At 64.0% G+C, this 57,154-nt stretch carries 48 protein-coding genes (1 of these 48 cut by a window edge); 27 read left to right on the top strand and 21 right to left on the bottom strand.

Going from position 1 to position 57,154, the window contains the following annotated elements:
• Nucleotides 1-146 precede the first annotated feature (146 nt).
• The 5 genes from LB525_RS09275 to LB525_RS09295 all read right to left on the bottom strand — a co-directional run bounded on the left by LB525_RS09275 (nucleotide 147) and on the right by LB525_RS09295 (nucleotide 5,326).
• Entirely contained in the window at nucleotides 147-518 is a 372-nt protein-coding gene (locus LB525_RS09275) for a VOC family protein (protein WP_224544577.1), read from the bottom strand.
• A 22-nt stretch (nucleotides 519-540) separates the two neighbouring features.
• Entirely contained in the window at nucleotides 541-1,020 is a 480-nt protein-coding gene (locus tag LB525_RS28690; protein WP_224544406.1) for a DUF4145 domain-containing protein, read from the bottom strand.
• A 109-nt stretch (nucleotides 1,021-1,129) separates the two neighbouring features.
• Nucleotides 1,130-1,336: a type II toxin-antitoxin system HicB family antitoxin gene (locus LB525_RS09285; RefSeq protein WP_013532022.1), complete on the bottom strand. Its 207-nt coding sequence runs from the start codon at nucleotides 1,334-1,336 to the stop codon at nucleotides 1,130-1,132.
• A gap of 4 nt (nucleotides 1,337-1,340) precedes the next feature.
• Complete coding sequence (locus LB525_RS09290; protein WP_127863793.1) at nucleotides 1,341-1,541, bottom strand: type II toxin-antitoxin system HicA family toxin; 201 nt, start codon at nucleotides 1,539-1,541, stop codon at nucleotides 1,341-1,343.
• Nucleotides 1,542-1,549: 8 nt separating this feature from the next.
• On the bottom strand, nucleotides 1,550-5,326 hold the full coding sequence (locus LB525_RS09295; protein ID WP_224544407.1) for a vitamin B12-dependent ribonucleotide reductase: 3,777 nt from the start codon (nucleotides 5,324-5,326) through the stop codon (nucleotides 1,550-1,552).
• A 711-nt stretch (nucleotides 5,327-6,037) separates the two neighbouring features.
• Between LB525_RS09295 and gltX the strand changes: the two genes are divergently transcribed.
• On the top strand, nucleotides 6,038-7,411 hold the full coding sequence (gene gltX, locus LB525_RS09300; protein ID WP_140841098.1) for a glutamate--tRNA ligase: 1,374 nt from the start codon (nucleotides 6,038-6,040) through the stop codon (nucleotides 7,409-7,411).
• Here gltX and LB525_RS09305 read toward each other — a convergent pair.
• The 3 genes from LB525_RS09305 to LB525_RS09315 form a co-directional block, all read right to left on the bottom strand.
• Nucleotides 7,329-8,552, bottom strand: coding sequence for a DUF2865 domain-containing protein (locus LB525_RS09305; RefSeq protein WP_411971013.1), 1,224 nt, complete (start codon nucleotides 8,550-8,552; stop codon nucleotides 7,329-7,331). The genes gltX and LB525_RS09305 overlap by 83 nt on opposite strands.
• Nucleotides 8,553-8,753: 201 nt before the next feature.
• A complete protein-coding gene (locus LB525_RS09310; RefSeq protein ID WP_095765240.1) occupies nucleotides 8,754-11,078 on the bottom strand; it encodes an NADP-dependent malic enzyme in 2,325 nt (774 codons plus the stop codon).
• A gap of 161 nt (nucleotides 11,079-11,239) precedes the next feature.
• Nucleotides 11,240-12,019 (bottom strand): SDR family oxidoreductase, encoded by a 780-nt coding sequence (locus tag LB525_RS09315; protein WP_224544408.1) that lies wholly within the window; start codon nucleotides 12,017-12,019, stop codon nucleotides 11,240-11,242.
• Between the two features lie 121 nt (nucleotides 12,020-12,140).
• On the opposite strand from LB525_RS09315, the gene LB525_RS09320 reads away from it, so the two are divergent.
• Both LB525_RS09320 and LB525_RS09325 read left to right on the top strand, forming a co-directional pair.
• A complete protein-coding gene (locus LB525_RS09320) occupies nucleotides 12,141-12,971 on the top strand; it encodes a UDP-2,3-diacylglucosamine diphosphatase (protein WP_224544409.1) in 831 nt (276 codons plus the stop codon).
• Between the two features lie 195 nt (nucleotides 12,972-13,166).
• The gene (locus LB525_RS09325; RefSeq protein WP_224544410.1) at nucleotides 13,167-14,381 is read left to right on the top strand and encodes an MFS transporter; all 1,215 of its coding nucleotides are present in this window, start codon (nucleotides 13,167-13,169) and stop codon (nucleotides 14,379-14,381) included.
• On the opposite strand, the gene dgcA is transcribed toward LB525_RS09325, so the two are convergent.
• On the bottom strand, nucleotides 14,352-15,335 hold the full coding sequence (gene dgcA / locus LB525_RS09330) for an N-acetyl-D-Glu racemase DgcA (RefSeq protein ID WP_224544411.1): 984 nt from the start codon (nucleotides 15,333-15,335) through the stop codon (nucleotides 14,352-14,354). The genes LB525_RS09325 and dgcA overlap by 30 nt on opposite strands.
• Nucleotides 15,336-15,412: 77 nt before the next feature.
• Between dgcA and LB525_RS09335 the strand changes: the two genes are divergently transcribed.
• From LB525_RS09335 to LB525_RS09350, 4 genes are read left to right on the top strand one after another with little or no spacing between them, the layout of a single operon-like run.
• A complete protein-coding gene (locus LB525_RS09335) occupies nucleotides 15,413-16,597 on the top strand; it encodes an ABC transporter permease (RefSeq protein WP_224532047.1) in 1,185 nt (394 codons plus the stop codon).
• Nucleotide 16,598: 1 nt separating this feature from the next.
• Entirely contained in the window at nucleotides 16,599-17,411 is an 813-nt protein-coding gene (locus LB525_RS09340; RefSeq protein WP_224544412.1) for an ABC transporter ATP-binding protein, read from the top strand.
• Nucleotides 17,412-17,425: 14 nt separating this feature from the next.
• Entirely contained in the window at nucleotides 17,426-18,799 is a 1,374-nt protein-coding gene (locus LB525_RS09345) for an MCE family protein (RefSeq protein WP_224532045.1), read from the top strand.
• A 36-nt stretch (nucleotides 18,800-18,835) separates the two neighbouring features.
• The gene (locus LB525_RS09350; protein ID WP_224532044.1) at nucleotides 18,836-19,489 is read left to right on the top strand and encodes an ABC-type transport auxiliary lipoprotein family protein; all 654 of its coding nucleotides are present in this window, start codon (nucleotides 18,836-18,838) and stop codon (nucleotides 19,487-19,489) included.
• 201 nt (nucleotides 19,490-19,690) lie between these two features.
• Here the strand turns inward: LB525_RS09350 and LB525_RS09355 are convergent, their stop codons facing one another.
• Nucleotides 19,691-25,804 (bottom strand): kinesin, encoded by a 6,114-nt coding sequence (locus tag LB525_RS09355; RefSeq protein WP_224544413.1) that lies wholly within the window; start codon nucleotides 25,802-25,804, stop codon nucleotides 19,691-19,693.
• A 301-nt stretch (nucleotides 25,805-26,105) separates the two neighbouring features.
• On the opposite strand from LB525_RS09355, the gene LB525_RS09360 reads away from it, so the two are divergent.
• The 3 genes from LB525_RS09360 to LB525_RS09370 all read left to right on the top strand — a co-directional run bounded on the left by LB525_RS09360 (nucleotide 26,106) and on the right by LB525_RS09370 (nucleotide 28,318).
• Nucleotides 26,106-26,474 carry an Hpt domain-containing protein gene (locus LB525_RS09360; protein WP_140542794.1) on the top strand — a complete coding sequence of 123 codons (369 nt, stop codon included), beginning with the start codon at nucleotides 26,106-26,108 and terminating at the stop codon, nucleotides 26,472-26,474.
• A gap of 101 nt (nucleotides 26,475-26,575) precedes the next feature.
• Complete coding sequence (locus LB525_RS09365; protein ID WP_095765250.1) at nucleotides 26,576-26,896, top strand: 2Fe-2S iron-sulfur cluster-binding protein; 321 nt, start codon at nucleotides 26,576-26,578, stop codon at nucleotides 26,894-26,896.
• 390 nt (nucleotides 26,897-27,286) lie between these two features.
• Nucleotides 27,287-28,318 (top strand): NAD(P)/FAD-dependent oxidoreductase, encoded by a 1,032-nt coding sequence (locus LB525_RS09370; RefSeq protein ID WP_224544414.1) that lies wholly within the window; start codon nucleotides 27,287-27,289, stop codon nucleotides 28,316-28,318.
• A gap of 138 nt (nucleotides 28,319-28,456) precedes the next feature.
• On the opposite strand, the gene LB525_RS09375 is transcribed toward LB525_RS09370, so the two are convergent.
• Together LB525_RS09375 and LB525_RS09380 are read right to left on the bottom strand one after the other, a co-directional pair.
• A complete protein-coding gene (locus LB525_RS09375; protein WP_224544415.1) occupies nucleotides 28,457-29,941 on the bottom strand; it encodes an MDR family MFS transporter in 1,485 nt (494 codons plus the stop codon).
• A 210-nt stretch (nucleotides 29,942-30,151) separates the two neighbouring features.
• A complete protein-coding gene (locus tag LB525_RS09380; RefSeq protein WP_095765253.1) occupies nucleotides 30,152-30,772 on the bottom strand; it encodes a DUF922 domain-containing Zn-dependent protease in 621 nt (206 codons plus the stop codon).
• 84 nt (nucleotides 30,773-30,856) lie between these two features.
• On the opposite strand from LB525_RS09380, the gene folP reads away from it, so the two are divergent.
• Genes folP through folK form a run of 3 tightly spaced genes read left to right on the top strand, consistent with a single transcriptional unit; the run spans nucleotide 30,857 to nucleotide 32,569 of the window.
• Nucleotides 30,857-31,711: a dihydropteroate synthase gene (folP, locus tag LB525_RS09385; RefSeq protein WP_224532040.1), complete on the top strand. Its 855-nt coding sequence runs from the start codon at nucleotides 30,857-30,859 to the stop codon at nucleotides 31,709-31,711.
• A 2-nt stretch (nucleotides 31,712-31,713) separates the two neighbouring features.
• A complete protein-coding gene (gene folB, locus LB525_RS09390) occupies nucleotides 31,714-32,073 on the top strand; it encodes a dihydroneopterin aldolase (protein ID WP_095765255.1) in 360 nt (119 codons plus the stop codon).
• Nucleotides 32,057-32,569 carry a 2-amino-4-hydroxy-6-hydroxymethyldihydropteridine diphosphokinase gene (gene folK / locus LB525_RS09395; RefSeq protein ID WP_224544416.1) on the top strand — a complete coding sequence of 171 codons (513 nt, stop codon included), beginning with the start codon at nucleotides 32,057-32,059 and terminating at the stop codon, nucleotides 32,567-32,569. The genes folB and folK overlap by 17 nt, the downstream gene beginning before the upstream one ends.
• Before the next feature lie 70 nt (nucleotides 32,570-32,639).
• Here the strand turns inward: folK and LB525_RS09400 are convergent, their stop codons facing one another.
• Nucleotides 32,640-33,188 (bottom strand): DUF924 family protein, encoded by a 549-nt coding sequence (locus tag LB525_RS09400; protein ID WP_224544417.1) that lies wholly within the window; start codon nucleotides 33,186-33,188, stop codon nucleotides 32,640-32,642.
• Nucleotides 33,189-33,197: 9 nt separating this feature from the next.
• On the bottom strand, nucleotides 33,198-35,033 hold the full coding sequence (locus LB525_RS09405; protein WP_224544418.1) for a monovalent cation:proton antiporter-2 (CPA2) family protein: 1,836 nt from the start codon (nucleotides 35,031-35,033) through the stop codon (nucleotides 33,198-33,200).
• A gap of 140 nt (nucleotides 35,034-35,173) precedes the next feature.
• On the opposite strand from LB525_RS09405, the gene LB525_RS09410 reads away from it, so the two are divergent.
• The 3 genes from LB525_RS09410 to LB525_RS09420 all read left to right on the top strand — a co-directional run bounded on the left by LB525_RS09410 (nucleotide 35,174) and on the right by LB525_RS09420 (nucleotide 38,067).
• Complete coding sequence (locus LB525_RS09410; protein ID WP_224544419.1) at nucleotides 35,174-36,157, top strand: AraC family transcriptional regulator; 984 nt, start codon at nucleotides 35,174-35,176, stop codon at nucleotides 36,155-36,157.
• Between the two features lie 60 nt (nucleotides 36,158-36,217).
• Nucleotides 36,218-37,426, top strand: coding sequence for an MFS transporter (locus LB525_RS09415; protein WP_224544420.1), 1,209 nt, complete (start codon nucleotides 36,218-36,220; stop codon nucleotides 37,424-37,426).
• 374 nt (nucleotides 37,427-37,800) lie between these two features.
• Nucleotides 37,801-38,067 (top strand): hypothetical protein, encoded by a 267-nt coding sequence (locus LB525_RS09420; protein ID WP_224544421.1) that lies wholly within the window; start codon nucleotides 37,801-37,803, stop codon nucleotides 38,065-38,067.
• 78 nt (nucleotides 38,068-38,145) lie between these two features.
• Here the strand turns inward: LB525_RS09420 and LB525_RS09425 are convergent, their stop codons facing one another.
• Nucleotides 38,146-39,042, bottom strand: a complete 897-nt coding sequence (locus LB525_RS09425; RefSeq protein ID WP_224532034.1) for a LysR substrate-binding domain-containing protein — start codon at nucleotides 39,040-39,042, stop codon at nucleotides 38,146-38,148.
• 260 nt (nucleotides 39,043-39,302) lie between these two features.
• Here LB525_RS09425 and LB525_RS09430 point away from each other — a divergent pair, with 260 nt between their 5' ends.
• The 7 genes from LB525_RS09430 to LB525_RS09460 are packed head-to-tail and all read left to right on the top strand — an operon-like array spanning nucleotide 39,303 to nucleotide 47,419.
• The gene (locus LB525_RS09430) at nucleotides 39,303-40,817 is read left to right on the top strand and encodes a leucyl aminopeptidase (RefSeq protein WP_224544422.1); all 1,515 of its coding nucleotides are present in this window, start codon (nucleotides 39,303-39,305) and stop codon (nucleotides 40,815-40,817) included.
• 38 nt (nucleotides 40,818-40,855) lie between these two features.
• Nucleotides 40,856-41,773 carry a proline iminopeptidase-family hydrolase gene (locus tag LB525_RS09435; RefSeq protein WP_224544423.1) on the top strand — a complete coding sequence of 306 codons (918 nt, stop codon included), beginning with the start codon at nucleotides 40,856-40,858 and terminating at the stop codon, nucleotides 41,771-41,773.
• 4 nt (nucleotides 41,774-41,777) lie between these two features.
• Nucleotides 41,778-43,439, top strand: a complete 1,662-nt coding sequence (locus tag LB525_RS09440) for an ABC transporter substrate-binding protein (RefSeq protein WP_224544424.1) — start codon at nucleotides 41,778-41,780, stop codon at nucleotides 43,437-43,439.
• 59 nt (nucleotides 43,440-43,498) lie between these two features.
• Nucleotides 43,499-44,494, top strand: coding sequence for an ABC transporter permease (locus LB525_RS09445; RefSeq protein WP_224544579.1), 996 nt, complete (start codon nucleotides 43,499-43,501; stop codon nucleotides 44,492-44,494).
• Complete coding sequence (locus LB525_RS09450; protein WP_095765266.1) at nucleotides 44,494-45,465, top strand: ABC transporter permease; 972 nt, start codon at nucleotides 44,494-44,496, stop codon at nucleotides 45,463-45,465. The genes LB525_RS09445 and LB525_RS09450 overlap by 1 nt, the downstream gene beginning before the upstream one ends.
• Nucleotides 45,462-46,421, top strand: coding sequence for an ABC transporter ATP-binding protein (locus LB525_RS09455; RefSeq protein WP_263492742.1), 960 nt, complete (start codon nucleotides 45,462-45,464; stop codon nucleotides 46,419-46,421). Before LB525_RS09450 ends, LB525_RS09455 begins: the two co-directional genes overlap by 4 nt.
• Before the next feature lie 8 nt (nucleotides 46,422-46,429).
• A complete protein-coding gene (locus LB525_RS09460) occupies nucleotides 46,430-47,419 on the top strand; it encodes an ABC transporter ATP-binding protein (protein WP_224544426.1) in 990 nt (329 codons plus the stop codon).
• A gap of 47 nt (nucleotides 47,420-47,466) precedes the next feature.
• Here the strand turns inward: LB525_RS09460 and LB525_RS09465 are convergent, their stop codons facing one another.
• The 4 genes from LB525_RS09465 to LB525_RS09480 all read right to left on the bottom strand — a co-directional run bounded on the left by LB525_RS09465 (nucleotide 47,467) and on the right by LB525_RS09480 (nucleotide 51,239).
• Nucleotides 47,467-48,021, bottom strand: a complete 555-nt coding sequence (locus LB525_RS09465; RefSeq protein ID WP_224544427.1) for a hypothetical protein — start codon at nucleotides 48,019-48,021, stop codon at nucleotides 47,467-47,469.
• A 99-nt stretch (nucleotides 48,022-48,120) separates the two neighbouring features.
• A complete protein-coding gene (locus tag LB525_RS09470) occupies nucleotides 48,121-49,203 on the bottom strand; it encodes a YcjF family protein (RefSeq protein ID WP_224544428.1) in 1,083 nt (360 codons plus the stop codon).
• Nucleotides 49,200-50,672 carry a YcjX family protein gene (locus LB525_RS09475; protein ID WP_224544429.1) on the bottom strand — a complete coding sequence of 491 codons (1,473 nt, stop codon included), beginning with the start codon at nucleotides 50,670-50,672 and terminating at the stop codon, nucleotides 49,200-49,202. Before LB525_RS09475 ends, LB525_RS09470 begins: the two co-directional genes overlap by 4 nt.
• 63 nt (nucleotides 50,673-50,735) lie before the next feature.
• A complete protein-coding gene (locus LB525_RS09480) occupies nucleotides 50,736-51,239 on the bottom strand; it encodes a SixA phosphatase family protein (protein ID WP_095765607.1) in 504 nt (167 codons plus the stop codon).
• 246 nt (nucleotides 51,240-51,485) lie between these two features.
• On the opposite strand from LB525_RS09480, the gene dksA reads away from it, so the two are divergent.
• A complete protein-coding gene (dksA, locus tag LB525_RS09485; RefSeq protein WP_095765270.1) occupies nucleotides 51,486-51,902 on the top strand; it encodes an RNA polymerase-binding protein DksA in 417 nt (138 codons plus the stop codon).
• A 115-nt stretch (nucleotides 51,903-52,017) separates the two neighbouring features.
• Here dksA and LB525_RS09490 read toward each other — a convergent pair whose 3' ends face one another.
• Nucleotides 52,018-52,731: a flagellar biosynthetic protein FliO gene (locus tag LB525_RS09490; RefSeq protein WP_224544430.1), complete on the bottom strand. Its 714-nt coding sequence runs from the start codon at nucleotides 52,729-52,731 to the stop codon at nucleotides 52,018-52,020.
• A 211-nt stretch (nucleotides 52,732-52,942) separates the two neighbouring features.
• Between LB525_RS09490 and cckA the strand changes: the two genes are divergently transcribed.
• Both cckA and LB525_RS09500 read left to right on the top strand, forming a co-directional pair.
• Nucleotides 52,943-55,528, top strand: coding sequence for a cell cycle histidine kinase CckA (gene cckA, locus LB525_RS09495; RefSeq protein ID WP_224544431.1), 2,586 nt, complete (start codon nucleotides 52,943-52,945; stop codon nucleotides 55,526-55,528).
• Between the two features lie 104 nt (nucleotides 55,529-55,632).
• Nucleotides 55,633-56,343 (top strand): DeoD-type purine-nucleoside phosphorylase, encoded by a 711-nt coding sequence (locus LB525_RS09500; RefSeq protein ID WP_224544432.1) that lies wholly within the window; start codon nucleotides 55,633-55,635, stop codon nucleotides 56,341-56,343.
• On the opposite strand, the gene LB525_RS09505 is transcribed toward LB525_RS09500, so the two are convergent.
• Complete coding sequence (locus tag LB525_RS09505; RefSeq protein WP_095765274.1) at nucleotides 56,340-56,645, bottom strand: ribbon-helix-helix domain-containing protein; 306 nt, start codon at nucleotides 56,643-56,645, stop codon at nucleotides 56,340-56,342. The two genes, LB525_RS09500 and LB525_RS09505, sit on opposite strands and share 4 nt — an antisense overlap.
• A 239-nt stretch (nucleotides 56,646-56,884) precedes the next feature.
• Between LB525_RS09505 and LB525_RS09510 the strand changes: the two genes are divergently transcribed.
• A protein-coding gene (locus LB525_RS09510) for a VOC family protein (protein ID WP_224544433.1) crosses the window boundary here: on the top strand, nucleotides 56,885-57,154 show its 5' portion. The gene runs 126 nt beyond the window's last position; 270 of the gene's 396 nt are visible here — the first part of the coding sequence; it begins with the start codon at nucleotides 56,885-56,887; its stop codon lies off the right edge, out of view.

A 57,154-nucleotide genomic window follows, 5' to 3' on the forward strand; every position in this document is an offset into this window, starting at 1 on the left:
CTGTCCGAAAGGACGACCAGGATTCATTCGGTCTCCTTCCCACTTCAACCATACACCAGAACCAACACACAGGATTCCAGGGTCTGCGCGCGTCGCTTCGCTCCTTGCTCCGCCCTGGAATGACGAAGTGGAGGGTTTGCCGCCACCTACCCCTCATTGATCATCGCTTCGATGTTATAGCCGTCGGGATCGAGCACGAAACAGGCGTAGTAGTGCTCAGCATAATCCGGACGCGGCCCGGGCGCGCCGTTGTCCGCCGCGCCAGCATCGAGCGCCGCGCGATGGAACGCATCGACCTCGGCCTTGCTCTTTGCCCGGAAGGCGACATGCAGATGGGTGAGCGGCGGCGTTTCGCCCGTGCTCTGGATCTCGAACAGGCTGCCATTGCCGACATCAAAGGCCCAGAACACGCCGTTTTTGCCGAAGGAGAGGCTGTAGCCCAACGGCGCAAAAGCCTTTTCGTAGAAGAGCTTGCTCTTGTCGAGGTCGCTCACTTCGATGGTGATGTGGTCGATCACGGTATGGCGGAACACTCGGCGGTCATGGTGGCGGTCGGCCTGCGCCGCGGTTCGTCAGGGACGGTGCAGTCTCACAATCTGCCTTGTAGCTCCATTGTGCGCGTCTCAAAGGCCACAGGTTTTTCATAAAAAAGTCGAATAATTCCCCGATCATTTCTAGACACCAATGAGCGTCTTCATATTCGACTTCGAAGGACCGAAGTCCGTTGCTCGTCATGAAAGGGTGTGCTGCAAGATTGCCAATGCACCTGATCATATCGGCATAGGCTGTATAAGTTCCCGCCATTCCCCCTGGGCGATCGGTTTTGGTAGCTGACCTAATCTGTTTGGCTAGACTTCTTTGGGTGTGACTAAGCGACAGCAATAGGTCTTCAAGGCAGCGTCTTGAAATGACAGCCGAGCCAGCTGGGCTGACAGGAAGAATCTTGCATGCGTCCTCATATGTGCGCCAAACGTCATGGGGGACACAGAAAAAATCTCTTGGGGTATATGAGTAATCCAAACTAAGATTGACCTTAAGGGTAAGCGAGCAAGGCCCCGATTTCCGAAAAGCTAATCTTGCCTGGCCTGTGGCATGTTATGCCTCTACCCTAATGCCGTGGCGCCAGACGCTACGCCTCTACATACTCCGCCAGGCTGACGCCTTTCGGCACATCCAGCCCGTCAGCACGCAAACCTTCGATGTGGAAGCGGATCGCATCACGGATTTCGGTTTCCACCTCAGCTACCGTCGCTCCGGTAGCGATGCAGCCTGGCAGGTCGGGCACATATGCAGAAAAGTTATTTCCGGCTTTTTCGATCACCACGGCGTAGCGCATACCATCACTCCTTCAGGCCGGACTGCTTGAGGATGCTGTTCAACGTTCCTGGTGCAACCTCTTCAGACGGCTTGCCGGCCACGGTGACGCGGCCGGCTTTGGTCTTATGTTTATATTGGCGATGGCTGCCTTTGGTTGCAACCAAATACCAGCCGTCGGCCTCCAGCATGCGAATAACTTCGCGGACTGTAAGCCGAGGCGGCATCTAAGCTCTCAGCTGCACCCGCTCGTGCTTCCACACGTGTCGCACTTCTCGCAGGTGCCGTTCCGCACCATGGTGAAGTTGTGGCACTCGGAGCATTCGTTGCCGGTGTAGCCCTGGAGAAGCGATTGCTGGCGCCTTGTCGCGGCGAGCTTTTTCGCTTCGGCCGCCTCGTTGGCGGCGGCGTCGGTGAATAAAGCCTCGGCGCCGCCGGCGGCTTCGGCTTCTTCTTCCACCATATCCTCGGCCAGTTCCCTGGCGCGCTCCTCATAGTCGCGCTTGTAGGCGATAGCCTCGTCGCTTGCCGGCTTCAGCGCCAGCACGTTGGAGCCTGAGAAGGCCGTGGGCGCGGCGCGGGCAGGGGCGGTCGACGGCCCAGAGCCGCCGAAACCCTTCGGGTCAGAACCCGCAGCCGACACCAGCTTCACCGGCGAGGCGCCGCGATAGAGGCCCTTGGAGAAGGGCGTCGCCTTGCCTTCGGTGATGCCGCGGCCGAGCGCGGTCTTGTCGAAGTCCGACTGGTCGACATGGGCGAGGTCGTGGCGGCCGAGATAGGAGACCGCGAGCTCACGGAACACATAGTCGAGGATCGACGTCGCGTTCTTGATCGCATCGTTGCCCTGCACCATGCCGGCCGGCTCGAACTTGGTGAAGGTGAAGGCCTCGACATATTCATCGAGCGGCACGCCGTACTGCAGGCCGAGCGAGATCGCGATGGCGAAGTTGTTCATCATCGCGCGGAAGGCGGCGCCCTCCTTATGCATGTCGATGAAGATCTCGCCCAGGCGGCCGTCGTCGAACTCGCCGGTGCGGAGATACACCTTGTGGCCGCCGACGACTGCCTTCTGGGTGTAGCCCTTGCGGCGGTTCGGCAGTTTCTCGCGGTCGCGGTAAAGCCGCTCGATAACGCGCTCGACGATCTTTTCCGTCACCTGCACGGCACGCTGCGCGGCGGGTGCCGCGATCAGCTGTTCGACCGCCTCGTCCTCGTCCTCGTCGTCATCGACGAGCAGCGAGGCGTTGAGCGGCTGCGACAGTTTCGAGCCGTCGCGATAAAGCGCGTTGGCCTTCAGCGCCAGCTTCCACGACAGCATATAGGCGTTCTTGGCGTCCTCGACCGTCGCCTCGTTCGGCATGTTGATGGTCTTGGAGATGGCGCCCGAGATGAAGGGCTGCGCTGCCGCCATCATCAGGATGTGGCTGTTGATCGAGAGCGAGCGCTTGCCGATCTTGCCGCAGGGGCTGGCGCAATCGAACACGGGCAGATGCTCGGCCTTGAGGAAGGGCGCGCCTTCCAAGGTCATCGCACCGCAGACATGGATGTTGGCGGCGTCGATGTCCTTCTTCGAGAAGCCGAGAGCCGGCAGCATCTCGAAGGAGATGTCGCCGAGCTGCTCGTCGGTGAAGCCGAGCGTCTCCTTCACCCAGTCGGCGCCGAGCGTCCACTGGTTGAATACGAACTTGATGTCGAAGGCCGACTTCAGCGCTGCATTCAGCGCCGCGATCTTCTCATCGCTAAAACCCTTGGCCTTCAGCGAGGAGGGGTTGATGCCGGGCGCCTGGTTGAGGTTGCCGTGGCCGACCGCATAGGCCTCGATCTCGGCGATCTGGCTCTCGGAATAGCCCAGCGTGCGCAGCGCTTCCGGAACGGCGCGGTTGATGATCTTGAAATAGCCGCCGCCGGCGAGCTTCTTGAACTTCACCAGCGCGAAGTCGGGCTCGATGCCGGTTGTGTCGCAATCCATGACGAGGCCGATCGTGCCGGTCGGCGCGATGACGGTTGCCTGCGCATTGCGGTAGCCATGCTCCTCGCCGAGCTCGATGGCGCGGTCCCATGCGGCGCGGGCATGCTCGGCCAGCGCCTGCTGCTTCAGGTCGGAGGCGACCAGCGGCACCGGGTTGACGGCGAGCTTCTCATAGCCGTCCTTGTCGCCGTAAGCGGCGCGGCGGTGATTGCGCATGACGCGCAGCATGTTCTGGGCGTTGCGGTCATAGTCCGGGAAAGCGCCGAGCTCGGCGGCCATTTCGGCCGAGGTCGAGTAGGCGACGCCGGTCATGATGGCAGTGAGCGCGGCGCAGATGGCGCGGCCCTCGTCGGAATCGTAGGGGATGCCTGAGGTCATCAGCAGGCCGCCGATATTGGCGTAGCCGAGGCCGAGCGTGCGGTATTCGTAAGAGAGCTTGGCGATCTCCTTGGACGGGAACTGCGCCATCATCACCGAGATTTCGAGCACGATGGTCCACAGCCGAACGGTATGCTCGTAAGCGGCGATGTCGATCGTGCCGTCTTCGCGGCGGTAGGGCAAAAGGTTGATCGAGGCGAGATTGCAGGCCGTGTCGTCGAGGAACATGTATTCCGAGCACGGGTTGGAAGCCCGGATCGCACCGGCGGAGGCGCAGGTGTGCCAGTCGTTCATCGTCGTGTTGAAGTGCAGGCCCGGATCGGCGGAAGCCCAGGCGGCGTAGCCGATCTTTTCCCACAGGTCGCGCGCCTTCAGCGTCTTCAGCACCTTGCCGTCCTTGCGGGCGGTGAGCTGCCAGTCGCCATCGGTCTCGACGGCGCGCAGGAAATTGTCCTTCAGCGACACCGAATTGTTGGAGTTCTGGCCGGAGACGGTGAGATAGGCGTCCGAATCCCAGTCGGTGTCGTAGGTCTTGAACGACATCGAGGTGTAGCCCTGGCGGGCGAACTGGATGACGCGGTAGATATAGTTCTCCGGCACGGCGTCCTTCTTGGCCGCCTTGATCTCGCGCTTCAGCGCGGTGTTCAGCGCCGGGTCGAAGCAGTCGTCGCCATGGCCTTCGCAATTGACGCAGGCCTTCATGATGGCTTCGAGATGCTTCTTGACGATCTTGGAACCGGTCACCAGCGAGGCGACCTTCTGCTCCTCATTGACCTTCCAGTCGATGAAGTCCTCGATATCCGGGTGGTCGGCGTCGACGATGACCATTTTCGCCGCGCGGCGCGTCGTGCCGCCCGACTTGATGGCGCCCGCCGCGCGGTCGCCGATCTTGAGGAAGCTCATCAGGCCGGACGAGCGGCCGCCGCCGGAAAGCTTTTCGCCCTCACCGCGCAGCATCGAGAAGTTCGAGCCGGTGCCGGAGCCGTATTTGAACAGGCGCGCCTCGCGCACCCATAGGTCCATGATGCCGCCCTCGTTGACGAGGTCGTCCTGCACGCCCTGGATGAAGCAGGCATGCGGCTGCGGGTGCTCGTAGGAGGACTTCGACTTGGTCAGCTTGCCGGTGAAGGGATCGACATAGAAGTGGCCCTGGCTCGGGCCGTCAATGCCATAGGCCCAGTGCAGGCCGGTGTTGAACCATTGCGGCGAGTTCGGCGCGACGCGCTGGGTGGCGAGCATATAGGCGAGCTCGTCGCGGAAGGCGCGCGCATCATCCTCGGATTTGAAGTAGCCGCCCTTGTATCCCCAGTAGGTCCATGTGCCGGCGAGGCGATCGAAGACCTGGCGGGCGTCGGTTTCCGAACCATAGCGCTCGGCCTCGGGCAGCTTGGCGAGTTCGGCCTCGTCGGCAACCGAACGCCACAGAAAGGAGGGAACGTCGTTCTCCTCAACCTTCTTCAGGCGCGCCGGCACGCCGGCCTTGCGGAAATACTTTTGGGCCAGGATGTCGGCCGCGACCTGGCTGAACTGCGCCGGCACATCGATATTGTCCAGGCGGAACACCACCGAGCCGTCGGGATTCTTGATCTCCGACAAAGCCTTGCGAAATTCGATCTCCGCATAGGCGGACTGATCTGGCTTGGTGAAGCGACGCTCGATGCGCATTGGTCCCGTTCCTTTGTGTCTATATATAGCGCCTTTCCCAAGGGATTGCTGCCCCACATGGCGAAAAGCGCAGTCCGCCGTTTGCCGGCATCGCGGGCGACGCCGACACTCTCCTCGTCGCGGGCGCTGCCATGCAGACAAGCAAACGCTTTTCCAGGCGCTTACCCAGGTTGCCGGCCGACCCGCGGGTCCCTCGAACTGAAACTTTTGTCGATTCCCTCCGTGGAGGGAGGTTCACACTATCTAGCGTCGAGCCTGCCTGCAAACACTAAATATAGTGTTAACAGATCATTTTTTCCAGGCCGACAATTCTCCCTTTCGCCCACCCAAGCCCTAACGATCCCAACGCTTCCGCCGGCCTCGTGAACAGGCGGAAATCCGGGCAAAACGCACAAAATCCGGGAAAAAAGACCGGCCTCAGAACTCTCCGGTCGCGCCCGCTACAGGAGCGCATGGCCTATAAAAAGCGACTCGTTCCGACCCGTCAAGGATTCGTTTGCGTAGCTTTTATGACCCCAACATCTTGTGTGTCACATATGTGGATAACGGGGACATAAGAAGCCCGGCTTTGCAGGCTCTTGACGCGGTGATCGGCCAGGCGGAAAGCCGTGTCGGACCGATGGCTTTTCATTTTAGCTGGCTTGCACTATCTGTTGCGTTCGCCCGGGGGCGCGCCTTGTCAACACCAAAAGCATCCGCTACGCCCCGCTCATGACAGTTACCGTACGTTTTGCCCCATCGCCGACCGGCCGCATCCATATCGGCAATGCGCGCACCGCGCTGTTCAACTGGCTTTTCGCCATGAACAACAAGGGCCGTTTCATCCAGCGCTTCGACGACACCGACATTGCCCGCTCGACGCAGGAATATGCCGATTCCATTCTTTACGACCTGCATTGGCTGGGCATCTTCCCGGATGTCACCGAATACCAGTCGCGCCGCTTCGAGATCTATGACGCGGCAGTCGAGCGGCTGAAGGCGGCGCGGGTGCTTTATGCCTGCTACGAGACGCCGGAAGAGCTCGACCTGCGCCGCAAAGTGCGCCGCACGCGCGGCCTGCCGCCGGTTTATGGCCGCGAGGCGCTGACGCTGACGCCGGAGCAGGTGGCCGAGTACCAGTCGGATGGCCGCCGGCCGCATTGGCGCTTCCTGCTGCCCAACTACACCAACGACCCGCTGCAGCCGGAGCGCACCGAGGTGCGCTGGAACGACCTGGTGCGCGGCGAGGAGACGGTCGACCTCGCCTCGCTGTCGGATCCTGTCCTGGTGCGCGAGGACGGCACCTATCTCTACACGCTGCCCTCGGTGGTCGACGACATCGAGATGGGTGTCAGCCATGTCATTCGCGGCGACGACCATGTCACCAACACCGGCGTGCAGATCGCCATCTTCAAGGCGCTGGGCGCCGAGCCGCCGGTCTTCGGCCACCACAATTTGCTCACCACAGTGTCGGGCGAGGGGTTGTCGAAGCGCACCGGCGCGCTGTCGATCGAAAGCCTGCGCGAGGACGGCATCGAGCCGATGGCCGTCGCTTCGCTGGCTGTGCTTGTCGGCACGTCGGAAAATGTCACCGCCGCGCATGATCTCAACGAGCTCGCCGGCCATTTTGACCCGGCGGCGACGTCCAAGTCCGCCTCCAAATTCGACCCGGACGAGCTCTTCGTGCTCAACCGCACGCTGATGCATCGCATGTCGTTCGAGGAAGCGCGCGACCGGCTGATGGTGCTGGGCATTTCCGGCGACAAGGCCGAGCCGTTCTGGATGGCGGTGCGCGGCAATCTCGACCGCCTGTCGGACGCGGTCGCTTGGTGGCGTATCCTGAGCGAGGGTCCGCAGGAACCGGCGGAATTTTCCGGCGAGGACCGCGATTTCCTCAATCAGGCGTTCGACGTTCTCCCCGAGGAGCCGTGGAACGGCACGGTGTGGAAGGACTGGACCGGCAAGATCAAGGAAGCCACCGGGCGCAAGGGCAAGCCGTTGTTCATGCCGCTGAGGCTGGCCCTTACCGGGCGGACTTCGGGGCCGGAGCTTTCAGATCTATTGCCGCTGATGGGTCGGGAAGGAACGCTGGCCCGACGACCCTGACCTTGCGCTGATCGGGCGGCAGCGCCGAGACCGGCGACACCGGCACTTTGGTGGTCAGCCGCCTGATCGCATCAAGGTCGAGCCCGCCTTCGGCATTGGCGAGCGTTTCCGGATCGGCGCCCGGATCGGGCTTGGACGCCGGCATCGGTATGAAGCGCGCTGCCTCGCCGTTCGGCTGCGATTGTTCAGGATCAGGCGGGTTGCCGCCGATGATCGTGAAATTGCCGGCCTGCGCATTGCAGCCGCAGGTGGGCGGGCGCGAGTAATTGGCCTGTTTGTAGAGATAGGCGGTCGGCAGCTCGCTGTAGGGTTGACCTGTCGCCGACGAGGTCATCGAGCCAGAATCGTCGTCCATTCCGCGCGAATAGAAGACCTGCATCTCGGTACCTGGGCAGCTCGATTCGCAATTCTTCTGGTCGCGCTCGAAGTCACCGATGGAAGCGGCATTCGACATCGGGAAGAAATAGCCGTCGCAGGTGCGCACGCACATCGTATGGAACTCGCCGCCCAGCCGGGGCAGATCCATGCCGTCCGGCTGGTTGATGACGCGGCGAATGTTGCGCACGCTCGCATCATCGGACGGCACGTCCGCCGAGTCCGGGATATCGGGGGCATCGGGCGTTTCGACCTGCTGGTCCTGGCGGCCGAAAAGCTGCTCGAACAGATTGCCGCCGCCATTGTCGCGGGCCGCCTCCCGAAGCGGCGCGCGGCGCGGCGCGATCTCGTCGTCGCGGCAGCCATTGGCATCGAGCGCCGCCAGGATGCGGCTGCGGTCGCGCCGCGTGCCGCCGGCGGCCAGCCGCTCGCGCTTGGCCTGCAATGTGTCGAGATTGGCATTCATCCGCTCTATCGAGGCGTTGATCGCGGCGCATTGGCTGACATTGCGCGAAAACAGCGTGAAGCCGCAACCGGCGTCGCTTGCCCGGCCGCGGGCCTTGGCAAGCTGCTCGCCCTGGCGCTGGATGGCATCGTCATATTTGCGCACGATGCCGGGGCCTCCGCCACCGCCGCGCGTCGCGGCGAGTACGGCTTCGAGTTGCCTGCATATGCGAGAGGCGGCCTGGGCTTCAGCGCCGGCGACAGCTGAACCTGCAAGCGCTGCAAGCAGCGTCGCAAGATGCATCAGCTTCAGCCCCTTCATTCGCCTGGAATCCCGATTGCCCGTGGCCGGAAGACTATCGCGTTCGTGGTTAACTGTTCGCTATGCGTTTCACCGTTTCACGGAAACGGCGAAACGCCCTATTTCTTTGTTTTTACGCAATTCCAGACGGAAAACCGCTCACACTTTTCCTGGAATTGCTCTTGTCTGCAACCCGGCACAATTGCGCTTTGTCGCGTCACCTCAGTTCAAGTCGACGAGCGCCTGCGCCTTATGCGCCGCCTCGACCACCGCAAGCGCGGTCATGTTGACGACGCCGCGCGAGGTTACGGACGGCGTCAATATGTGCGCGGGCTTGTCGGTGCCGAGCAGAATCGGTCCGACATGCAGCGCGTCCATCATGGCGCGCAGCGCCGTCAGCGTGATGTTGGCCGAATCGAGGTTCGGGAAGACCAGCAGATTGGCTTCGCCTTTCAGCCGCGAATGCGGGTAGACGCGCTGGCGCAGATGTTCTGAAAGAGCGGAGTCGGCATGCATCTCGCCATCGCACTGGAGTTCCGGGGCGATGCGAGCCAGGATCGCCGCGGCCTGGCGCATCTTCAGCGCGCCGGGTGAATCGCGTGAGCCGAAATCCGAATGCGACAGAAGCGCTGCTTTCGGCTCGATGCCGAAGCGCTGGATTTCCTCGGCCGCGAGCACAGTCATTTCGGCGATTTCTTCCGCTGTGGGATCGACCGAGACATGCGTGTCGGTGAGGAAGATGATGCCGCGCTGCGAGATCAGCATCGACAATGTCGACAGGTCGCGGTCCTTGATGCCGGCGCGAGGCCCGATGATCAGCGTGACGTTGCGCAGATGCCGCTCGAAGCGGCCTTCGAGCCCGCAAATCATGGCATCCGCGTCGCCGCGCTTCAGCGCAAGAGCGGCGATCACCGTATTGTTGGTACGCACCATGGTGCGGGCGGCTTCCGTCGTGATACCGCGGCGGCCGGCAAGCTCGATCAGGAGGTCGACATAGTGCCGGTAACGCGGATCGTCTTCCGGGTTTATCAGGCCGAAATCGACGCCCGGACGGATGCGCAGGCCGTAACGCTTCAGCCGGACCTCCACGACATGCGGACGGCCGATCAGGATCGGCTCGGCAATGCCTTCCTCCAGCACCACCTGCGCGGCACGCAGCACGCGCTCGTCCTCGCCGTCGGCATAGATGACGCGCTTGGCGCTCGAGGTTTTGGCGGAGGAGAACACCGGCTTCATCACCAGGCCGGAGCGGAAGACGAAGCGGTTGAGCTTGTCGATATAGGCGGTGAAGTCGGCGATCGGCCGCGTCGCGACGCCGGTGTCGCAGGCAGCTTTCGCCACCGCCGGCGCGATGCGCAGGATAAGGCGCGGATCGAAGGGCGAGGGGATCAGGAAATCGGGGCCGAAAATCGGCGTCTCGCTGGAATAGGCGCGCGCCGCGACATCCGAAGGCTCCTCGCGGGCAAGGGCGGCGATCGCCCGCACCGCCGCCATCTTCATCTCCTCGTTGATGGCGCTGGCGCCGCAATCTAGCGCGCCGCGGAAGATGTAAGGAAAGCACAGCACGTTGTTGACTTGATTGGGAAAATCCGAGCGCCCGGTGCAGATCATGGCGTCTGGCCGCGCGGCGCGTGCCACTTCCGGCATGATCTCGGGATTGGGGTTGGCCAAGGCCAGGATCAGCGGTTTCGGCGCCATGTGCTGCAAAAGCTCCGGCTTCAGCACGCCGGCGGCGGAAAGGCCGAGAAAGACGTCGGCGCCGGAGATGACGTCGGCCAGCGTGCGCGCCTCGGTGTCCTTCACATAGGGATCTTTCCAGCGATCCATCTCTTCGACGCGACCCTTATGGGCGACGCCGAACCGGTCGGTGACCCAGATGTTTTCCACTTTGGCGCCGAGCGAGACCAAAAGGTTGAGGCAGGCAAGTGCTGCCGCACCCGCGCCGGACGTGACGATCTTGATGTCGGAAATCGCCTTGCCGGCCAATTCGAGCCCGTTGAGCACCGCGGCTGCGACGATGATCGCGGTGCCGTGCTGGTCGTCGTGGAAGACCGGGATGCCCATGCGGGCCTTCAGCCGCTCTTCGACCTCGAAACATTCAGGCGCCTTGATGTCCTCGAGGTTGATGCCGCCGAAGGTCGGCTCGAGCGCCGCCACCGTCTCGACCATCCGCTCGATCTCCGGCGCGTCGATCTCGATATCGAAGACATCGATGCCGGCGAATTTCTTGAACAGCACCGCCTTGCCTTCCATGACCGGCTTGGAGGCGAGCGGACCGATATTGCCCAGCCCAAGCACGGCGGAGCCGTTGGAGACGACGCCGACGAGATTGGCGCGGGCGGTGTAGTCGGCCGCGGTGGCCGGATCGTCACGGATCTCGAGGCAGGGCGCGGCCACGCCCGGCGAATAGGCAAGCGCCAGGTCGCGCTGGTTGCCGAGCGGCTTCGTCGCCTGGATCTCCAGCTTTCCCGGCGTCGGGTGCTTGTGGAAGAAGAGGGCGGCCTCGTCGAGATCCGACCGGGCCGTTTTCTTGTTCTCGCCGTCCATTGCGGCCCCTCCCTGCGATACTGGTTTGGAGCCTTTTAGCATGCGTCGACCATTTCGCGACGCCAAAATCTCGGACTCCGGCCTTCACAATGCCGGAGCGGAAATAATCAAACGATTCCAGCCTGTTGGCATGAAAGTTTCGGGCGGATGAGTAGCGGCGGTCAGAACGCGCTGACGTAGAGGCCGCCGTCGACCGGGATGTTCTGGCCGGTGAGGTAGCCGGCATGGACCGAGCACAGGAAGGCGCAGATCTGGCCGAATTCCTCCGGCGTGCCGAGACGTTTTGCCGGCACGTCGGCGCTGATGCGGGCCTTGCGCGCGGCCGCCGCGGCCGGGTCTTCCGGAGTGCCGGCCTCGTGCGGGCCGCGCAGCCGGTCGGTGTCAAGCTTGCCGGGCAGCAGGCTGTTGATGGTGACGTTGCGGTCGATGACCGTGCGCGCCACGCCGGCGAGGAACGAGGTCAGGCCGGCGCGAGCGCCGGACGACAGGTCGAGACCGGGGATCGGAACATAGACCGACAGCGAGGTGATGTTGACGATGCGGCCGAAGCCGCGCTTGGCCATGCCGTCGATCACCGCCTGGATGAGCTCGATCGGCGTGACCATGTTCTGCGTCACACCCTCGAGGATCTTGGTGCGGTCGAGCTCGCGAAAATCGCGCAGCGGCGGGCCGCCATTGTTGTTGATCAGAATGTCGGGATCGGGGCAGGCGGCGAGCATCGCTTTCTGCACCTCGGGCTTCGACACGTCGCCGGCAACTTCGATGACATCGACGCCGAACCGGTCGCGGATCTCCTTGGCGGTCTTGGCCACGAGTTCGGCGTTGCGGCCGTTGACGACCAGATCGACGCCGGCTTCGGCAAGCGCCATGGCGCAGCCGCGACCCAGTCCCTTGCTCGAGGCGCAGACGATGGCCTTCTTGCCGCGAATGCCGAGATCCATGACGGTTTTCTCCTGATTGTGTCGCGCGCAAGCTAGCGCCTGGGCTGGACCAACCGCAACCGTCATACGGTTGTTGCATGAATCGGGGCATAGGCACGCGAAAGCAAAGGGTAAAATCGTGATGTCAGACCCAGAGCCCCGCACTTTCCGCGCCCTGTTCATTTCCGACGTGCATCTCGGCTCGAAAGCGGCCAAGGCCGATTTCCTGATCGACTTCCTGCGTCATCACGACGCCGAGATCATCTATCTGGTCGGCGATATCGTCGACGGCTGGCGGCTGCGGCGCAACTGGCATTGGCCTCAGAGCCACAATGACGTGGTGCAGAAGCTGCTGCGCAAGGCGCGCAAGGGCGCCTCGATCACCTATATCGCCGGCAATCACGACGAATTCGCCCGCCAGTTCCAGGGCGTGCATTTCGGCGGCATTGTCGTCGCCGACCGCGCCATTCACGAGACCGCCGACGGCCGGCGCCTGCTGGTCATCCATGGCGACCAGTTCGACACGGTGGTGCACAACCAGCGCTGGCTGGCCTATCTCGGCGACTATGCCTATGACGCGGCAATGCTGGTCAACCGTGTCGTGACCAAGCTGCGCCACCTGCTCGGCCTGCCTTACTGGTCGTTCTCGTCATGGGCCAAGGTCAAGGTGAAGAAGGCGGTGAACTTCATCGGCTCGTTCCAGACCGTGCTTTCGGAGGAGGCGCGGCGCTCGCATGTCGACGGCGTGATCTGCGGCCACATCCATCACGCCGCAATCGAGAGCTACGGCGACGTGCAGTACATCAACACCGGCGACTGGGTGGAAAGCTGCACGGCGGTGGTCGAGCATTTCGACGGCCGCATGGAAATCCTGACTTGGGCGCATGTGCTCCCTGAGGCGTCGGCCGGCAATGAAGCGCTGGTGCCGGTCGATATCATCGACCTCAAGGGCAGGGCGGCTCAGGCGGCTTGAGCGCAGCTGCCTTTCCGGGTTCAGCCTGCTGCCTTCGCGCTCACGCTGGCCGCGCGCCGCGCTCGTTCACAGGTACCGTCCGTCAACAGCTTTGCCCTCGATCGATTGGTCCAGCTGGTTCCGTCGCGCTTTGCCGCATGTTAGGGATCGAGACACGTTGCATGGGAGTCGAATGCAGCGAAATTGGATCGATTCATGTCGCTGCCGCCGCTATCGCCCGAACAGCTTGTCAAGCCGAGCCATTTCGAACTGCGCATGAGCCTGATCTTCGCGACCTTGTTCGTCTCGCAAGGCACGCATCTGCCTTACTTTCCGCTCTGGCTGCAGGCGAAAGGTTTTCATGCCGAGCAGATTGCGGTCATCCTGGCCGCGCCGATGTTCCTGCGCGTGTTCACGACGCCGATGCTGACCGCGCTTGCCGACCGGGCCCGGGATCGCGCCGATGTCTATATCGCGGTGGTTGCGGCCTCCATGGTCATCTCTGCCGGCTATTTCCTGACGGCCACCTATGCCGTCGTGCTCGCCGTGTCGCTGCTTTTGACGATCGTCTGGACGCCGCATTCGCCGATGGCCGATTCGCTGGCGCTTTCGGGCGTGCGCCGTTTCGGTTCGAACTACACGGCGATGCGCAAATGGGGCTCGATCTCGTATCTGTGCGCCAATGTCGTGGGCGGGTTCATCCTTGCGGCCACGGGTCCACAGGCGGTCCCGCTCATCATTTTCATTGCGCTCGGCGCGGCCCTGGTCGCGGCGCTGCTGTCGCCGCGCATGGGGCGGCCGCGCAAGGCCTCGCCGCTGTCGGCGACCGAGATCCAGCATAAGGCGCCGAGCCTGTTCAATGCCTATTTCCTGTATTTCACGCTTGGCGTCGGCATCATCACCGCCAGCCATGCCTTCCTCTACGGCTTCGTCTCGATCTACTGGAAATCGATCGGAATCGGCGATTCCGTCGTTGGCCTGCTATGGGCCTGGGGCGTGGTGTCGGAAGTCTGCATGTTTCTGTTTTTCAATCGTATTTTTGCTTCCATCTCGGTCGCCAGGGTGATGGTGATCGCCGGTATCGGTTCGATCGTGCGCTGGATCGCCTTTCCGCTGGTCTGGCCGCTCGGTCTGGGCGTCGCCGGCTTCTTCGGCGTCCAGACGCTGCATTCGGTATCTGTGGCGATGGTGTTGATCGGCCTGCAGAAGATGATCGGCGAAACGGTTTCCGAGGAGCGCACGGGCGCCGCGCAAGGCATCGCCTATTTCTTCAACGGCTTCTTCATGGCGGCGGTGACGCTTGCTTCAGGCCCGCTCTATGACCGTTTAGGCGTCGACGGTTTCTGGGCGATGATCCCGATCGCGGTCGTCGGCATGGTGCTGATAGGCCTAGCTTCCCGTTCAGCCCCAAAGCACCCTGTCGGGGGGTGAAACCAGCGATCCCCGGTAGACGAGACCGGGCTCGCGATCCCGCGCAAGCAGCAGCGGACCGTCGAGGTCGACGAAGTCGGCGTCCTGCGCGAGCAGCACCGCCGGGGCCATGGCGAGCGAGGTGCCGACCATGCAGCCCACCATGATGCCGAAGCCGAGTTCGCGCGCGCGGTCGCGCAACTTCAACGCCTCGGTCAGGCCGCCGGATTTGTCGAGCTTGATGTTGACGGCGTCATAGAGCCCGGCCAGCGCATCGAGGTCCTTTGCCGCATGCACGCTTTCGTCGGCGCAGATCGGCACCGGATGCGCGATCCGGCGCAGGATGTCGTCTTTGCCCGCCGGCAGCGGCTGTTCGACAAGCGCGACGCCGTGCTGCGCGGCGAAGCTGAGGTTCGCCTCGACATTGTCGTTGGTCCAGCCCTCGTTGGCATCCAGGATGATGCGGCTTTCGGGAGCGGCTTCCGTCACCCCGCGGATCCTTGCCATGTCGCCGTCGCCGCCGATCTTCACCTTGAGTAAAGGCCGCGCGGCATTGGCGCGCGCTTGCGCCGCCATGGCGTCCGGTTCGGCGAGCGACAGCGTGTAGGCGGTTTCCAGTGACCTCGTCGGAAGGGCCCCGATGGCCGCCGCCACCGGCGTTCCGGTCAGCTTGGCTTCCAGGTCCCAAAGGGCGCAGTCGATGGCGTTTCGTGCGGCGCCCGCGGGCATGGCTGAGAGCAAGGCGGTCCGGTCGATGCCGGAGACGACCGGATCGCGCATGGCCTCGATGGCCGCGCGCACCCCCTCCATGGTCTCGCCGTAGCGCCTGTACGGCACGCACTCGCCGCGCCCGGAACGTCCCCCGTCAGCGATCGTTACGGTGATGACTTCGGCCTCGGTTTTGGATCCGCGTGAGATGGTGAAGGTGCCGGCGATCGGGAATCGCTCCATTTCGACCGAAATGACACGCGCCATAATTTTCTTCTCCGGCTGTGCGACACCGGTCTGCCGGCAAATCGACACGCCAGTCCGGTCACGCTAAACAGGACGCCATGTTGACCATCCGCAAACGCGACGCAAGCGGCGAGGCCAAGGACGCCGAGCACCGGCCTCGCATTGCCGTGGGCGAGGAAGGGGGCGTGCTGGGCTGCGCCTTTTCCGGCGTGTGGACGACGCGCACCGTGGCGCTGGTCGATGCCGACATGCGCAAGATCGAGCAGAGAAGCGGCGCAAAACAGCTGATGCTCGACCTTTCCCACATCGAAAAGATGGACACCGCCGGCGCATGGCTTATCGACCGGTTGGCCAGCGCCTTCGAGAAGAAAGGCGTCGAGGTCCATTTGCAGGGGCAGAGCGAGATCGCTTCGATCCTGCTCGGCGCGGTCGGCGATGCGGTTCGCCGGGAGCCCGAATCGGGTCCGTCCGGGCCGCCCAACATCATCCTGCGCGCGCTGGAGCTGGTTGGCCGGCGTGTCTATGAGATGCGCGACGATTTCTTCGCCTCCATGAACATTCTCGGCGCCACGATCCGCGGCGCACAGATGAAGCTCGGCCGCGGCCACGCGGTCAACCCGGCCGCGATCTTCAACCAGATCGATCGCATGGGCGTCGGCGCGATACCGGTGGTGGTGCTGATGTCGGCCATTGTCGGCGCCATTGTCGCCCAGCAGGGCGCCTACCAGCTCAGCTATTTCGGCGCCAACATCTTCGTCGTGGACCTCGTCGGCGTGCTGATCCTGCGCGAGCTCGGCGTGCTGATGACGGCGATCATGCTCGCCGGCCGTTCGGGCAGCGCCATCACCGCCGAGATCGGCTCGATGAAAATGCGCGAGGAGGTCGACGCGCTGAAGGTGATCGGCCTCAATCCGATCGGCGTGCTGGTCTTTCCGCGGCTCGTCGCGCTGGTGATCGGGCTGCCGTGCCTCACGATCATCGCCAATTTTGCCGCGCTTGGCGGCGGCATCGTTGCCGCCTGGCTCTATTCCGATATCCCGCCGGCCGCGTTCATCGACAGGCTGCGCGTCGCCATTGACCTCAGCACCATCTTTGCCGGCCTGATCAAGGCGCCGTTCATGGCCCTCATCATCGGCATCATCGCGTCGGTCGAGGGCATGAAGGTCGGCGGCAGCGCCGAATCGCTCGGCCTGCACGTGACCGCGTCGGTGGTGAAGTCGATCTTCGTCGTCATCATCCTCGACGGGCTTTTCGCCATGTTCTACGCAGCGATCGGGTTCTGAGATGGCGAACGGCAACGGCGCCACGGCGGCGCAGGACACGAATGACAACGAGATCGTGCTTTCGGTTCGCGACGTAACCGTCGCCATCGGCGACAAGGTGATTCTCGACAAGCTTTCGCTCGATATCAAGCGTGGGGAAATCCTTGGCTTCGTCGGCGCTTCGGGCGCCGGCAAATCGGTGCTGTTGCGCACCATATTGGGGCTGATGCCGAAGCAATCGGGGACGATCAGCCTGTTCGGCGTCGACGTCGACAAGGCCAGCGACGCCGATCGCCTGCGCATCGACATGCGGCTTGGCGTTCTTTTCCAGCATGGCGCGCTGTTTTCAGCGCTGACGGTGATGGAAAACGTGCAGGTGCCGATGCGCGAATATCTCGACCTGCCCAAGGCGCTGATGGACGAGCTGGCCTTGCTCAAGATCGAGCTGGTCGGGTTGCCGCCCGACGCCGCCCTGAAATTCCCGTCCGAGCTGTCCGGCGGCATGATCAAGCGCGCGGCGCTGGCGCGCGCCCTGGCGCTCGATCCCGACATCGTCTTTCTCGACGAGCCGACCTCGGGGCTCGACCCGATCAGCGCCGCCGAGTTCGACGAGCTTGTCGTCAAGCTGCGCGACACGATGGATCTGACCGTCTACATGGTTACGCACGATCTCGACACGCTGTTCACCGCTTGCGATCACGTCGCGGTGCTCGGCAAGAAGAAGGTGCTGGTCGAAGGCACGATCGACGACATGCTGAAGAGCGACGAGCCGTGGGTGAAATCCTATTTCCGCGGAAAACGCGCCCGGCAACTTGATCTTGCGGCGCGCGCATAGCCATAAGTGGGGCGATGGAAACAAGAGCCAACTACGTAATTGTCGGCATCTTCACGCTTGGCGCGATCCTGGCGGCCTTTGCCTTCGTCTATTGGACGGCCGCCATCGGCGACAGGGGCGAAACGGCGATGCTGCGCGTGCGCATCCCGGGCTCGGCCTCCGGCCTCAGCCGCGGCAGCCTTGTGCTGTTCAACGGCGTCAGGGTGGGTGATGTGAAGAACGTTTATATCGACGGCGACGATCCGACCGTCGCCATCGCCGACACCGAAATCGCCCGTTGGACGCCGATCACCAAATCGACGCAGGCCGATATCGGACTGACCGGCCTCAGCGGCCAGGCCAATATCGAGCTCAAGGGCGCCGATCCGAAGGAGACCAGGCTGCTCGACGAAGCGGAGAAGGAAGGCAAGGTCGCCGAAATCGTCGCCAATCCGTCCGCGGTCACCAACCTTTTGCAGACGGCGCAGAATATCTTCACCCGCGCCGACAAGGTGCTTGGCGAGCTCGAAGGCTTCACCAAGGACGTTCGCGGTCCGCTGACGCAGACGGTCAAGAACGTCGAGACCTTCTCGGACGCGCTGGCCAAGAATTCCGACGGCATCGACAAGTTCCTGTCGGCGGTGAGCTCGCTTTCGGATCAGCTGAAGAATGTCTCGGGCCGGCTCGACAGCACGCTGAAGGCCGCCGAAGGCCTGCTCAATTCCGTCGACAAGGACCAGATCAAGAGCATCGTGGCCAATGTCGACACGGTGACGACGAACCTGAAAGAGACCTCGAAGCAGTTCGATACCGTCATCGACAACGTCAACACGGCGGTCGGCTCGATCAACGATTTCGCCAAGCAGACGCAAGGCACGTTGGCCAAGGTCAACAGCGTGCTCGACGGCATCGATCCCGCCGACGTCAAGGCCGCTTTGGCCAACATCCAGAAGGCCAGCGCCAACGCCGACAAGGCGGCGTCCGACATCGCCAAGGTCACCGACAAGATCGCCAACCGTTCCGACGACATCAACGAGACCATCAAGGACGCCCGCCAGCTCGCGCAGCGGCTCAACGACGCTTCGGTGCGCGTCGACGGCATCCTGGTCAAGGTCGACAAGCTCCTCGGGTCCGGCGAGGCCAACGGTGTCATGGCCGATGCCAGGGCGACGTTGAAATCATTCAAGCAGGTGGCCGACACGCTGAACTCCCGCCTCGGCACAATCGTCGACAACCTGTCGCGCTTCTCCGGCCAGGGCCTGCAGAACGTCGAGGGGCTGGTGCAGGACAGCCGGCGCTCGATCAACCGCATCGAGGAAGCGGTGACCGATCTCAGCCGTAACCCGCAGCGCATTCTGTCCGGCGGCGCCGGCGAGGTCCGGCAATTCGATGGAAGGGCACGGCGTTGACTTCGGCCGCCGTGACCGTCAAGAAATGAACCGCAAATGCGGGTTGATCGTAAGATCCGGGGACAGCGGGGATCACGCGTGAAGTCGATCGGGGTGGTTGCGGGTAGTTTGAGATCGTCCGCCGCAGCGTTGCTGGTGCTTGCGGTTGCCGGCTGCGCGGCACTGGGCGGCAAGCCGGCGCCGCTCGACACGTTCGAATTGTCCGCGCCGTCGCTCGATGTGCGTGCCCACAGCCGTCGCCAGATCCTGATCGCCCAGCCGTCGGCGCTCAAGGCGCTGGACAGCCAGAACATCGTCATCAGGCCTTCCGACCGGTCGATCCAGTTCCTCAAGGGCGCGCAATGGGCGGACCGGCTGCCGCTGATCGTGCAGGCGAGGCTGGCCGAAACCTTCCAGCGCTCCGGCAGCTTTGCCGGTGTCGGAAAGCCGGGCGAGGGACTGGCCATCGACTACCAGATCATCGTCGAGGTGCGCTCCTTCGAGGTGCGCGTCAATGGCGGCGAGCATGCCGATGTCGATCTGTTCGTGCGCATCCTGAACGACCGCAACGGCGAGGTGCGCGCCTCGAAGAACTTCACCGCGAGCGCCCCGGTCTCAGGCGGCGGAAATGCGGCTTACGTCGGCGCGCTGGACAGCGCCTTCGGCCAGGCGGCGGCAGACATCGTCCGCTGGACGGATTCGACGATCTAGTGCGTTTCACCGTTTCACGGAAACGGCGAAACGCCCTATCTCTTTGTTTTTTACGCAATTCCGGGCGGAAAACCGCTCACACTTTTCCTGGAATTGCTCTAACAGCGGTTGCCAAGGCGCCGGGAAACCAATTCCATTGATCAACGGACAAAAGAAAAAGGCGGGCCGAGGCCCGCCTTTTTTGTCAGACTTGTCGGCCGCTCACTGCAGCCGGCCGCTGGCATGGGCCAGCATCGTGTAGACCTTGCCTGTGTCGGACGTCAGATAGGTCTGCGCCATGATGTTGTCGCGGTCGTTGCGCGAGACATCCTTGAGCAGCTTCTCGAAATCCTCGCAGTAACGGTCGACCGCGGCGCGGAATTCCGCCTCGGCCTGATACTTGCGGCGGATCTCGTCGAAGGTCTGCTGGCCCTTCAGCGTGTAGAGGCGACGGGTGAAGACGTCGCGCTCGCCCCGCCGGTAGCGGTTCCAGAGCTCGATCGAGGCGTCATGGTCGATGGCCCGCGCGATGTCGACGGAGAGCGAGTTGAGCGACTCCATGACATGCAGCGGCGAGCGCTGGGCAGGCGTCGCGCGCGGCGCTTCCGCCGGCGTTGCCGGCCGCAGCTCTTCCTCACGCGACGCATTGGTCAGGAGGTCGCGCACCCATCCGCCCTGCGCGGGCTTGCCGTTCGGATCGCGGCGCGGCGCCTCGGCGGGGCGTTCAAGATCGAGCGTGCCGCGCAGCGTGGTCTCCGCGAGCGGCGCCTGCGGAGCGCGGGCCGTTGGTTGCGATTGCTGCTGTGGCTGCGGGGCCGGGGGACGGCGCAGCGGCGGTTCGGCGGCTCGGGCCGGCGCCTGCGGAGCAGGGCGCAGGCCGCGTGGCTCGCCTTGTTCGCTGCTGCCGCTGCGACCGGATTTCGCAACGATATCCGACAGTTCCTTGAGCGCATTGATTTGCTCTGCGACAGCGCGACGAATGGCCGAGGTCGATTCCTTAGCCTCCTCCGGCATCTCGATCACGCCCTTCTTCAGCTCGGCGCGGGTAAGGTCGAGCTCGCTCTTGATCGAGCCTGCGGTGCGACGCATCTCTTCGGTCGCGTCAGCAAAGCGCCGTGTCGCCGAATCGACGACGTCGGCGATGGCGGCGCGGATCTTTTCCGCCGATTCCATCGTGCGGCCCTCCGCGGTCTGCATCGTCTGGCCGACGAGGTTTTCGAAGGAGCGCATCACCTTCTCGAGATCTTCCGACTTCTTGACCAGGCCGACGGCGAGGTCTTCCAGCGAGGACTGACGCTCCAGCGTGTGCTCGAGATTGCTTTGCGCAGAGCTGAGCAAATTCGAGGCGCTGGAGAGCAACCGGCTGTGTTCGTCGAACTTGGTCGCGATCGAAGCCACCTCGCGCAGCGTCGCCGAGGACAGGTCGGTGAGCCGTGTCGTGTTGGAATCGACCAGACGCGCCGAACTAGCGAAAGTCTGGGCGGCCTTCTCCGTGGTCGCGGCGAAGCTCTGCGTGCTGCCGGAGAGCCGCTCCTCGACCTGGCCGAGATTGACGGCAGCCTGGTCGATCAATTGGCCGAGTTGCGCGCTGGAGGTCGTCATGCGGCCGATAAGATCGGCCACGCTGTCGGCAAGCGACGAGCGGGCGCCTTCGACGGCCGACAGCGTCTCGGCCGTGCGGCTGGCGAGAGCGTTGACGAGGTTCGTGTTCTCGCTGCGCAGCTTCTCGGCCGCCCGTTCGGTGACCTCTTCCATGCTGCGCTGCAGCTCGGAGCCGCCCTGGGCGAAGCGCTCGACCAGCGGTTTGGCCGTCTCGTCGAGGATTTTCGCCATCTCCGCCGAACGCGCCGCGAGCATGGTGTTGAGCTCGCGGGTGTTGGCACCGATCGTGCGCGCGGCCTCGTTGGTGCTCTGGCCGATATGCTGGCCGACCGCCGTGAAGGTCTCGGCGATGACATTGGCGCGCGAGATGAGCTGGGCCTCGGCGCTGGAGACCTGCTCGTTGAGCTTCTGGCCCATGGTCTCGGCGCTGGAGGCGAGGCGGTTTTCCACGCTCGCCACCTGGTCCTCAACACGTGCGGCCGCGGCCGAGGCGCTTGCGGCCAGCCGCTCGTCGGCTCCGGCCAGCGCCTGCTCGATCTCGCGGGCATGCACGGCAAGCTCCTGCCCGGTCTGGCGGGCACGGTCGGCGACGCGCTGTTCGGTCGCCGCGAAGGCGCCGACGATCGTGTCGGCATGCTCGCCGATGGTCGAGGTGCTCGAGGCGATACGCGACACCAGACGGCTGTCGGCGTCGTCGAAGATACGGGCAATTTCGGACGCCCGCGACGACAGTGCTTCCGAGCCCTCGGCAATACGCGAGATCAGATGCTGGTCGGCGCTGTCGAAGATGCGGCCGAGGTCCGAGGCGCGGGCGGCCAGCGCTTCGGCCGATTCGCTGATGCGCATCGAAAGCCGCTCGTCGGCGCCCTCGAAGTTGCGCAGGATGTCGCCGGCACGGGCGGCTAGCGACTGCGCCGTCTCGACGGCGCGGGCAACCAGCTTCTGGTCGGCGGCATCGAAGGTGTTGGCGATGTCGCCGGCGCGTGCGGCCAGCTTGTCAGCGGTTTCCTCGACGCGGGCCATGAGCGAGTTGGAGGCGTCGTCGGCTCGCGCCATCAGCATGTTGGACGTATCCTGGGCGCGCTCGTGCAGGCGGCGGTCCGCCGCCTCGAAAGCCTGCGCGATATCCTCGGCCCTGGCAAGCAGCGCTGCGGAAGTCTGCTCGGCGCGTTCGGCGATCTTGCGGTCGGCGTCGCTGAAAGCCGCACCAGCCTGCTCGTGCAGGGTGCTGGTGATTTCCATGACCTTGTCGCGCAGCGCGCCCGCCACGAACACAGCGGTCTTTTCCAGCACGCCGCGGACATTGTCGACGCCGGTCGACAGCGCACGCTCCATGGTGCCGGCGCGCTCCTCGATGACACCGGTCTGCCGGCTGAAGGCCTGCTCGATCTTCTCGACATCAGCGGCAATCGCCGCCGAGATATCGCTGCTTCGGGCAGCGATCTGGTCAATATGGCCGAAAACCGAACGGTCGACGTCCTTGCGCGCATCGGCAAGCTTGACGAGATCGTCCTCGAGGGCCTTGGCCAGCATGTTGCGGCCCTCGGACAGCTTGCCGACATGGCCGGCGATGACGTCGTCGATCTCCGAGCGGCTTTCCGTCAGCTTCTGAAGGTCCGCTTCGAGGGCGCGCCTAAGGATATCGCGGCCTTCGGCGAGCTTCTCGACCTGGCCGGCGACCAGGCCGTCGATCGAGGAACGGCTTTCGGCGAGCTTGGCGAGGTCGGCTTCCAGCGCACGCTTGAGGATGTCGCGGCCTTCCGCCAGTTTCTCGACCTGGCCGGAGACCAGGCCGTCGATGCCGGCGCGGCTCTCGGCGAGCTTGGCAAGATCGTCCTCGAGCGCCTTGGACAGCGTCGCCCGGTTCTGCGACAGTTGGTCGGCATGGGTCTGCATGAGGCCGCTGGCATTAGCCATATCGGTCTCCAGCGCACGCGAAAGCTCGGCGCGGTGATCGGTGATCTTCTGCGAATGATCGACGATCGCGCCCTGGATTGTGTTGAGGTCGGCCTCCAGCGCGCGCTTGAGGATGTCGCGGCCTTCGGCGAGCTTCTCGACCTGGCCGGCGACCAGCCCGTCGATGCTGGAGCGGCTCTCCGCCAGTTTGGCGAGATCGTCCTCCAGCGACTTCGACAGCACGGAACGGTCCTGAACGAGCCGGTTTTGATGGTCGGCGATGGCGCCGCTGACGGCCTGCAGGTCAGTTTCAAGCGCTTTCGAAAGCTGTGAGCGATCTTCCAGAACCTTGTCCGAATGTCCCGCGATGGCACCCTTGATGGCGTTGAGGTCGGCTTCCAGGGCACGCTTGAGGATGTCGCGGCCTTCGGCGAGCTTCTCGACCTGGCCGGCGACAAGGCCGTCGATCGAGGCGCGGCTTTCGGCGAGCTTGGCAAGGTCGGCTTCCAGCGTGTGCGACAGCAGGCTGCGGTCCTCGGCGAGCTTGCCGGCGTGGCTGTCGATCAGGCCGCGGATGCCGCTCAGATCGCTTTCAAGGGCGCGGCTGAGCTCGCCGCGGTCCTCGGCGAGCTTGGTCGAGTGGGTCTCGATCAGGCCACGGATGCCGATGATGTCTGTCTCGAGCGCTTTGGCGAGCACGGCGCGGCCCTCGGCGATCTTCTCGACCTGACCGGCGACAAGGCCGTCGATGGAGGCGCGGCTGTCCTGCAGCTTGTTGAGATCGGCCTCCAGGGCGCGCGCCAGGATGTTGCGGCCTTCGGCCAGCTTCCCGACATGGCCGGCGACCATTTCGTCAATCATAGTACGGGCTTGGACGAGCCTGCCGGAGTCTTCGTTCAAGACCTGGGACAGGCGGTTGCGGCCTTCTTCGAGCTGCTCCAGATGGCTGCCCAGCGACGCATCGATGGCAGCGCGCGACTCGTTGACCTTGCGCAGGTCTTCTTCCAGCGCGCGCGAGATCAGGCTGCGGCCTTCTGCCAGCTTCTGCACCTGGTTGGTGACGGCGGCATCGATTGCCACGCGGCCTTCGGCGAATTTCGCCAGGTCCTCCTGCATGGCGGCCGCCATGCGCTCGCGGCTCTCCGAAAGCGCGCGGCTGTGGTTCTCGACGGCTTCCTCGATGCCGACACGGGCATCGGCCAGCCGCTGGATGTCGGAATCGAATGAGCGCGACACGACATGCCGGGCCGCTTCCATGCGTCCGGCGAAGTCGGTGGCGCGGGCTTCGAGCATGGAAGAGGTCGACGAGATGATGTCCGCCATGTCGGCGCCGATCTGCGTCTTGCCCTGGTCGATCATCGACGACAGTTGGTCCTTGCTCTCGGCGAAGGTGTGCGCGATCTCGCGGGCGCGCTCGACCAGCGTCTCGTTGATCTGGCGGGCGCGGGCTTCGAGGGCGGCGTTGAGTTTCTGCGTACCGGTGTCGAGCGCCTCGGCGCGGGTCTGGAATTCGCTGATCAGCGCCTGACCGCGTTCGGCCAGGGTCCGTTCGATGCCGCTGAGGCTCGTCTCGAACTCCGAACTCAAGGTACGCGCCGCGCCGCCGAGTAGCGAGACCATGCCGTTGGTGCGGTCGTCGAGCAGGTCGGTTAGCGAGCGTGTCAGGCCGTCCGTGGTGTCGGTGAGCTTGGCGATACGGGTGTCGAGTAGGCTCGCGAAGGCCTCGCCGGAGGTCGAAAGACGGTCCGTGATGTTGTCAAGGCGCGATTCCACCGAATCGAAGATCGACGTCGAGCTTTCATTGATGCGGTCGATCAGCGTGTCGCCGGAATTGTTGATCGTCATCGACAGCTTGGTCGACGCGTTGAGGATCGAGTCGCGGATGATGTCGCTGGCCGAGCCGATCTCGTCGCGCAGCGTCTCGTGAGCGCTGGCGATGGAGGCGCGCACGCGCTCGGCATGGGTGACGACCGCCTCGCGCTCGCTGCCGAGACCGTCGACCAGCGAACGGATGCGGGCCTCGTTCTCGGAATAGGAGCGTTCGAGCTGGCTGACTTCGCCGTGGACGAGCGTTTCGAGCTCGACCGCGCGGGCCAGGGTGCGCTCGATGCCTTCGCCCATGGCCGCCACCTCGCGGCGAACGGCCTGGCCGATCATCATGACACGGTCCTGGGCGAGGTTTTCGGGCTCCGCCAGGCGGAAGGCGACCTCGGTCATGGATTGCGCGGCGAGGCGCATTTCCTGCGCGCGCCGGATCATGGCGGCGAAAGCCCAGAACAGGATGACCGGAACGATCGCGGCAACCGCCAGGCCGATCAACTCGGGACGGGCGAAGAACTGGTCGACGGTACGGATCTTCCAGATGCCGGGACCGAACAACAGGTTGGCCAGGCCGCCGGCGCCGGCGATCCAGGCCAGCGAGATAAAGGCGATCACCCAGTAGACGGTGCTGGACGCACGGCGATTGAGGCTGTGCAGCAGCGTCTTGTAGTCCTTCTGGCGGTCATCATTGGCGGGCGTGAAGCCGGCTGGAGGCGTAAAGCCGGACGGCTGCCCATTGCGCGGCTCGACCGGGCGCAACTCGGCCGGCTTGGCAGCGGGCGCCCTCGGAGGCTGGGGGTTGGCAGGCTGGGGATTGTTTGCCGGCTCCGTCCTATGGCTGCGCCCTTCGCGCGCCAGCTCGTCGGCCGCCGCCGAAATCTGCGCTTCGAGATCCTCCATCGACGCCGCCATGTCGAGGCCGCCTTCGTCGCCGTTAAGGTCAAGGTCAAGCGCCTTTTCCAGTTCCGCGGCCACGTCATTCTCGAGAGACTTCGTCGTCGTTGGTTTCTTAGCCATGCCTTCGCTACCCTGTACTAGCTGCCGCGGGACTTATGATTTTGGCCTGATTCTGGCCCGATTCTGGCTTGTCTATCCCGCGCAGGAGGCTGAAAAATGGACCTTCGTATCGTAATGACACACAGGGGTAAAGAAAACATGCATTCCGGGCGATACGTAAAACTTTAAATATAAGGTTAACGGAGACGTGATCCGGCTGCCTCCGTGACAACATTTTTCCTCTGCAGTCGTTAACCCGTTGGCGACCGGGAGCGCCTATTTTCGTGGGCCCGTCTGCCCGCTTGATGGAGTTGCAGTGCGTATGCGTGGCGAAAGTGGTATTGCGTTTTCCATGCCGGGAGGCGACGCCTCCGGAACGGCTGGAGCCCGACCGGTGGATCTCGGCCATCTGGCACGCCAGACAATGGGCGACCGCGACCTCGAACGCGAGGTGCTGGCGCTGTTCGTGCACCAGTCGCTGTCGGTCCGTGACCAGATCGCGGATGCCGACGCGAGGCAAAGGGTGCTTCTGGCGCATGGCCTGAAGGGCTCGGCGCGCGGCATCGGCGCCTTTGCGGTGGCCGACTGCGCGGCGATCATCGAAACCCAGCCGGAAGACGTCCGGGCGCTCAAGCGGCTCAGCACGCTGATCGAGGAAGTGCGCGACTTCATCGCCGGCATCAGCCGCTAGTATCCCGCCTTTCTGAAAAACGTCATTTCGTGGCGCTTTCGCGCCGCAGTTGACTTGTCCGGCAGAGTGATTATCTCGGCTGCGACTCCTCAGGTGACTTAATGACCAAGCTGACTTACATCGCCCATGACGGGACCCGATTTGACGTGGAAGCCGAAAACGGCTCGACGGTGATGGAAAATGCAATCCGCAACGCGGTGCCCGGCATCGAAGCCGAATGCGGCGGCGCCTGTGCCTGCGCGACCTGCCATGTCTATGTCGACGAAGCATGGACAGCGGAGGTCGGCGAGCCGGAGGCGATGGAGGAGGACATGCTGGACTTCGCCTACGAGGTCCAGCCGAACTCACGCCTCTCATGCCAGATCAAGGTGCGCGACGCGCTGGACGGGCTGGTGGTTCGGGTCCCCGCGCGCCAGGGTTAAGGCGCGTCGATATTCAGGTGAGGCCGGCCTGCAAATGGCGACTTCCTGCGCTTCCGGCCTTTGCCGGCCGAAGCACTCACGAATGGCGTGGCGGTTAAAATAAGCTACGGCCGGCGTAGGCCGGTGCTCACGTAGTTTGAGTACGCTCCGCTCCGGCCTTCGCCGGCCGAAGCCCTCATAGGTGTCTCCGCTCTACGAAGGTACGGCCGGCGTAGGCCGGTTCTCGGACGTCACCCAGTTTGGTCGCTTCGCGCCCGTCTTCGACTCCGACTCGGCCTGACCTGAATCTGGACACACCTTGGCTGCTTCCCAATATTCTTTCGCGCCGGCAGCTTGGCAGCGGCCCATAGCTCATGCAGTCTCGCCGCATTCCCAATCAGGGCGCAGCGCATGACCGATACCATCAAAACGGACGTTCTCATTGTCGGGGCAGGGCCGATCGGCCTGTTCGCCGTGTTCGAGCTCGGTCTGCTCGACATGAAATGCCATCTGATCGACATTCTCGATCGTCCCGGTGGCCAATGCGCCGAGCTCTATCCTGAAAAGCCGATCTACGACATTCCAGGCTGGCCGATGATCTCCGCGCAAGGCCTGGTCGACAAGCTCATGCAGCAGATCCATCCGTTCCAGCCGGACTTCACCTTCAACCGCATGGTGTCGAGCCTTGAAAAGCTGGAGGACGGCAGCTTCCGGGTCGCCACCGATGAAGGTGAATTGTTCGAGGCCAAGGTGGTGGTGATCGCCGCTGGCGGCGGCTCGTTCCAGCCCAAGCGTCCGCCCATTCCGGGCATTGAGGAGTACGAAGGCAAGAGCGTCTTCTATTCGGTCCGACGCATGGAGGAATTTCGCGGCCACGATCTCGTCATCGTCGGCGGCGGCGATTCGGCGCTCGACTGGACGCTCAACCTGCAGCCGATCGCCAAAAGCGTGACGCTGGTGCATCGCCGCCCGGAATTCAGGGCTGCGCCCGACAGCGTCAACAAGATGTATGCCATGCAGGAAATGAAGCAGCTCGAATTCCTGGTCGGCCAGGTCAGCGGCCTTGCGGGCGGCGGCGGTCAGCTGTCGTCGGCGACCATCAAGGGCGGTCCGGGCGGCGACGTCGAGGTGCCGTGCACCCGCATGCTGCCATTCTTCGGCCTCACCATGAAGCTCGGGCCGATCGCCGAATGGGGCCTCAACCTGCACGAGAACCTGATCCCGGTGGACACCGAGAAGTTCCAGACGTCGATCCCGGGCATCTTTGCCGTCGGCGACATCAACTGGTATCCGGGCAAGCTCAAGCTGATCCTGTCAGGCTTCCATGAGGTGGCGCTGATGGCGCAGGCCGCCAAGCGGATCGTCAGCCCGGGCGAGCGCATCGTCTTTCAGTATACGACCTCGTCGACCAGCCTGCAGAAGAAGCTCGGCGTGCATGATTGAGGCGTATTGATATTCAGGTGATGCCGGACTGCGAACGGCAGCTTCCTGCGCTTCCGGTGCTCACGTACTTCAAGTACGCTCCGCTCCGGTTCTCGGAAACTGCGGCCTGACCTGAATCTCAACACACCTTCAAGCGATCTACTCCGCAAGCGCCGGCGCGGTTTGCTCGTCATGGCCGCGCAGTTCCTTTTCGGGCATCAGGGCCAGCGTGATCAGGGCCAGAACGAGCGTTGCTCCGGCGGCGACGAAGATCATCACGAACGGCAACGCCGATACCGGTTGGATATGCGTCTGCGAGCCTTCTGAGGGCAGTGGCAGACCGTAGCCGAGCGCGACGGCGCCGAGCATGGCCACGCCGAGCGCGCCGCCCAGCGTGCGCAGAAAGGTCAGAACGCCCGTCGCGACACCGAGATGCGCGCGATCGACGGCATTCTGGACCGAGACGGTGGCAACCGGGAATGTCGTTCCGCTGCCAAGGCCGATCAAAGTCGTCAGGATTTCCACCTCGAGCAACGAGGCGTGTTCCGCAATGGCACTGAGCACGCCAATGCAGACGATGGCCAGCCCGACGCCGATCATCGCGATGCGCTTATAGTGGACAAAGCGCGGGATCGTGCGGCCGCTGAAGGTCGCGCCGGCGACCGTGCCGAGCAGGAGGCCAAGCATCGCGGTCCCGGATTCGCTGACCGAAAGCCCGACGACCGATTGCAGATAGACCGGCAGGTATACCGACGCGCCGATATTTGCGGCCTGCAAGAGGAACATCGACAGTGTGCCGGCGAGCACGATCGGGTTGCTCAAGACCTCGAGCGAGATCAAAGGCTCGGCCGCCTTGAGCAGCCTGAGCGCGAAGAAGGCCCAGAACACCGCCGAACAGGCAACCAGCCCAAGGATTTCGCGGGAAAACCAGGGATAGGCACTGCCGCCCCAGCTGAGCGCCAGGAGCAGAAGCGTTGTGGCGATAACCAGCAGCACGGCGCCCAAGCCGTCGATGCGATGGTTCTTGGCCGCGACCGGCAGCTTCTTCAACGGGTTGTTGATGATGGCCATGGCCAGGAAGCCGATAGGCAGGTTGATCCAGAAGATCAGCGACCAGTGCAGATGCTCGGCAAACACGCCGCCGAGCAGCGGGCCGGCGACGCTGGCGACCGCCCATGTGCCTGCGATCCAGGCCGCATAGCGGGCGCGCTCGCGCGGCGGCACGAGGTCGCCGATGACCGTCTGGGCCAGCGCGAAGAGACCGCCGCCGCCGGCGCCCTGGATGGCGCGGCCGATGACCAGCACCAGCATGTTGGGAGCGAGCGCGCTGACCAGCGACCCGAGCAGGAAGACGAGGATGGCGGCGTAGATGACAGGGCGGCGCCCGTAGACATCGGAAATCTTGCCGTAGAGCGGCGCCATCGCGGTCGCGGTCAGAAGATAGCCGGTGACGATCCACGGCAGATATTCGGCATGGCCGAGCGCGCCGGCGATCGTCGGCAGGGCAGGGGCTACGATGGTCTGATCAAGGGCCGCCAGCAGCATCGACAACAGCACGCCGCCGATGATGGCATTCTTCTCGCTCTCGCTCATCATCGGCGCGGATTTCGGCGCCATCGCCTGGTTCTCGACGGTCTGGTCCATGCGTCATTCTTTCAAAGGCTGGTGCTTGGTGCGCCAAGACGGCTTTGGCCGGTCGCACGTGTCATTTCTCATCGTGGACCCGAGGCTTTGGCGCTTCGAACCCGCATTATGTCGTTCGATATAGGCCGATTTCGACCATCACTCGAAAGTTTTTCCGGTCTGGCACCATGCTTGGATGAAATTGGCCCCGGACAGGGCTCGGCTCTCAAGTCAAGGCGGCGGCAGCTGGCCGGCTTCGACACGCTCCATCCGGTAGCGCATCAGCCGAAGGATACGGCTTTCGAAATTGACGCTCTCGACGCGGTCGAAGCGGACCTGGTCCTGATCGTGCCTGGCGAGCTCGGCTGCCTGGACCGCGGCGGCGTTGAGCTTCGCCTGCTCGCAGGTCTTTTGCGGTGGGAGTGCCTTCAGCGCATCCTCGAGCAGGCGCGCATGGTTCTTGGCGATCTCGACATGGCGCTCCTCATGCCGCTTGATGTCGGCCGAGAGCGTATCCCAGACCAGCCTGACGCCGGGATCGGATTTGCGCGGGCGCCGCCATTCGGGGAGGATTACCTTGACCTTCAAGGTGACGGCCGCGTCGGCGATGCGGCAGGACCCGGCGCTCTGCGCGTAGCTGATGCGGGTGGTGAAGGCCATTTGCGTGGCGCCGGGATGCCGCGAGCCGGTGCTCTTCACCTCGGGGCCGTTTCTCGACAGCTGGTTCTGGATATCGTCGAGCGTGCGGCCGCCGACGCTGAAATAGCTGTAGGTCTTGACCAGACTGGCCGCGCCCGCCGGCAGGGCAGTGAGCGAGAGCATCAGGGCGCAGAGCAGGGAGCGGTTCATCATATTGCCTCTTCACGCACCTTGCTTTAGGGCCGTCGCCAGCGCAACGGAATTGATTTCGCGCAGATCACGCATGGTTGATGGACAATGACGACAAGGCGATGGCAGCTGGCGCATGGACGCTATCTCGACCTCGGTCCGAAGGCGGTCGTCGCCGGCATCCTCAACGTGACGCCCGACAGCTTTTCGGACGGCGGCCTGTTCATCGCGCCCGAGAAGGCGCTGGAGCAGGCGCACCGCATGGTGAAGCAGGGCGCGGCGATCATCGACGTCGGCGGGGAATCGACGCGGCCCGGTTTTGCCCCGATCTCCGCCGAGGAAGAACAGGCGCGCGTGCTGCCGGTCATCGCGGCGCTCGCCGCTTCCGGCGAGGCGCTGATCTCGGTCGACACCTATCGCGAGGACACCGCGCGGCTTGGCGTCGCCGCCGGCGCCCATATCGTCAACGACGTCTGGGGGCTGCAACGTGAGCCGGGCATCGCGCGCGTCGCGGCCGAGACAGGCGCCGGGCTCGTCATCATGCATACCGGGCGCGAACGGCAGAAGCTGCCCGACGTGATCGAGGACCAGTTCCTGTTCCTGCGCAAATCGCTGGAGATCGCGCGCGCCGGCAATGTCGCCGACAGCCAGATCGTGCTCGATGCCGGCTTCGGCTTCGCCAAGGAAACGGCGGAGGAAAACCTCGACCTGATGGCGCGTTTTTCCGAGCTTCAGGCGCTCGGCTACCCGTTGATGGCCGGAACCTCGCGCAAGCGCTTCATCGGCACCGCCACCGGGCGCGATCCCGCGGAACGGGCTGCCGGCACGGCGGCCACCAGTGTCATCCTGCGCTTGAAGGGAGCCGACCTGTTTCGCGTCCACGATGTCGCAATCAACGTGGATGCGCTGGCGGTCACCGATGCTATGCTTCAACGCGAAACCGAGCTTCCTCCCGGACACTGATCATGTACCTCATCCGCATGAAGAACTGCGCCTTCTTCGCCCGCCACGGCGTGCTGGACGAGGAGGAGACGCTTGGCCAGCGTTTCTACGTCGATGCCGAGCTGACGGTCGAGCCCAGCCGGCCGCTGACTGAGGATTCCATCGAAGACACCGTCAATTATGGCGTCGCCTTCTCGGTTATCGAAAAGATCGTGACCGGACATCGCCGCTTCCTGATCGAGGCGCTGGCGCTGGAGGTGGCGAAGGCGCTGACAGCGCGATTCTCGCAGATCAGGAAAGCCGCGATCACCGTGCGCAAGCCGAACGCCCCGGTGCCGGGCGTGCTCGATCATGTCGAGGTGACCGTTGTCTGGCCAGAATAGCGCCGTCTACCTCAGTCTCGGCGGCAATCTCGGCGAGCCGGCGAAGTCCATGGGCGCGGCATTGCGCATGCTGGACGGCGACGACGCGACGCGCGTCACCGCCGTCTCGTCGCTCTACCGCACGCCTCCTTGGGGCAAGCTCGACCAGCCCGATTTCCTCAATGCCGCCGCCGCGATCGAGACGGCGCTTTCGCCACGCGCGCTGCTTGAGCTTTGCCTCGATGTCGAGAAGCGGCTGAAGCGCGTGCGCGAGGAGCGCTGGGGGCCGCGCCTCATCGATATAGACATCCTGGTGTTCGGCGACCGGGTGATCCACGAGACCGGCCTCGAAGTGCCGCATCCGCGCATGCTGGAGCGCGCCTTCGTGCTGGCGCCGCTGGCCGAGATCGCGCCAGGGCTTTCCGTCGGCGGCAGAAGCGTATCGGAGCGGCTCGAAGCCGTCGATACGTCCGGCATCGAGCGGCTGCCTTCGGGCCGCGAATGGTGGCTCGGCTGATTTTGCATTGTCGCAATTCCGGACGGAAAACCGCCCACACTTTTCCTGGAATTGCTCCGAAGCCGGCCGGTCAGCCCGAAAACCCGCCGCCGTCCAAAAATGCCTGCTCCTCGGCCGTCGTCGCACGGCCGAGCATGCGGTTGCGGTGCGGAAAGCGACCGAAGCGCTGGATGATCTCCAGATGTTCATTGGCGTATTTAAGATAGTCCGGCGCTCGCTCGGCGGTGAGTTCCACCGACCGTTCCTGATCCGCCAGCACTTCGGAATGCTCGAACGGCAGATAGAGGAAGACGCGAAACAGTTCTTCCAGCTCGAGGTCCTGACCGGCGGTGATCGCCCTGTCGGCGAAGTATCTGGCCAGCGGATCGGTCGCGTACATGTGGCCGGTACCGCGGAAGCAGTTGCGCGGGAACTGATCGAGCAGGATCATCAACGCCAGCGATCCTTCGGCATGCGCATTCCAGTCGTCGCATTCGCGCCGCGCGGCGGCGTAATGCAGCTCGAGAAAGCGGCTGCGGAAACCGGCGTCGAAGGCGTCGCTCTTTTCGAACCAGGCGTCCTCGCCGGCGTCGCGCCAGAATGCGATGACCGAAAGCGCTCGCGGATCAAGCTCTGCCATATTTGCCTCTCAGTTCTTGGTCTCTGCCTGATTCAGCACGACGGCGGTTTCCTGGTTCAGCGCACGGCCGGCGCGGCGTGGCTGCGTGAGCGGCGTCGGGATCGGCGTGCCGATATTGCCCTTGAGGAAACGCTGGCCGGCGCGCACGCCCTCGGCCAATTGCGTCTCGAAACGCGCTTCGTCGCGGCGTCGCACATCCTCAATGACTTCGGCGACCTCCTCGGGATCGACGCCAAGCGCCTCCAGCGCGGAGCCGCCGAAGACCAGCGCCGATTCGAAGGTCTCGCGCAGCTGATAGTCGACGCCGGCGCGCACGAGCTGCAGCGCGGTGCCGCGGTCGAAGGCGCGCGCCAGGATGGTGACCAGTGGAAATTCGGCCTTGATAAGCTGCGCGATGCGCACGGCGGCGTCGGGCTTGTCGACGCAGATCAGCACCGCGCGGGCGCGCCCGGCGCCGGCCGCATGCAGGATGTCCAGCCTCGTGCCGTCGCCGTAATAGACCTTGAAGCCGAAATCGGCCGCCGCCTGGATCATCTCCACCTCGTTGTCGATGATCGAGACGTCCATCCCGCGCAGCAAAAGCGGCTGGCTGGCGATCTGGCCGAAGCGGCCGAAGCCGATGATCAGCACGCTGCCGGTGAGGCCGTCGGCGATGTCGACGCCGTCGAGGGACTGCTCGTCACGCGGGGTGAGGTAACGCAGCGCCAAGATCGCGAGCGGTGTCAGCACCATCGAGATGATGACGATGGCGGTCAGCGTGGCGTTGGCCTGGCCGTCGATGATGCCGACCGCGGCAGCGGACGAATAGAGCACGAAGGCGAACTCGCCGCCCTGCGCCATGAAGACGGCGCGTTCGAGCGCCTCGCGATGGCCGCTTTTCAGAATGCGCGCGACGACGTAGATGCCGAATGCCTTCATGACCATGTAGGCGACGACATAGATGGCGATGAGCCGCCAGTTCTGGGCTACGACGCCAAGGTCGAGCGACATGCCGACGGCGAGGAAGAACAGGCCGAGCAGGATGCCGCGGAACGGCTCGATATCGGCTTCGAGCTGGTGGCGGAAGGTCGATTCCGACAACAGCACGCCAGCGAGGAAGGCGCCCATCGCCATCGACAGGCCGGAGAGCTGCATGGCCAGAGCCGAACCCAGTACCACTAGCAGCGCCGCGGCGGTCATGACTTCGCGGGCGCGGGCGTCGGCCAGGATACGGAAGAGCGGATTGAGCAGGTAACGGCCGGCCAGGACCAGTCCCACGATCGCGGCGATGCCGATCCCGACTTCGGTCAGCCGCTCCGAAAGGCTGGTTTCGGCGCCCCCGGGCGCTAGGAATGCGATAAGCGCGAGCAGCGGCACGATCATCAGGTCTTCGAGCAGCAGGATGGAGACGATGCGCTGGCCTTTCGGCGTGGCGATCTCACCGCGCTCTTCGAGCAACTGCATGACGATCGCCGTCGAGGTCAGGACGAAGCCGGCGCCGGCGACGAAGGACTGCGCGATGGGAAAGCCTCCGGCCAGTCCGACGAGAGTGAGCAGGACTGCGCAGACACCGACCTGCAAGGCACCCAGGCCAAAAATCTCGCGACGCAGGCCCCAGAGCCGCGACGGCTGCATCTCCAGCCCGATGATGAACAGGAACATGACGACGCCGAGCTCGGCGACGTGGAGGATCGCTTCCGATTCGGAAAAGATGCGCAGGCCGAACGGACCGATGACCACGCCGGCGGCGAGGTAGCCGAGGATCGAGCCCAGCCCCATGCGCTTGAAGATCGGCACGGCGACGACGCCCGCCGCGAGCAGCGCCACCACCTGCACCAGATCGCTGCTCGACGCTTCAACTGCCATGCCTGTCGTCCCGTTGCTCGAAGCACTCCTTGCATGCCCCGGGAGCGAGAGGCAAGGGCGGGCGGACTGACTTGAAGGGTAGGGTGCCGTTGAAGCGGCCTCCGCTTGCCTGCCGGACGTTCGGCATATATAGTAGCCGAATGCCTGACTATTCGTCCCGCCCGCCTCTGCATATCCCGATGGATGCGCTCAGCGAAGTCCTACAGGACTTTCGCTTGAGTGGGGTCAACTATGGCCGCTGCGAGCTCCGGCATCCATGGAGCATCGCCTTTCCGCAACAGAAGCTGCTTCGCTTTCACTTTGTCGGCCAGGGTCCATGCTGGATTTATACCGAGGCGGAAGGCTGGCAGGAGTTGCGCGATGGCGATCTGGTGCTGTTGCCGCAAGGCATCGCCCATCGGCTGGCCAGCGCGCCGGACGTTGCCGACGACTCGCTCGAGAGTTGCCAGGTTACCAAGTTGGGGAGCAATGTCTGTGAGGTGGTGCGGGAAGGGACGGGCGCGACAAGCACCCTTTTCTGCGGCTCCATGGCCCTGGGCGTCTGTGCGCTCAATCCACTAATCACGTTGATGCCATCTATTATCAAGGGGTGCGATGTGGCCGGCAACGATCCGGTCGTCCGTCCTTTGCTGGCGGCTATGACGGCGGAGGCCGCGCAACCGCAGATGGGCAGCGCCACGATTCTGTCCCGTATGGCGGACTTGCTAACCGCCCGGCTTATCCGCTGCTGGGTCAATTGCACTGGAGCTTCGACCACCGGCTGGCTTGCAGCCATCCGCGACCCCCATATCGGCCGCGCTCTGGCAGCCATGCATCGAGACCCCGGCCATAACTGGACCCTGGAAAGCCTTGCCGCCCTGGCAGGCCAATCGCGCTCGATTTTCGCCGAGCGCTTCAGCGCTGTGTTAGGGGAGGGCGCTGCCCACTATCTCGCCCGTCTGCGGATGCAGCTTGCCCGCGAGTTGCTCGGGCAAAACGGCCTGTCGGTTGCCGAGGTCGCTACCCGTTTGGGCTATGATAGCGAAGCATCCTTCGCGCGCGCGTTCAAACGCATCACCAATGTCTCGCCAGGCGTTGTGCGCCGCACAATTCCCGGACGAACGGACATGAATTTCGGATTATAAGGTACATATCATCCGAGAAGACTCGTCTATTGAAGATCTCCAGACCTTGGAGATCTTTCAGTGACAGACACAACATTACAGCTTGAAGACGCGGCGATAGACCTCGAGGACGCCGCGCCAGCCCCGTGGAACGCAGCCACCTGGTTTGCGGTCATTTCATTGGCGGCCACTAGCTTTGCCCTGGTATCAGCCGAATTCCTGCCGGCAGGCCTGCTGACGCCGATGGCGCGGGACCTCGGCATCAGCGAAGGAACCGCCGGACAGGTCGTCACCGCCACGGCTTCGGTCGGCGCCGTGACGGCCATGTTGAGCAATGTTCTCATCGGACGATTGAACCGTAAGACGGTGTTGGTTGGCCTCAGCGCCTTGGCGGTCGGTTCCAACCTCCTTGCCGCGCTAGCGCCCAATTTCTGGCTGTTGCTGCTGGGCAGGGCCGGGCTCGGAATCGCTCTCAGCGCATTCTGGGCACTCTCGGTTGCCGTCGTGGCCAGGCTGGTCGGCGCCAATGCGACAGGTCGGGGCATGGGCATCGTCACCCTCGGCGTCTCGCTCGCCACCATCGCCGCCCCGTCAATGGGGGCGTTGATCAGCGACTGGCTGGGATGGCGCAGCGCCATGGCCTTGACGGCGGGATTGGCAGTGATTGCCATGCTGCTGCAATTGCTGAGCCTGCCGACCTTGCCTGCGACGGCCAGCAATAGTCTGGCTGACGTATTTCGGCTGACACAGCGGCGCGGCATCCAACTCGGTATGCTTGCCATTCTTTTGCTGATGACGGGGCATTTTGCCGGCTCTGTTTATGTGCGCCCCTTCCTCGAACACGTGACGCTCCTCGCCACCGGGCCAATTGCCCTGGCCCTGCTCGGATTTGGCATCGCGGCTGTGATCGGCAACGTCGCCGGCGGCCGTATGGCCGACGCCAATATCCGCATGGCGCTCGCGGGCAACGCCGCATTGATGGGGTTTGCGGCGCTGGCATTGGTGCTTTGGGGCGTGCACATTGGCGTCGCGTTCACATTCGTCACGCTTTGGGGCTTGGCCTTCGGCATGGCGCCGGTCGTGCTGCCGACCAATCTGTCCCGCGCGGCACCTGATGCGCTGGAAGCTGCGGGTAGCCTGATGGTCGTCTCCTTCCAGGTTGCCATCACCATCGGCGCGGTTGTCGGCGGCTATGTCGTGGATACCCATGGCGCCACGGGACCTTTGACCCTTACCGCCGTCCTTGCCGCATTGACCGTCGTGCTGGCGCTGCTACAGCCTCGCGGGTGAACTTTGCTCCAGCTGACATGGAGCGTCTCATCGTTTCACGAAAACGGTGAGACGCACTATCTCTTTGTTTTCGGGGCTGAAAACCGTTTCGTACATTTCTTGGGATTGCTCTAAAGCCGTCGCGTCTGAATGGCCTCGTACGACGCGCTTTAGCTTGTTGCTTTATGCCTGTCGTCGACCCAAAACCGCTGCGCGCTTTGGGCGACATGCATCGGGCGGCCTCAACACGGAAGCCGCGACGTTGCAGCCTGATTGCACAAGTTTATGCGGTCCGGTCGTTGCTTCACGCCACAATCGGAGGTTATGGCACGTTCGGCTTCGGCCAGTGGAGGCAGCGGCGATGGGCGGCTGCCTTTTTTGAGGAGATGATTGACATGAAGAAGTTTTTGCTCGTTGCCGTGGGTGTTGCAGCGTTGGCCGGTTCGGCTTGCTCCAAGGGGCCGGAATGCACGCAGGAAATCGCCGCCAAGAAGGCGCAGGACATGGCTGCCGCGCTCCAGGAAGCCATCACCAAGGATCCGAGCAAGGCGGCTGATTTGACCGCCAAGGCGCAGGCTGTGACGACGAAGTATCAGGGCGCCACGACGCTCGACGAAGCCTGCAAGGCCTATGACGAGCTGACCGCCACCATCAAGGGTTGAGTCCAGCCGTCGACAATGCGAAGGCGGTGGCCGGTCGGTCGCCGCCTTTTTCTTGCGCGGCGCTTCGGACAAGACGCGCTACGAGATACCCATCGTGCGCTTATGGTCGGCGATCTCGGCGAGCAGCCAATCCTGGAACAGGCCGGTGCCTGGCTTGTTTCCGATGCTGCGGCGCTGGTGCAGGTAGATTCCGGCGGGATAGGTGTGGCGGGCGCTGAACGGGGCGACAAGCTTGCCTTGCTGCAAAAGGTCTTGGGCCATCATGGTGTCGGCCAAAGCGATCCCCGCGCCGTTTATCACCTCGCGCATGATCAAGGTGCAGTCATCGAGCGTCGTGCTGGATTTCGGCGTGGCGTCCAGAACGCCTTCCTGTTCCAGCCAGCGCCGCCAGCGCATGCTCTCGCATTCGTGGATGAGGTGATGATTGACCAGATCGGCGGGCGTTCTGAGCGGCACCGGTCCCTCAAGCAGCGACGGCGCGCAGACCGGCGTCAGAACGAGCGGGATCAGCAGCGTCAGGGCCGGGCCGGCCTTGTAGACGAACTCGTCGACAATGGCCAAATCGAAGTTGGCGCGCTTGCCCGACGTCGAGATCTCCAGGTTCACGGACGGATGCAGCTTGCGGAAATTCGGCAGCCGGTCCGCCAGCCAAAGGTTCAAAACCGCCGGCACGCAGAGAACCCTGACCCGCTGGGTCCTGCCGTGACCATGGACGAAGCTGACATCGTCGGTGGCGCGCCAGATAGCCTCGAATGCTTCGGAGAGGCCGCGCGCATAATATGAGCCCCTGATGGTCGGCGTGATCTGGCGAAAGCCGCGCTCGAACAGCTCCTGGCCAAGGTTCTTCTCGAGCGCGCGGATGTGGCGGCTGACGGCCGAGGGCGTCAAATGCAGCTCTTCCGCTGCATCCTTGATGCTGCCGAGACGCGCGGCGGCCTCGAAAGCGCGCATGCCATTGAGTGAGGGCAGGGCCATTGGCCGATCATGAAATGTCAGTTGAGTTTTTGTCAATCGACTTGGGCAAAATTGGCGTTTGATCGCTTGGCCGGTTCGGGGATACCCAAAAGGCAAGAGCGACCAAGTCGCCATCCGAAAACGATTGTTTGGGCACTCCGATGCCATTCCACCAGCGGCGGAAACCGGCATGGCCGGCTTCCACCGGGGACCGGCGAAGCTTTGCGTATGACGCCAGCTGAGCCTCGGCGGGGCGCCCCAGAATGGGAGAATGAGCTTCTATGCCTCAGTCGCCGGAGCCGGTCTTTGAAGCGGCGGAGGAGATTTCCGCGGAAACCTCGGTCGTCGTGATCCTGCAAACCGCTCAAAACGGTTTTGGGCTCCGGGCAGCGGCACTCGATGCTGAAATGGACGGGATCTTGTCCCGCGCGTGTTCCGAGCCGGCCGCGCTTGAGGAGTCCGGCGCCTGCGTCGATGTCATCGCGCCGAAGGCGATGTCGACCCGCCGCGTGGTGGTGCTGGCCTTGGGCAAGGCCGAGGCCGTAACCCCGCTTTCGCTGGCGCGCGCCGGCGGTCTGCTTGCGGCGCATCTGGAAGGCAAGGGCGAATGCGCGGCCACCCTGATGCTGGACCCGCTCGCAGGTGTCGACCTGCCCGCAGCGGAAATACTGGCGCGGGTCGCGCTCGGCATGCGGCTGCGGCGCTATCGTTTCGACCTGCGCAACCGGCGTCAGGGAGCAGGCGCCGACCGCACTTTGCGGGTGCAATTGATCGGCGCGGCTGGTCCGGAACTGAAGGCGGCGCTGGCGCGGGTCAATGCCATCGCCGACGGCGTCGAATATGCGCGCACGCTGGTCAACCTGCCGCCGAACCATCTCCACCCCGACAATTTCCATGACCATCTGGAGCCGCTGCGCGAGGCCGGCATCGATGTCGAGATCCTGGATGCGGCACGGCTGAAGGAGCTCGGCATGAATGCGATCCTGGCCGTCGGCTCCGGCTCGGCGCGACCGCCGCGCGTCGCGGTCCTGCGCTATCGCGGCAAGGGCGCTCCCGCGCAGCCGCTGGCTTTCGTCGGCAAGGGCGTCTGCTTCGATTCTGGTGGTCTGTGCATAAAGCGCGGCGAGCAGATGTTCGACATGAAGGCCGACATGGGCGGCGCGGCCGCCGTTGTCGGACTGCTGATCGCGCTCGCCCGGCAAGGCAGCCCGGTGCATGCCGTCGGCGTGCTCGGCATTGCCGAGAACATGCCGTCCGGCACCGCGCTCAAACCGCGCGATATCGTCACGACGGCGTCGGGCCAGACCGTGGAAGTGTTCGATACGGATGCGGAAGGCCGACTGATCCTGGCCGACTGCCTCTATTATGCCGCCTCGCGTTTCAACCCCTCGGTGATCGTCGACCTGGCGACGCTGACCTATTCGGTGATGCGAGGCCTCGGCTCTGTCTTCGCAGGCCTTTTCAGCACCGACGATACCATCGCCTCGCGCATGATCGCGGCCGGGGAAAAGGTCGGCGAGCGGTTCTGGCAGCTGCCGCTCGACCGGGCCTATGACGAGGGCCTGCAATCGCCCTTCGCCGATATCCGCCATCACGCCAAGGACATGGAAGACGGCGACGCGCCCTATGCCGCGGCCTTCCTGCGCAATTTCACCGAAGACCGCCCCTGGGTGCATCTCGACATTGCCGGCAAGGAACTGGCCGACAAGGACCGGCCGCTGGGCCGGGAAGGCGCCACGGCTTTCGGCGTGCAGATGCTGGAAGAATGGGTGCAGTCCGGCCGGACGGCGAACTAGGCGGCAACGAGATGTCTTCAACCACTGAGGGAGCCGGGATGCCGTCCGAGATCGTCAGCAAGGAAGGGCGGGCCGGGTTCGGCGCCTATGAAACCTGGTACCGGGTCAGCGGCGCGCTCGATGCCGGCAAGGCCCCAGTCGTGATCCTGCATGGCGGGCCGGGTGCTGCCCATAATTACGTCGATGCCTATAAGCTTCTTGCCCGAGGCGGCCGCGCCGTCATCCACTACGACCAGTTGGGCTGCGGCAATTCCACCTTGCTGCCGGAAAAAGGTGCCGATTTCTGGACGCCCCAACTCTTCATCGACGAACTGGAAAATCTCGTCGACCATCTCGGCATCCGCGGCGGCTTCCATGTGCTGGGGCAAAGTTGGGGCGGCATGCTGGGCGCCGAATATGGCGTGACCAGGCCGAAGGGCCTCAAGTCGCTGACCATCGCCAACTCGCCGGCGTCCATGAAGCTTTGGGTCGAGGAAGCCAACCGGCTGCGCGCCGGTCTGCCCAGGGAAGTCCAGGAGACGCTGACGAAGCACGAGCAGGCCGGCACGACGGACGATCCGGCCTACCAGGAAGCGACGATGCGGTTCTACGAACGGCATGTCTGCCGGGTCGTGCCTTTCCCGCCCGAGGTGACGGAGACTTTCGCCCAGATCGTGCGCAATCCGACCGTCTACAATGTGATGAACGGCCCGAACGAATTCCACGTCATCGGCACGCTGAAGAGCTGGAGCGTCATCAACCGCCTGCCGGCCATCGAGGTTCCGACACTCCTCATCTCCGGCCGGCACGACGAAGCCACACCCGCGACCGTGCAGCCCTTCAAAGACGGCATCAAGGGATCGCGCTGGCAGATATTCGAGCATTCCAGCCACATGCCGCATGTCGAGGAGCAGGAACTCTGCATGCGTGTGGTGGGAGACTTCCTGGACGACAATGACAACAGAAAAGGGGAATGACGACATGAAGAAACTGGTTTTGGCGGCGTCGGCCGCCGCATTGCTGGCCGGCTCGTGGCTCGCTCCGGCACAGGCCGAATATCTCAAGGAGCACCGCGGCGGCACCATTCGCCTTCTCGCCCGATCGGCGGCCGGAACGCTCGATCCGCATATCAACTACACGGACCAGGGCTGGCAGATGTACCAGCCGATCTATGACGGCCTGGTCGCCTTCCGCAAAGCCGAGGGCGTCGACGGCTTTTCCATCGTTCCCGACCTGGCCGAGGCGCTGCCCACGGTCAGCAATGACGGCAAGACCTTCACCTTCAAGCTGCGCAAGGGCATCAAGTTCTCCAACGGCCAGGATCTTGGCGTGAAGGACGTCGTCGCCTCCTTCCAGCGCATCTTCAAGATTTCCGGGCCGACCTCGGGCACCTTCTATGCCGGCATCGTTGGCGCCGACAAATGCCTGGCCGACACCAAGAGCTGCACGCTGGAAGGCGGTGTCGTCACCGACGAGACGGCCGGCACGATCACCCTCAATCTCACCAAGCCGGACGCCGAGATCCTCTACAAGCTTGCCTTGCCGCATGCCGTGATCCTGCCGGCGGACACGCCGGCCGAGGATATGGGCTCCAAGCCGATCCCCAGCACCGGCCCGTACATGATCTCGGCCTTCGATCCGAACAAGGGCATGACGGTTTCCCGCAACCCCAATTTCAAACAGTGGAGCGAGGAAGCCCAGCCGGACGGCTATCCGGATGTCGTGCAGTATGATTTCGGCCTGTCGGAAGAGGCGGCCGTGACGGCGATCCAGAACGGCGAAGCCGACTGGATGTTCGACGCGCTGCCCAGCGACCGCCTCGGCGAGCTCGGCAGCAAGTCCATGGACCAGTTGCACATCTCGCCGCTTTCGGCCTGGTGGTACGCGCCGCTGAACACCCGCATGGCGCCATTCGACAATGAAAAGGCGCGCCAGGCCGTCGCCTATGCGGTCGACCGCAACACGCTGGTCAAGCTGTTCGGCGGCAAGGTGCTGGCTTCGCCGGTCTGCCAGGTCCTGCCTCCGGACTTCCCCGGGCACGAGGACTATTGCCCCTTCACCAAGAACCCGGGCGCCAAATGGTCGGCTCCCGATGTCGACAAGGCCAAGCAACTCGTCGAGGAATCGGGCACCAAGGGCCAGAAGGTGACCATCATTGTCGAGGATACCGCCATCTCGCGGTCGATCGGGGTCTATCTGCAGAGCGTGCTGACCAACATCGGCTACGTCGCCGACGTCAAGCCGATCTCGTCCAACCTGCAGTTCACCTATATCCAGAACACCAACAACAAAGTGCAGATGTCCGTCACCCAATGGTACAAGGACTATCCGGCGGCGTCGGACTTCCTGAACATCCTGTTCAGCTGCGCTTCCTATCGCGAAGGTTCGGACGCCTCGATCAACATTTCCGGCTTCTGCGACAAGGATATCGACGCCCAGATGCAGAAGGCGCTGGACCTCGGCGTGACCGATCAGAAGGCGGCCGACAAATTGTGGGCGGCAATCGACAAGCAGGTCACCGACAAGGCGCCGGCGGTCGGCCTCTTCACGCCGAAGCGGCTTGATTTCGTCAGCAAGCGGATCGGCAATTTCAAGTTCAACCCGCAGTTCAACTGGATTATCACCCAATCCTGGGTGCAGTAAGGGCCTGGGTGCAGTAACGAACCGCGGAATCACATACCGTGTCCAGCCAAGTCGCCGCCATGCCGCGCAAGACGCGAGGGCCCTGGGCCGTCGCGTTTGCGAAGCTGGCAACGGACAGGGCCGCCATGGCGTCCCTGGCCGTGTTCCTCATCATCGTTCTCGCCTGTTTCAGCGCGCCGCTCTACGCGAAATGGGCGGGCACGGATCCGTTCGCCTCGACGCTCGACGCCGTCATCCAGATCGACGGCGCCGACGTTCCGGTGATGGAGCAGTCGACCGAGGGACTGGGGCTTGGCTACACGCCGATCGGTCCGACCTGGCGGCTCGGCAATTATTTCCTCGGCGCCGACAGCCAGGGGCGGGACGTCATGGCAAGGTTGCTCTATGGCGGCTTGAACTCGCTTTTGATCTCGGGCGCGGCCACCATCTTCACGCTGATTGTCGGCACGATGGCGGGACTGATCGCGGGTTATTTCGGCGGCATCACCGACACGGTGCTGTCGCGCTTGCTCGACGTGCTCTGGGCGTTTCCGATCTATCTGCTGGCGATCTCGCTTTCCATCGTCACCATCGCGCAAGGCATCGCGATCGGCCCGATCGAGATCCAATCGGGCACCCTATGGCTGCCGATCATCATCATAGGCATCGTCTATATACCCTATGTGGCGCGGCCGATCCGCGGGCAGGTCCTGGCGCTGCGCCACAGCGAGTTCGTGTTCGCCGCGATCAATCTCGGCGTGCCGGGCTGGCGCATCCTGTGGCGCGACATCCTGCCCAACATCACCACCACGCTGATCGTCTTCGTGCCGCTGATGATGGCGCTGAACATGCTGACCGAATCGGCGCTGTCGTTCCTGTCGATCGGCGTGCAGCCGCCGGCCGCGAGCTGGGGCACCATCATCCAGGACGGGCAGGCGCTGCTCTATACGCGACCGCTGGTGGCGTTGGTGCCTGGCCTGGCGATCGCCGTTTCCGTCATGGCGCTCAACGTCTTCGGCGACGGCCTGCGCGATGCGCTCGACCCGCGCTCCAAGGTCCGGCTGGGGCGCGACTGATGTTTTATGCCATCCTTCGCCGCTTCGGTCAGATGCTGTTCGTGATGTTCGGCATCTCGGTCATCGTCTTCCTGATCTTCTTCGCCACGCCCGGCGCCGATCCCGCGGCGCGCATCGCCGGCCGCAACGCGTCGCCTGAAGTGCTGGCGGCGGTGCGCCACAGCTTCGGCTTCGATCAGCCGCTCTACGTGCAATACACGCGCATGATGGAGAAGATCTTCGTCACCGGCGATCTGACCTCCTTCGTCAACCGCGGCTGGAAGGTTGTGCCGGCCGTCATGGATTCGATCCCGGTCACGCTCTCGCTGGTGTTCGGCGCCGCGGTCCTGTGGGTGGTCGTCTCCATCATCATCGGCATCGTCGCCGCGGCCACCCGCGACAGCTGGCTGGACAAGCTTTTGATGGCGCTGGGCCTGCTCGGCATTTCCATGCCGGTCTACTGGCTGGGCGAGGTGATGAACCTGATGACCCAGAGCCGCTATCACGACAGCTGGGCATTCTCCTGGGTGCCGCCGCTTGGCTACAAGAATTTTTCCGACGATCCCAAGGGCTGGTTCCTGACGCTGGTCATCCCATGGATCACGCTGGCCATCCTCTATATCGGCATCTACGGACGCGTGCTGCGCGCGGCCATCATCGAATCCATGCAGGAGGATTACATCCGCACCGCACGCGCCAAGGGCCTGTCGGAGACCCGCATCCTGTTTCGCCACGCGTTGCGCACGTCGCTGATCGCCTTCGTCACGCTGTTCGGCCTCGACTTCGGCGCGCTGGTCGGCGGCTCGGCCTTGCTGACCGAGGTCGTGTTCGGCCTGCACGGCATCGGCAAGCTCACCTATGACGCGCTGCAGAATCTCGATTTGCCGATGATCATGGCGACGGTCATGTATGCCTCCATGTTCGTGGTGATCGCCAATGCGGTCGTCGATTTCGTCTACATCCTTCTCGATCCGCGCCTGAGGGCATCATGATATTGTCGGTGCGCGATCTCAAAGTCTCCTTCCGCACCCATCACGGGCCGGTTCGCGCCATCGACGGCGTTTCCTTCGACCTGGAGGAAAGCGAGATCCTCGGCGTCGTCGGCGAATCCGGCTCCGGCAAGACGGTGTCGCTGCTTGCCGTGATGGGGCTTATCACCGACCCGAACGCCACCATCGAAGGCTCGATCCGTTACAAAGGCCGCGAATTAGTGGGCCTGCCGCCGCGCGAGCTTCGTCGTTTGCGCGGCAACGAGATCGCCATGATCTTCCAGGACCCGATGACGGCGCTCACGCCGGTCTACACCATCGGCTGGCAGATCGCCGAACAGATCCGCGCGCATCGCGGCGTCAGCAAGGCCAAGGCGATGGAGCGCGTCGAGCAGCTGCTGGCGGAGGTGAATTTCCCCAACCCGCACGAGGCGATGTCGCGCTATCCGCACCAGCTTTCCGGCGGCATGCGGCAGCGGGCGGTGATCGCGATGGCCTTGTCCTGCGATCCGGCGCTGCTGGTGGCCGACGAGCCGACCACCGCGCTCGACGTCACCGTGCAGGCCGGCATTCTCGACCTCGTGCGCAAATTGCGGGCGAAGCACAAGTCGGCGGTGGTCTTCATCACGCATGACATGGGCGTGGTCTCCGAGCTCGCCGACCGGGTCATGGTCATGTATGCCGGCCGCGTTGTCGAGCGCGGCACCCGCACCGAACTGTTTTCCGATCCGCGACACCCTTATACGCGCGCGCTGCTCGGCTCGATCCCGCCGCTGACCGGCCAGAAACCGCGCCGCCTGCCGGCGATCCCCGGCTCGCCACCGTCCTTGCTGCAGCTGCCGCAAGGCTGCGCCTTCGGCCCGCGCTGTCCGGTCCGCTACGAGCCCTGCGAGGCCGGCAAGCCGGATCTCGGCGCGAGCGCGCACGCCGCCGCGTGCTTTCGGGTGGCGCAGGCATGAGCGAGCTGATGACAGATACAGATCGGCCGATCCTCGAGACGCGTTCGCTGACAAAACGCTTTTGGATCGGCACTCGCTTTTCCGCCGAAGGCAGGCGGACGGTCCATGCGGTGGACAACGTCTCGCTGAGCGTGCGGCGCGGCGAGACTGTCGGCCTTGTCGGCGAATCCGGATGCGGCAAGTCCACGCTGGCGCGCTGCCTGGTTCGGCTCTACGACATCACCGACGGCAAGCTTCTGTTCGAAGGCGACGACATCACCTCGAAATCGCTGTCCGAGCTCAGGCCGCTGCGGCGGCGCTTGCAAATGGTCTTCCAGGATCCCTCGGCTTCGCTCAATCCGCGCCGGCGCGTCGGCGATCTCGTCGCCGAGCCGCTGCGTATCCATGGCAAGGTTTCGGCGCGTGAGATCACCGCGCGGGTGGCGGAGCTGTTCGAGCTGGTCGGGCTGTTGCCGGACCATATGATGCGCTATCCGCACGAGTTCTCCGGCGGGCAGCGCCAGCGCGTCGGCATCGCGCGGGCGATCGCGTTGAACCCCGACCTTGTCGTGCTGGACGAGCCGGTCTCCGCGCTCGACGTGTCGGTGCAGGCCCAGATCGTCAATCTGCTCGCCGATCTGCAGGAGAAGCTGAAGCTCACCTATATCTTCATCGCCCACGATCTCTCCGTGGTGCGCCAGGTCTCGACCCGCATCGCGGTCATGTATCTGGGCTCGATCGTCGAGGAGGGCCCGGCGGAAGAGGTCTTTGCGAAACCCGCCCATCCCTACAGCCAGGCACTGATCTCGGCGGTTCCCATCGTCGAGACGACGCCTGCGGGCGCGCGCAAGCGCATCATCCTCACCGGCGACGTGCCGAGCCCGCTAAAGCCTCCGTCCGGATGCCGCTTCCATCCGCGATGCCCGATCGCGGCGGACCGGTGCCGTTCCGAGCGGCCGGAACTGAAAGAATATTGTCCGGGTCGCAAAGTGGCCTGCCACTTCCCGACTTTGACCTGAACCGTCTTGTAGCGGGTGGCGGACGCGGACTGCCGGAACGCGCCGGATCAGTTCTTGGCGATGGCGCCGACTTCGACCGAATCGACCCGCTTCAGGCTCATGCCGATCACCGGCACCAGCTGATTGTCGACGCGCACGGCCACCGTCACGGTCATCGAATTGCCGTCGGGGACACGCGCCTGCATGACGCCGTTCAACTGCTTGCGGTTGATGGTGAAAACGACCTTCTGAGCGTCGACGACATTGCCGCCGACAATATCCATGCCATTTTCGGCCGAGCCGCCCATGAAGGTGCCCCTGTAACCATCGCGGCCCTTGCGCTCGACGCTGGCCGACATCTTTTGCGTGAACACGCCGACCCTGCAGCCGCCGTCAAGCGTCATGCCGAGCTTGCTGGCGGGCGTCGAGCCATTGAAATCGCAAGTGAATTTGGTGCCTTTGTACTTGCCGGCGATGATCTCGCCAGGGCCGACCCATCTGCCTTCGACGGAGCGGAAAAACTGCTTGTCCGGCTCTGCGCCAAGGGCCTTTTCGACGAGGCCGAGCGGCGCGGCAATCGCAATGGCGGCAGGCAGGACGCAGGACAGGATCACGCTTCTCATCGACGACACCCGGCACGAAAGAGTCTATTCTTGGGACCGGACCGACCATGCAGAAGATTGGTTAATGCTTCGTCACCCGCGATGGGTCGCGCGTTTACCTTATCGGTCGTCCTGACCGTCCTTTCGTGCCGCGAACGACGTCAGCGCCGAGAGGAAATCGCCAAGGCCCGGGCGCTTCACGGCGATGAACGGCAAGGGGCGTGCCGTTTCCATCGCGGCGATGCCGATGCGCGCCGTCATCATGCCGTTGACCACGCCTTCGCCGAGTTTTGCCGAGAGTTTTGCGGCAAGCCCATGGCCGACGATCTGCTGCACGAAACTGTCGCCCACGGCGATCGAGCCGGTCACCGCCAGATGCGCGAGCACGCCGCGCGCCAGCCGGAAGAAGCCGAGCGTGCCTGGGCGGCCGCCATAGAGATCGGACAAGCGCCGGATCAGCCGCCCGGCTTCGAACACGACATAGGCGATGTCGACCAGCGCGCGAGGGCTGACCGCCGTTATCAGCGACACGCGCTTCGCGGCCTCCAAAATCATGACTTTGGCGCGGGCATCGAGAGGCGACAGGATCTCGGTCTCGGCAAGCCGCACCAGATTGGCGCCGTCGATGATCTCGCCGCGCAATTCGGCCAGCGAACGGCGGCCGGCGGCGGTCTCGGGTTTTGCGGCGACGAAAGCCGAGAGCTCGTCGACCAAGGCGCGCGCCGCCTTGGGGTCGTCGCGCGCCACGGCATCCAGGGCCTGTTTCTGCATCTTTTCGACTTCGGCAAGGCGGGTGATGGCGAGGAATTCGCGGATCAGGATGACGAGCAGCGAGAGCAGCGCGATCGCCGCCATGCCGGCCGCCAGCCAGCCGAGCCATTCGGCGCGCGCGAACAGGTCACGGATCAGCTGGTCGGCCCAAAGGCCGACCGCCAGCGAGACGAGCACGCCGAGAGCGCCGAAGAACAGCCGGGAAAGCAGCGAACGCTTTCTCGGCGCTGTCGCCGGCGGCGGGACCGCGGCCTCGATATCCGGCTCGTCGAAGACGTCGACTTCCGAGGGGATCACGACCGCTACATCGGCCCTCGCGGCACGTGGTCGGCGCGCCGGCGGCTCCTCGGCGGCGCTATTTCGCTGTGGCTGCGGCGGCGCTTCGGTCTCAGGCTCGATGCGGAAGGCCGCCGGTTTGCGGGGCGCGGTCATGCCAGATGATCTCCGATCAGGAACTGCAGCGCGCGGTCGAGCCGGATATGCGGCAGGGACAGCGTGACGCCTTCGGCGGTGCGTTCAAGCTTCGGCGGGCGGAAACGCACGAAGCGGATCGCCGGTTCGGCGCTGTCCACCTGCGATCCGGAAACATCGAACACCGCGTCGACTTTTTCCGGCAAATCGCCCGGGAATATGGCGGTTTCGGCCTTTCCGTCGAATGTCTCGCCGTTGATCTTCTCGCTTTTCAGCGGCGTGCCGATGATGACGGGGAGTGTCTCTCGCCCCCGCTTCACCGTGCCTTCGCGGGTCGAGCGAACCGCCGCCATGGCGACGACATCGACGGCGGCACCGCTGAAATTCGCCCGCGCGACGGCCCGGTCGGTCAGCCGGCGCACGATCGCCTGCAGCCGGTCATGGCTTTCGTGGTGCAAATGGTCCGCCTTGGTCGCGGCCACAAGGATGCGGTCGATGCGGCGCGAGAAGAAGTCGGTCAGGAAATTGCCCCGTCCGGGCCGGAAGCAGGACAGGATCTCGGTTACCGCGCGCTCCAGATCGGCCATCGCGGCCGGGCCGGCATTGAGCGCCTGCATGGCGTCGATCAGCACGATCTGCCGGTCGAGGCGGGCGATGTGCTCGCGAAAGAACGGTTTGACGACATGCGTCTTATAGGCCTCGTAGCGGCGCTCCATCATCGCCCGCAGGGATCCGGAGCGCGGCCGGCCTTGCGACAGTGTCATCAGCGGCGCGAAGGTGAGCGCCGGCGAGCCTTCGAGATCGCCCGGCATCAGGAAACGGCCTGGCGGCAGCGTCGACAGCGCGCGGTCGTCGAGCTTGCACGCCTTGAGATAGGCGGCAAAGCTTTCGGCCAATCGCCGGGCGGTCATCTCGTCGGCGTCGGCATCGGGATCGATGGTGGAGGCCAACTCACGCCAGGCCTGCGACAGGTCGCAGCGGACGGGCAGGACGGCCAACTCGAGCGCCTCGCGCGAAAAATCGGCGAAGGATTTGCCGAGCAGCGGCAGGTCGAGCAGCCATTCGCCGGGATAGTCGACGATGTCGACCGAAAGTTTTCCGGCTGAAAACAGGCGATTCCAGCCGGAAGCCGACTCATATTCGATGGTGAGCCGGAGCTCGGAGATCGCGCGGGTCGAGTCGGGCCAGACCCGCTCGTTCACCAAAGCCGCGACATGGTCTTCATATTGGAACCGCGGAACGGCATCGTCCGGCTGCTCTTCAAGGAAGGCGCGGGCGATGCGGCCGGATTTCTGCGCCTCGAACAGCGGCAGGCGACCGCCATGGATGAGATTGTGGACGAGGGCGGAGATGAACACCGTCTTGCCGGCGCGCGACAGGCCGGTGACGCCAAGGCGCATTGACGGAGAGAAGAGCCCGGCGGCGCGGCCCGACAACGTGTCGAGCGCAATCCTCGCCTCGTCGGTAAAACTGGTCAGCGATGATGCCAAATCAGGCCTCTGGTTGCGCGTCAGCGCCCGATATAGGCCCTGCACCGCGCGTTTGAAATGGCCTCAGAGGTCGGCCGGCGTGAGAAAAGCTTCGAGATAGCCGTTGCCCTGGGCCGCTTCGGCAAGGTTGCCGGGAAAGCGCACCACGGCAAGGCCGGAGGTCGGAAAACCGTGATTCATCATGCCGCGCGCCGTCTGCTCGCCATTTCCGGACACCGCCATGGCCAGATCTTCGGTCATGGGGTTGTGGCCGATCACCAGAAGCTGGCCAGCGTCCCGATTTTTGCGGATGATCTCCAGATAGCCGGCCGCATCCTCGCTGTAGAGCGTGTCGAAGAACAGCACCCGGCCGGTGTCGGTGCGCCCCGCCAGGCCTTCCAGCGTCTGCCTGGCCCGCTTGGCGCTGGAGCAAAGAGTGACGTCCGGCACATAGTTGCGGGCCCGCATGGCCTCTCCGATCGCTTCGGCATCGGCCATGCCCGATTCGTCGAGCGGGCGGTCGAAATCACGCATGCCGGGCAGCGCCCAGCCGGCTTTGGCATGCCGCAACAGATAAAGTCTGCTCAACCGGACCCCCATGGTGCTGCCTTCGTGACAAAGCGCGATTAGTCACCAGAACGATGTCATGCACAATGGTCGGCCCGCAACTGCAACGAATCAGGTGCGAATTCGTTTTCTGCCGTTGAACAACGTTGTCGCCGGAGTTGCCGATGCAAGACTAACAATTGCGTGAAACTGTCGTCGATAGCGCTTGTGCAGGCTCTTTTCCCCGAATATATAGGCGCCAAATTTTGGGGTTGTTGGGTGAGTCGAATGAACGATATCGTTACCGCCAATTACGTACCCTCCGAAGACGAGCCGTTCATGAACGAACGGCAAAAATCGTACTTCCGTCAAAAGCTTATCACCTGGAAGAACGACATTCTGCGCGAAGCGCGCGAAACCCTAGAAATCCTGCAGCAGGAAAACGCCAATCATCCCGACCTAGCCGATCGCGCCTCCTCCGAAACCGATCGTGCCATCGAATTGCGCGCCCGCGATCGCCAACGCAAGCTCATCTCGAAAATCGACTCCGCGCTCCAGCGCATCGACGAAGGCACCTACGGCTATTGCGAGGAGACCGGGGAGCCGATCGCGCTGAAGCGGCTAGATGCGCGTCCGATCGCGACGTTGTCGATCGAGGCGCAGGAGCGTCATGAACGCCGCGAGAAGGTCTATCGCGACGACTGACGCGATCCAACAGGCAGGAACATCAAAAATGGCCGGAATTCCGGCCATTTTTGTTTTCAGCGCTCCCATTGTCTTTGCCGACAAAGGCGCGAAAAGCTCGCTTGCCGGTGACCGGTCAGCGCTTGTGGCTGCCCAACTCGCCAAGCAGCTTGGTCATCTCGTCATCGAGCGAAGGCTTGGCCGCCGGCTTGCTGGGTGCCGGCTCGGAATGCGTCTCGTCGAGAGAGGTCTCGAGCTCGTGCATCAGCGTGTCGTCGATGGAATCGTTTGAGGGCGGCGGCGTGGATCGGGTGCTGCCGTTCGTCGTTCCGTAGCCCGGCAGCGGCATAACCTTCGCCGTCGGCTGGCTCGGCGCCGCCGGCTTGGGCGCGGGTGTGGGCGCCGGCGCGCGCGGACGTGCGACGGCAGGCTGGGCGGCAGGCGGCGGCGGCCGGGCGGGAGCGGGTGCGGGCGCCGGTTGCGGCGCGCGCGGGCGTTGCGCAACTCCTGTCTGCTGCTGACCGGCGTCGCCCGTCAATGCCGGGCGGCGCAGCGCCGCCAGCCTGATGTCGCGCTCGACAACGACATCGGTCGGCCCGCCGATCAGGATCAGATGCTCGATGTCGTCGCGACGCACCAGGACAAGCCGGCGATGGCTGTCGACAGCGGTGGCATCCATCACGGCAAGCCGCGTCTTGCGGTTCCTGCCGCCGGCGACGAAGGTGCCGAACGTCAGGTTGCGGACCACCTTGATGGCGAGCAGGACGACAACCAGCATGATGAGAGCCGCTACCGTCCACAGGATTGCAGCGACATAACCCGGGCCCGCTACATTATCCAGCCACTGCATCGGTGCACCCCAATCGCCATCTTTGAAGTCAGGGAACACTAGACCGTTGGGACCAGCGACCGCAAGTTCACATCACCCATCGTGAACAGTTTGAAACATGAATCGTTGATTTTATCGGACATTTGCCGCCGAGGCCTTTTCCGCTACAGGAGAATGTGATTCAACCGGCCGTCCGTGCCCGTCGGACACCGGAATCACGAGCAGGGGGAACATGGCCAAGGAAGCGCGCGGCGATTTCTATCCGGTACCGATCGTCGACCAGAACACGCGTCCGGGCGCCGTCACTAGGCTCATCGTCTTCATCGTCGTCTTAACCGGCGCCGCGATCGTCTTCGGACTTTTCCGCGAGCGCCTCGGCGATCCTTTCCTGCTCGGCATGCTCGGCGTGCTCGCCATGATCGGCGTCGGCTTCCTGTTCGCGACCGCGATCGGCTTCGTGCAGATCGCACCGCGGTCGACCGGCGACGAATTGTCAAAAGCCTTCGTCGACTCCATGTCGCAGGGCCTGCTGGTCACCGACACCAAGGGCCGCGTCGTCTACGCCAACCGCGCCTATGCCGACATGACGGGTGCCGCCTCGGCCGCCGATCTCAAGACCGTCGAAGGGCTGTTGTCGGATGTTCCCGAAGCCTCGATGACGATCTACCGGCTGGCGTCGGGCCTGCGCGACGGCCAGGCTGGCGACGGCGAGTTCCGGCTGGCGCAGTCGATCAAGCCGGGCGCCGAGCCGGGCGCGCGCTGGTACCGCGCCCGCGCCCGCGCCTTCAGCATGCCCGGGCAAAGGCTGCCGATGCTGGCCTGGCAGCTGGCCGACATCTCGCAGGAACGGGCGGAGCAGGAACGTTTCTTCCTGGACCTGCAAAAGGCCATCGACCATCTCGACCATGCGCCGGCCGGGTTCTTCTCGGCCGATCAGGAGGGCCGCGTCACCTATATCAACGCCACGCTCGCCGAGTGGCTGGGCATCGATCTTGCCTCCTTCACGCCGGGCGCCATCACGCTGCCGGAAATCATCGCCGGCGACGGCATGGCGCTGGTCCGTTCCGTCAAGGCCGATCCGGGCACCACACGCAATGCGGTCATCGACCTCGACCTCACCACGATGAGCGGCCAGGCGCTGCCGGTGCGCTTCATGCACCGGGTATCGGCAAGCCGCGAAGGCGTGAACGGCCCGACCCGCACGATCGTGCTCAACCGCACCCAGGGCGAGGACGCTTCCGCGGAGCTGCGGGCATCCGAGGTTCGCTTCACCCGCTTCTTCAACTCGACGCCGATGGCCATTGCCGGCGTCGATGCGAGCGGACGCATCCTGCGCACCAACGCGCCGTTCCTGCAGCTGTTTTCGTCCGTGGTCGACCGCGACGCCGTCGACCGGCGGGTGCGCTTCGAAACGATCGTTCACGAACGCGACCGGCCGGCATTCGCCGCCGCCTTCGAGAAGGCGCGGCAGCGGCAGGCCAATATCGAGCCGATCGATTCCGTCCTGCCCGGCAATGAGGAGCGCCACATCCGCTTCTACGTCAATGCCGTCGCCGACAGCGCGGGCAGCGAAGGCGCCGAGGAGGCGGCGATCGTCTACGCGGTCGAGACCACCGAGCAGAAGGCGCTCGAGGGCCAGATGGCGCAGAGCCAGAAGATGCAGGCAGTCGGCCAGCTCGCCGGCGGTATCGCGCACGACTTCAACAACGTGCTGACCGCCATCATCATGGCGTCCGACCTTCTCTTGACCAACCACCGGCCGTCGGACCCGTCCTTCCCCGACATCATGAACATCAAGCAGAACGCCAACCGGGCGGCCTCGCTCGTGCGGCAATTGCTCGCCTTCTCGCGCAAGCAGACGCTGCGGCCGGAAGTGCTCAACCTGACCGATGTTCTGGCCGATCTCAGGATGCTGCTCGCGCGCCTCGTCGGCAACGACATCAAGCTGAAGATCGACCACGGCCGCGACCTGTGGCCGGTCAAGGTCGATATCGGCCAGTTCGAGCAGGTGGTGGTCAATCTCGCCGTCAATGCGCGCGATGCCATGCCGAGCGGCGGCGATCTCACTGTGCGCACCCGCAACGTCACCGCCGACGAGTGCAAATCCTTCGCCTACCGCGAATTGACGCCGGCCGACTATGTGCTCGTCGACGTCGAGGACACCGGCAGCGGCATTGAGCCCGAGGTGCTGAAAAAGATGTTCGAGCCCTTCTTCACAACCAAAGAAGTGGGCAAGGGCACCGGCCTCGGCCTGTCGATGGTCTACGGCATCATCAAGCAGACCGGCGGCTTCATCTTCTGCGATTCCGAAGTCGGCAAGGGCACGGTGTTCCGTATCTTCCTGCCGCGCCACATCGCCGAGGTGAAGAAGCAGGCCGAGCCTGGCGAGGCGCCGTCGACAGCGGCGACTGCTCCGGCCAAGACCGCCGATACCGCAAAAGATCTTTCCGGCTCCGCCACGGTGCTTCTGGTCGAGGACGAAGATGCCGTGCGCATGGGCGGCGTCAGGGCGCTGACCTCGCGCGGCTATACCGTGCACGAGGCGTCGTCCGGCGTCGAGGCGCTTGAAGTGTTCGAGGCGCTCGGCGGCAAGGTCGATATCGTCGTGTCCGACGTGGTGATGCCGGAGATGGACGGACCGACATTGCTCGGCGAGCTGCGCAAACGCCAGCCGGACATCAAGTTCGTGTTCGTTTCGGGCTATGCCGAGGACGCGTTTGCGAAGAACCTGCCGGCCGAGGCGCATTTCGGTTTCCTGCCGAAACCGTTCTCGCTCAAGCAACTGGCGACGATCGTCAAGGACGTGCTGGAATCCTAGGGCGTTCAGCGCTTCCTTGGATTGCTCTAAATAAGCCAGAGCTTGCGCATTGCGGCAGTCCTGCCATGATGGTCGCCGGATGGGTCTATCAGGGGTGATAGCGCGTGACGCCGCATATCGAGGCGGGCCGGGGGGGCTATGCCGAAACGGTGCTGTTGCCGGGCGATCCCGAGCGCGCGCAATGGATGGCGGAGATGTTTCTCGAGGCACCGCGCTGCGTCAACCGCCGAAGGGGCGCGCTGGGCTTCACCGGCCGGTTCCGCGGCAAGCCGGTCAGCATCCAGACGACCGGGATAGGGGCGCCGTCTTTCCTGATTTATGCCTTTGAGCTGATGGAGTATTACGGCGTCAAAACGCTGATCCGCACCGGCACATGCGGCGGCTTGTCGGAAGACGTGCCTTTGCGCGGCGTCGTCATCTCCAGCGAGGTGCGGGCCGAGAGTGCAATCAGCGGGCAAGTGTTCGGGCTTTACCAGTCGGCGGGGCCGGACCCGGCGCTGCATGCGCGGGCGCTGCAATGCGCCGCCGATCTCGGTATCGCCTGCAGCGCCGGACTGACGATCTGCAGCGACGTCTTCCACCATCCCGATGGCCGCGCTCGGTTTGACGAGCCGATGGCGCTGGGGGCGTTGGCCGTCGATATGGAAACCAGCGCGCTCTATCGGATTGCGGCACAGTTCGGCGCTCGAGCGCTGTCGCTGCTGACCGTCGTCGACCATGTCGCCACCGGCGAGCTGATCGACGATTCGGAGCGCCAGGCGCTTTTCACCGACATGACCCGGCTGGCGCTCGAAGTCGCAGTCGAGAGCAGTTAGGCGGCTTCCTGCTTCAATGCGGCCTGGTCTTCGGCGCTGGGCCGATGGCCGCGCAAATAGAGCGCGCAGGTCGTGCGCAGCATGGAAGCGAAGTTCGGGATCTGGCCGTTGATCTCGATCGCCTCGTCATAGAGCTTCGAGATGAATTTCGGCGTCGTCAGTCCCTGGCTGTCGGCGATCTCGTCAAGCAGACCCCAGAATGTCGCCTCGAGCTGGATGCTGGTCGAATGGCCGTCGATGCGGATCGACCTGTTGATCTGCCGGTAGCCTTCCGGGTCCTGCCCGGCGAAGACTCTGCACATCGGTACCTCCCGTTGTTGTTTGTCTTGGGCGCCGATTGGGTTGGCTGGCGCCTTTTTGAACACTGCCTGCGTTGGTCATTTTCAATCCGATAGCCGCCGACGGCAATCGGACTTTCGTCCTTAGAATTGGAGCGACACTAGCCGTTTTCCTGCTCCACGCGTGGTAATCGGCTGCCACCACCATTTTTCGCCGGCGCGCATAATCGGCTTCGAAAGCATGAGAGCTCACGGAGTCCGATTTGGCGAAGACGATCCATTCCATGATCAGGGTTCTCGACGAAGCGCGCTCCGTCGACTTCTACAACAAGGCCTTCGGCCTGGAGGTCGCTCAGCGGCTCGATTTCGAGACCTTCACGCTCGTCTATCTCAGCAATGCCAGTTCGCCCTTCGAGGTGGAGCTGACCGTCAACAAGGACCGTACCGAGCCCTACGCGCTTGGCGACGGCTACGGCCATCTCGCCGTCTCGGTCGCCGATCTCGACAGCGAACACGACCGGATCGGCGCGCTC

Origin of the sequence: Mesorhizobium sp. CA16, assembly GCF_020165175.1 — a bacterium.
Taxonomy (GTDB): domain Bacteria; phylum Pseudomonadota; class Alphaproteobacteria; order Rhizobiales; family Rhizobiaceae; genus Mesorhizobium.

Excerpts from the sequence above, each read along its gene's own strand:
- LB525_RS09285 (WP_013532022.1), bottom strand. The coding sequence starts at position 1,336 with ATGCGCTACGCCGTGGTGATCGAAAAAGCCGGAAATAACTTTTCTGCA.
- LB525_RS09290 (WP_127863793.1), bottom strand. The coding sequence starts at position 1,541 with ATGCCGCCTCGGCTTACAGTCCGCGAAGTTATTCGCATGCTGGAGGCC.
- LB525_RS09295 (WP_224544407.1), bottom strand. The coding sequence starts at position 5,326 with ATGCGCATCGAGCGTCGCTTCACCAAGCCAGATCAGTCCGCCTATGCG.
- gltX (WP_140841098.1), top strand. The coding sequence starts at position 6,038 with ATGACAGTTACCGTACGTTTTGCCCCATCGCCGACCGGCCGCATCCAT.
- LB525_RS09305 (WP_411971013.1), bottom strand. The coding sequence starts at position 8,552 with ATGAAGGGGCTGAAGCTGATGCATCTTGCGACGCTGCTTGCAGCGCTT.
- LB525_RS09310 (WP_095765240.1), bottom strand. The coding sequence starts at position 11,078 with ATGGACGGCGAGAACAAGAAAACGGCCCGGTCGGATCTCGACGAGGCC.
- LB525_RS09315 (WP_224544408.1), bottom strand. The coding sequence starts at position 12,019 with ATGGATCTCGGCATTCGCGGCAAGAAGGCCATCGTCTGCGCCTCGAGC.
- LB525_RS09320 (WP_224544409.1), top strand. The coding sequence starts at position 12,141 with ATGTCAGACCCAGAGCCCCGCACTTTCCGCGCCCTGTTCATTTCCGAC.
- LB525_RS09325 (WP_224544410.1), top strand. The coding sequence starts at position 13,167 with ATGTCGCTGCCGCCGCTATCGCCCGAACAGCTTGTCAAGCCGAGCCAT.
- dgcA (WP_224544411.1), bottom strand. The coding sequence starts at position 15,335 with ATGGCGCGTGTCATTTCGGTCGAAATGGAGCGATTCCCGATCGCCGGC.
- LB525_RS09335 (WP_224532047.1), top strand. The coding sequence starts at position 15,413 with ATGTTGACCATCCGCAAACGCGACGCAAGCGGCGAGGCCAAGGACGCC.
- LB525_RS09340 (WP_224544412.1), top strand. The coding sequence starts at position 16,599 with ATGGCGAACGGCAACGGCGCCACGGCGGCGCAGGACACGAATGACAAC.
- LB525_RS09345 (WP_224532045.1), top strand. The coding sequence starts at position 17,426 with ATGGAAACAAGAGCCAACTACGTAATTGTCGGCATCTTCACGCTTGGC.
- LB525_RS09350 (WP_224532044.1), top strand. The coding sequence starts at position 18,836 with ATGCGGGTTGATCGTAAGATCCGGGGACAGCGGGGATCACGCGTGAAG.
- LB525_RS09355 (WP_224544413.1), bottom strand. The coding sequence starts at position 25,804 with ATGGCTAAGAAACCAACGACGACGAAGTCTCTCGAGAATGACGTGGCC.
- LB525_RS09360 (WP_140542794.1), top strand. The coding sequence starts at position 26,106 with ATGCGTGGCGAAAGTGGTATTGCGTTTTCCATGCCGGGAGGCGACGCC.
- LB525_RS09365 (WP_095765250.1), top strand. The coding sequence starts at position 26,576 with ATGACCAAGCTGACTTACATCGCCCATGACGGGACCCGATTTGACGTG.
- LB525_RS09370 (WP_224544414.1), top strand. The coding sequence starts at position 27,287 with ATGACCGATACCATCAAAACGGACGTTCTCATTGTCGGGGCAGGGCCG.
- LB525_RS09375 (WP_224544415.1), bottom strand. The coding sequence starts at position 29,941 with ATGGACCAGACCGTCGAGAACCAGGCGATGGCGCCGAAATCCGCGCCG.
- LB525_RS09380 (WP_095765253.1), bottom strand. The coding sequence starts at position 30,772 with ATGATGAACCGCTCCCTGCTCTGCGCCCTGATGCTCTCGCTCACTGCC.
- folP (WP_224532040.1), top strand. The coding sequence starts at position 30,857 with ATGACGACAAGGCGATGGCAGCTGGCGCATGGACGCTATCTCGACCTC.
- folB (WP_095765255.1), top strand. The coding sequence starts at position 31,714 with ATGTACCTCATCCGCATGAAGAACTGCGCCTTCTTCGCCCGCCACGGC.
- LB525_RS09400 (WP_224544417.1), bottom strand. The coding sequence starts at position 33,188 with ATGGCAGAGCTTGATCCGCGAGCGCTTTCGGTCATCGCATTCTGGCGC.
- LB525_RS09405 (WP_224544418.1), bottom strand. The coding sequence starts at position 35,033 with ATGGCAGTTGAAGCGTCGAGCAGCGATCTGGTGCAGGTGGTGGCGCTG.
- LB525_RS09410 (WP_224544419.1), top strand. The coding sequence starts at position 35,174 with ATGCCTGACTATTCGTCCCGCCCGCCTCTGCATATCCCGATGGATGCG.
- LB525_RS09420 (WP_224544421.1), top strand. The coding sequence starts at position 37,801 with ATGAAGAAGTTTTTGCTCGTTGCCGTGGGTGTTGCAGCGTTGGCCGGT.
- LB525_RS09425 (WP_224532034.1), bottom strand. The coding sequence starts at position 39,042 with ATGGCCCTGCCCTCACTCAATGGCATGCGCGCTTTCGAGGCCGCCGCG.
- LB525_RS09430 (WP_224544422.1), top strand. The coding sequence starts at position 39,303 with ATGCCTCAGTCGCCGGAGCCGGTCTTTGAAGCGGCGGAGGAGATTTCC.
- LB525_RS09435 (WP_224544423.1), top strand. The coding sequence starts at position 40,856 with ATGCCGTCCGAGATCGTCAGCAAGGAAGGGCGGGCCGGGTTCGGCGCC.
- LB525_RS09440 (WP_224544424.1), top strand. The coding sequence starts at position 41,778 with ATGAAGAAACTGGTTTTGGCGGCGTCGGCCGCCGCATTGCTGGCCGGC.
- LB525_RS09445 (WP_224544579.1), top strand. The coding sequence starts at position 43,499 with ATGCCGCGCAAGACGCGAGGGCCCTGGGCCGTCGCGTTTGCGAAGCTG.
- LB525_RS09450 (WP_095765266.1), top strand. The coding sequence starts at position 44,494 with ATGTTTTATGCCATCCTTCGCCGCTTCGGTCAGATGCTGTTCGTGATG.
- LB525_RS09455 (WP_263492742.1), top strand. The coding sequence starts at position 45,462 with ATGATATTGTCGGTGCGCGATCTCAAAGTCTCCTTCCGCACCCATCAC.
- LB525_RS09460 (WP_224544426.1), top strand. The coding sequence starts at position 46,430 with ATGACAGATACAGATCGGCCGATCCTCGAGACGCGTTCGCTGACAAAA.
- LB525_RS09465 (WP_224544427.1), bottom strand. The coding sequence starts at position 48,021 with ATGAGAAGCGTGATCCTGTCCTGCGTCCTGCCTGCCGCCATTGCGATT.
- LB525_RS09470 (WP_224544428.1), bottom strand. The coding sequence starts at position 49,203 with ATGACCGCGCCCCGCAAACCGGCGGCCTTCCGCATCGAGCCTGAGACC.
- dksA (WP_095765270.1), top strand. The coding sequence starts at position 51,486 with ATGAACGATATCGTTACCGCCAATTACGTACCCTCCGAAGACGAGCCG.
- LB525_RS09490 (WP_224544430.1), bottom strand. The coding sequence starts at position 52,731 with ATGCAGTGGCTGGATAATGTAGCGGGCCCGGGTTATGTCGCTGCAATC.
- cckA (WP_224544431.1), top strand. The coding sequence starts at position 52,943 with ATGGCCAAGGAAGCGCGCGGCGATTTCTATCCGGTACCGATCGTCGAC.
- LB525_RS09505 (WP_095765274.1), bottom strand. The coding sequence starts at position 56,645 with ATGTGCAGAGTCTTCGCCGGGCAGGACCCGGAAGGCTACCGGCAGATC.